The organism is Streptosporangium sp. NPDC049376, from assembly GCF_044466505.1.
In the GTDB taxonomy this organism is placed as follows: domain Bacteria; phylum Actinomycetota; class Actinomycetes; order Streptosporangiales; family Streptosporangiaceae; genus Streptosporangium.
The window spans coordinates 57127-114797 of sequence record NZ_JBITMT010000018.1 but is presented as its reverse complement, the minus strand read 5'-3'; the positions used below and the strand labels follow the sequence as shown (position 1 = coordinate 114797).

Sequence of the window (57671 nt, the reverse complement as noted above, 5' to 3'; positions counted from 1 at the left end):
GTCACCCTGGAACAGCGCTCACTGGCCCAGACGACCGCCTTCCAGCACTCCTACGACTCCTTCCTGAGGAACTGCATCAAGGGACCCGGCGAATGCGAGGCGGGGCCGGACGTCGCGGGCGCGAACAAGAACGTCAAGGCCTTCCTCGACGACCTGCGGATCAACCCGCTGCCCGTCGGCGACCGCAAGCTCACCCAGGGCCTGGCCGTGACCGGCATCGCCGCGGCGCTGTACTCCGACCTGACCTGGCCGCTGCTCGAACAGGGATTCGGCCGTGGTTTCAAGGGCGACGGCCGGATCCTGCTGTATCTGGCGGACGCCTACAACGCCCGCATGCCCGACGGCTCCTACTCGACGATCATGAGCAGCTTCCCCGCCATCACCTGCGTGGACACCTCCGAGCGGCCGACCCGGGAGCAGCTCGACAGGACCGAGAAGGCCTCCCTGGAGATCTCCCCGCTGTTCGGCGGCTCGGGAATGGGCGCCCTGTGCGCGGCGTGGCCCGTGCCCGGCAGCGACGAGGCAAGGCGGGTGGACGCCACGGGCTCGGCCCCGATCGTGGTCATCGGCGGCACCGGGGACCCCGCGACGCCGTACGAGTGGGCACCGAAGCTGGTCTCCCAGCTCAAGACCGGTGTGCTGGTCACCTACAAGGGCGAGGGGCACGGCGCCTACCTGTCCGGCGACTCGTGCGTCAAGCGGGTCACCGACGGCTACCTGCTCGACGGGAAGGTCCCCGAGAACGGCACCACCTGCCCCTCTTCGTGATCCCAGAAGGGACATCGACCGGGAAAACCCCTACGGAGTTACCGGAAGGATTCTGTAGGTGACAAATGGTTTGACATTCCCTCAACTGTGCTATCTCGGCACTAGGATGGATCCGTGAAGGTGCGGGTGAACTGATGCGCGAGCCATGGCATCCCGCTGCGGATGACATCAAGCTGGCCGAGGTCATGCACGCGCTGGCCGATCCGGTGCGGCTTGAGATCCTGGCGAGACTCGCCAGGAGCGAGGGTGAGAACTGCGGGGAGATCGGCAGTGGCATCGACGTGCACAAGTCCACGATGTCCCACCACTATCGGGTCCTGCGGGAGGCCGGGGTCACCCTGACCACCATGGACGGCCGCTCACGCCTGGTCAGGTTGCGGCGTGACGACCTGAACACGCGCTTCCCCGGCCTGCTCGACTCGGTGCTGAACGCGCTGCGCTGAGCGGTCGGCCGGGCGCCCGGGGTCCCAGGCCGGAGGCGTTTCAGGCCGGGGTCGGGGTGCCCGCGGCCCGCGCGATCCGCGCCGCCGAGCGGGACACCGCGTCGAGCGCCCCGCGCGTGTCGGCGCGCAGCAGCCGCCCGTCCCGCTTCATGACGCGGCCCGCCACGATCACGGTGTCCACGTTGGCCGGCCCCGCGGCGGTCACCACGGCGCCGACCGGGTCGTGGACCGGCGCGAGGCCGAGGTCCCCGGCGCGGAGCATGACGACGTCGGCCTGCCTCCCCGGCCGCAGCGAGCCGATCAGGCCGTCCATGCCGAGTACGGCGGCCCCCTCGACGGTGGCCATCCGCAGCACCTCGGCGGCGGTGAGCGATCCTCCCCTGGCCCGCTCGGCGGCGAACGCGGCGCGCATCACGGCGAACATGTCGCCCGGCGTTGCGGTGACCGTGTCGACGCCCAGCCCGGTCGTGACGCCGAAGCCACGGAACCTGCCTGTCTCCGGCAGGCCGTGCCCCATCTGGGACTCGACGGCCGGGGCGACGGAGGCGACGCCGCCGCTGTCCGCGACGAGCCCCATCGCCTCGTCGGTGAAGCCGTTGCCGTGCACGAACATCACGTCGGGCCCGAGGAGCCCCTCGCGGTGCAGCCACTCGACGGTCCCGGTCCCGGTGGCGTGCACACTGATCTGGAGGCCGAGCTCGCGGGCCAGCAGCCAGTCGGCCCTGGCCGCCTCCGCGGGGCCGTAGACGGGCCCGAGCGCCGCCAGGGCCGGGGTCACCAGGGCGGGCAGGCTCAGCCCGGCGATCCGCCGTACCTCCGCCCGCCGGCGCGGGTCGCTCCCGGCTCCGGGAGGGGCGTAGCCGAAGACGCAGCGGATTCCCGACCCGGCCAGGGCGTCGAGCGCGGCGTCGGTGTGACCGGGGGTGATCTGGATGTGCGACCAGTCGTAGACGGTGGTGGTCCCGGAGTCCAGCGCCTCAAGCGCGCCCCACAGGTTGGCCGCGTGGACGTCCTCGGCCAGGAACACGGGGCCGAGCCTGCCCAGCACGAGGTCGAGGTAGTCCCCCAGCGTGGTGTCGGCCGCGATCGAACGCAGGACGCTCTGCCACATGTGCCGGTGCGTGTCGACGAGGCCGGGCAGCACGATCATGCCCGTCGCGTCGAGGACCTGGGCGTCCTCCGCTGCCAGGTTCGCCCCGACGGCGGCTATCACCCCGTCCTCGATGAGGACGTCCGCGTCGGGCAGGACGTGCACCTCGGGGTCGGTGTCGACGACGGTTCCGCCGGCGATGAGCGTGCGCATGGAACATCTCCCCACCAAGAAAGCAATCGGAAAAGCTTTCTCAAAAGCTATCAGGGGAGAGAGCTATCCTCAATCCATGGCACCGGGAGACAGCGCCGGACGGGACCACGTCGACGAGATGATGGAGGGGTGGCGAGCGGAGCTGCCCGAGGCCGCGACCGTCCAACTGGAGATCGTCAAGCGTGTCGGGCGGCTGAAGTCCATGGTCGAGGAGGTCACCCAGACCGTGCTCGGCGAGTACGGCCTGACCTACGCCGAGTTCGACGTGCTGGCGACGTTGCGCCGGGCGGGCGCCCCCCATCGCCTCAAGCCCAGCATGCTCGCCTCCCGTTCCTCGCTGACCACCGGCGGGACGAGCAACATCCTGCAGCGGCTGACCGCCGCCGGGCTCGTCGAGCGCGAGCCGGACCCGGCGGACGGCCGCAGTTCCTGGGTGTGCCTGACGCCGCTGGGCGTCCGGCGGGCCGAGGAGCTCGCCCTGGCCACGACCGAGGCGCACGACAACCTCCTGGCGGGCGTCTCCGAGGAGAGCGCGCGGACCCTGGCCGACCTGCTGCGCGAGGTGCTTCTCACGCTCGGCGACCGGGCGGGTGGCTCACGCCGGGGTTGACCCCCATCCCAGACCCTCGGCCCAGTCGGCCGGGTGCCCGGGCGCCGCCTCACCGGTCTCCTCGGCCCTGCCGACCCGGTCGAGCCTGAAGGCGCGGACGTCCTGCCTGAGCCTGCACACACCCACGAGATACCAGTGCCCGCCACGCCCGCCGACCAGGACCGTCGGTTCGACCTCGCGGACGCTCACCCGTCCGCGCCGGTCCTCGTACTCGATCCTGAGCACCCGCCCGTGCAGCAGCGCCCGCTCGACCACCGCCGAAACCCGGGGATACGGCTCCGCCTCGGCGGCCGTGCCCGGCCGTACGACCGGCTCCCGCGCCCCCTGCGCGGGCAGCGCGGCCTCCAGCTTGCGCAGGGCCTCCCGGGCCGGCCCCTCCCCCTCCCGGGAGAGCGCGGCCACGACCGCCACCGCCTCCTCCCGGGTCAGGCCGAGCGGACCCAGGGTCATACCCTCACCGAGAAGGTAGCCACCGTCCCCGTCCGTCCGCGCGCGCACCGGCACACCGGATCTTCGCAGGTCGGAGACGTCACGTTCGACCGTACGGGCGCTCACCCCGAGCCTGGCGGCGAGCTCGCCCACCGGCAGGGCCTCGGGCGAGGCGGTGCGGAGTTCCCCGAGCAGAGCGTGCAGCCGGTCGGTACGGTTCACACTTGTCACGTTACGCGTCGATACCGACACTCCCCACTTTTCCCGCCCCAGTTGGGCAGTTGAACACACAAAACAGCACCGATACCCTGTGTCGACGTATCTCATTGGAGCCCGATGGCCGCAAGTCCGAAACACCCCCTGGCCGCCGGCCGGAACTCCGGCGGAAAGCACGACGTCACCCCCTCGGGGTCCAAGGCGACGAAGGTCATCACCCTCACCGGGATCGGTGTCGTCTCGCTGCTCCTGATCGGCTACTGCTCGGCGCAGGACGACTACGAGGAGGTCGGGGCCGAGTGTGTCGACCTCAACAGCTACCAGCCGGACGGCTCGTACACGGTCGTCGACGAGGACTACTGCGACGATGACGACGAGAGCAGCTACCACGGCTCCCACGGCGCCTACCGGTGGTACTACGGCGGTGTGAGGACGGGGACCCGGATCGGCCACGGCACCACGGTGCGTCCCTCCGACGTGCGGATCACGACCCGCAAGGGAACGGTCATCCAGCGAGGCGGCTTCGGGAGCCGCTGGGGCAGCGGCGGAAGCTGACCCGGGCGGATGAGACGCGAGACCTCGCCTCCCCGCGACGGCTGGGAGGCCATCATCGAGAGCCAGGGGCTGGCCTACCACCGCACGGCCCACCCCGGCGGCCTGGATCGCCCCTACTGGGACGAGGGCGCGCACTACGTCTTCTCCATGGACGAGGTGCTCAGCCTTGAGGCCCAGGTGGAGGAACTGCACCGGATGTGCCTGCACGCCGTCGAGCACGTCGTCGAGCGGGGCCGCTACGCCGACTTCGCCGTGCCGGAGTGGGCGGGGCAGGAGATCGCCGACTCCTGGCGGCGCGGCGACCCCCACCTGTTCGGCCGCTTCGACCTGCGCTACGACGGAACCGGCCCGGCCAAGCTGCTCGAGTACAACGCCGACACCCCGACCAGCCTGCTGGAGAGCTCGGTCGTGCAGTGGTTCTGGCTGCGTGACCGCCATCCGGGCGACGACCAGTGGAACTCCATCCACGAACGGCTCATCGACCGGTGGCGGCAGATAGCCGAGGGGCTGCCGACCGGGCCCTCACACTTCGCCTGGACCAGGATGGACGAGACCGGTGAGGAGGCGATGACGATCGCCTACCTCCAGGAGACCGCCGAGCAGGCGGGGCTGAGCACGATCGCCGTGGCCATGGAGGACATCGGCTGGGACGGCCTCAACCTGCGCTTCGTCGACATGGAACGCCGGGTGATCCGCTCCCTGTGCAAGCTGTACCCCTGGGAGTGGGCCGTCGCCGACCCCTTCGGCGCCAGGGCGGTGCGCCAGCAGGTCTCCTCGACCTGGATCGAGCCGCTGTGGAAGATGCTGCTGTCGAACAAGGCGCTGCTCGCGGTGCTCTGGGAGCTGTACCCCGGCCATCCCAACCTGCTGCCCGCCTACCTCGACGGCCCCCGCGACCTGACCTCCTACATCGTCAAGCCACTGCTCGGCAGGGAGGGCGCGGGCATGCGGATCGTCACCCCCGGCACGAGCGTCGAGACCCCGGGCGACTACGGCGCCGAGGGGCACGTCCACCAGGAGTTCCAGGCGCTGCCGCTCTTCGACGGCTGGCGTCCGGTGCTCGGCGCCTGGGTCGTCCACGACGAGGCGGCCGGGGTCGGCATCCGCGAGACATCCGGGCTCGTCACCGACGACACCTCATCCTTCGTCCCGCACCGCATCGAACTCTGAGGCCCCCTCGGCTCCGCCTGAAAGCCCAGAAGAGCCCGAAAAGAGAGAACCATGATCCCCACCCCTCAGCCGCTCGCCATCGCGGGCACGGAGACCGTCTCGCTCGCCGAGACCCTCGGCCGCGGCGCCCTCGCCATCGCCTCCTACGCCGTGCTCGGCGTGATCCTGCTGATCATCGGCTTCTATGTGATCGACCTCGCCATCCCCGGCAAGCTCAGCAGGTTGATCAGGGTCGACCGCAATCCCAACGCCACGATGCTCACCGCCTCCGGCCTGACCGCCGTCGGACTGATCGTCGCGGCCTCCATCTGGTCCTCCGGCGGAGCCCTGCACGAGGGACTGCTGGCCACCCTGGTCTTCGGGCTGGCCGGCATCGCCGTGCAGACGGTGGCGATGCTCGCCTTCGACAGGGTGGTCGGGATCTCCGTCCGCGAACTCGTCACGGAGTCCGACCTGCAGCCGGGCACACGTCTTCTCGCGGTTACCCACGTGGTCATCGGGCTGATCACGGCCGTCGCCGTCATCTGACCGCCCCCGGGATCGGCGCCCGTGCCTCCGGCCGCGGCTGGCGCATCCCTCGCGACCTGGCACTCTTATCACGTGAGGGAGCGGAGCGAGAGAGCCAGCAGACACAGCGACGCCGTGGCAGGGGCCGGGCAGGGGGATCTCGCCTCGGACCGGATACGGCAGGACACCACCCGCAGGCTGGAGCGGGCCATGGGAACGCTGGGAACGGCCGCCATGTCGAGGATGGACGAGCGGCTGATGTGGTTCCGCGCCCTGTCCGCCGAGGACAGGTCGTGGGTCGGGCTGGTCGCCCAGGCGGGCATCGCCGCGTTCGTCGAGTGGTTCCAGCACGCCGGAGAGGGCCGCCTGACCCCCAGCATCGAGTTCTTCGGCACCGCGCCGAGAGAGCTGAAGCGCTCCATCTCGCTGCAGCAGACGGTCGACATCGTCCGCATGGTCGTCGAGGTCGTCGAGGCGCAGACCGGGGAGCTGGCCGCGCCGGGCGGGGAGGCGCAGCTCCAGCAGGCGATGCTCCGCTACACCCGTGACGTCGCCTTCGCCGCCGCGCAGGTCTACGCGCGCGAGGCGGAGGCGCGCGGCGCCTGGGACGCGCGCCTTGAGGCGTTGATCGTGGACGCCCTGGTCAGGGGTGAGGTCGACGACGGCCTGCACTCGTGGGCCGCGGCGCTCGGCTGGACCTCCTCCCCCGTCGTCGTGCTGGCCGGGCAGACGCCGGACGACGACCCGCAGGCGGTGATCGACGGGCTGCGCGACCGGGGCCGCAGATCCGGCCTCGACATGCTGGCCGGTGTCCAGGGCGGCCGCCTGATCGTGATCGTCGGCGGCGCGGACAGCGTCGGCGCGGCGGCCAGGCACGTGGTGCCGCGTTTCGGCCCCGGCCCCGTCGTGATCGGCCCCGAGGTGAACGACCTGCAGGCGGCCGCCAGTTCGGCCAGGGCCGCGATAGCCGGGCTGCGGGCGGCGGCCGGCTGGCCGGACGCCCCCCGGCCCGTCCACGCGGAGGACCTGCTGGCCGAGCGGGCCATCGACGGTGACGCCGACGCGAGGGGCCAGCTGATCGAGAACGTCTACGTCCCGCTCGCGGGCACGCCCCTCCTCGACACCCTGGCGACCTATCTGGAGCAGGGCACTTCCCTCGAAGCCACGGCCCGGTTACTGTTCGTGCACCCGAACACGGTTCGCTACCGCCTGCGGAAGATCACCGAGCTGACGGGCTACCAGCCGACCGAGGGCCGCTCGGCCTTCACGCTGCAGGTCGGGCTCATTCTCGGCCGCTTGTCCGAGACGGACGTCACATAGTGGTTTGCCGGTAATCTCCAAGAAACCTCCGTTGTAGGCTTCCTACAAGAGAGTGAACACAAAGTTCGTCAGAATCCCTATCCGTGTAGCGAAGTTCTACAGGGCACGCTGGGGTTCGTGCTCGTACTCGTCGCGCCGGGCCAAGGCGCCCAGACTCCAGGCTTCCTGACCCCGTGGCTTGAGCTACCGGGTCTGGCGGACCGCCTGTCCGCGTGGTCCGACCTGATCGGTCTCGACCTGATCTCCTACGGGACCACCGCGGGAGCGGACGAGATCCGTGACACCGCGGTGGCTCAGCCACTGCTCGTAGCCGCCGGGCTGGCCGTCGCCGAGGTCCTCGGGGCCTCCCCCGACGTCGTCGCCGGGCACAGCGTGGGCGAGCTGACCGCCGCCGCGCTGGCCGGGGTACTGACCCCCGAGCAGTCCCTGACCCTCGTGCGCGAGCGCGGCCTGGCCATGGCCGAGGCCGCTGCGGTCACCGAGACCGGCATGATCGCCGTCCTCGGCGGCGAGGAGGAGGACGTGCTCGCCTCCATCGACAAGCACGGTCTCACCCCCGCCAACGTCAACGGTGCCGGGCAGATCGTCGCGGGCGGCACCCTGGCCCAGATCGAGGAGTTCAAGGCCGACCCGCCCGCCCGTGCCAGGCTGATCGCCCTGTCGGTCGCGGGCGCCTTCCACACCGAGCACATGGCCCCCGCCGTCGACCGTCTGCGTACGGCCGCCGCCGCCATCACCCCGAACGACCCCGCCGTCACGCTGCTGTCCAACGCCGACGGCGCCGCGGTCGCCGGCGGCGCCGAGTTCGTCGAGCGCCTGGTCAACCAGATCGCCAACCCGGTCCGCTGGAACGCCTGCATGACGACCATGGCCGACATGGGCGTCACCACGATGATCGAGCTGACCCCCGGCGGCACCCTGACCGGCCTGGCCAAGCGCGCCCTGCGCGGCGTGAAGGCCGTCCCCCTGAAGACCCCCGACGACCTGGACGCGGCACGAGAGGCCCTCAAGTGAAAGTACGGCAGGGCGCTCCGGGCGCGAAGATCCTGGCGCTGGGCCACTACCAGCCGTCCAACGTGGTCACCAACGACGATCTCGCGGCGACCATGGAGACCAACGACGAGTGGATCCAGAGCCGGGTCGGCATCAAGGAGCGCCGGATCGCCCCCGCCTCCGAGTCCGAGATCGACCTCGCCGTGCAGGCGGGCGGCAAGGCCCTGGCCACCAGCGGGCTCTCGGCCTCCGACATCGACCTGGTGATCGTCGCCACCTGCACGCTCGAAGCCCAGATCCCCAACGCCGCCGCCAGGGTCGCCACCCGCCTCGGCATCGAGTCTCCGGGCGCGTTCGACGTGAACACCGCCTGCTCCGGCTTCTGCTACGCCCTGGCCGTCGCCGACGACGCCATCCGCTCGGGATCGGCGACCAACGTCCTGGTCATCGGCACCGAGAAGCTCTCCCAGTGGATCGACTGGACCGACAGGAGCACCGCGGTGATCTTCGCCGACGGTGCGGGAGCCGCGGTCGTCGGCCCTTCGCAGACCCCGGGCATCGGTCCCGTCGTGTGGGGCAGCGCGGGCGACAAGTCCGAGGCGATCATGATCAAGGACCGCGCCTCCCACCTGACCCAGGAGGGCCAGACGGTCTTCCGCTGGGCCACCACGGCCCTGCACCCGGTGGCCAAGCAGGTCTGCGAGGCCGCCGGAGTCGACCCCGCCGACCTCGCGGCCTTCGTGCCCCACCAGGCCAACCTGCGCATCATCGAAGCCATCGCCCGCAAGATCGGCGCGGAGAACGCCGTCATCGCCAGGGACATCGTCCTGGCGGGCAACACCTCCGCCGCCTCGGTCCCGCTGGCCCTGTCCCGGATGGTCGAGCGCGGCGAGGTCCAGTCGGGCGGCCTCGCCCTGCTACTCGGTTTCGGCGCCGGCCTCACCTATGCCGGCCAGGTCGTCGAGATCCCCTAGAGCTTGTACGGCTCCGGCCGTGCAAAACCCAAGAAGACCCAACATCACCACCCAATCCCAAGGAGAACACTCGACATGGCCCTGACCGAGCAGGAGATCCTCGCTGGTATCGGCAAGATCATCAACGAGATCACCGGGATTCCGGCCTCCGAGGTCAGCCCGGAGAAGAGCTTCGTTGACGACCTCGACATCGACTCGCTGTCCATGGTCGAGATCGCCGTCGCCGCCCAGGACGAGTTCGGCGTCGAGATCCCCGACGAGCAGCTCAAGAACCTCAAGACCGTCAAGGACGTCATCGGTTTCATCCAGAACTGAGAAAGGTCTCTGGACACCTACCGGCTTCGGCCCGCGAATCACAAGGAGCGCAAGACAGTGAACACAGACCAGGTACGCGTCGTCGTCACCGGGCTCGGCGCGACCACGCCCCTCGGTGGGAACGTCGCCTCGTCCTGGTCGGCGCTTCTCGCCGGTCAGTCGGGGGTTCGCAACCTCACCGAGGACTGGGTCGACTCAGTCCCGGTGAAGTTCGCAGCCGCGGCCGCCGTGGACCCGACCGAGGTTCTGCCCCGGCCGGAGGCACGGCGGCTGGACCGCGCGGAGCAGTTCGCGCTGGTCGCGGCCCGTGAGGCCTGGGCGCACGCCGCGATCGACAAGGTCGACCCCGAGCGTCTCGGCGTGGTCGTCGGCAGCGGCATCGGCGGCATCACCACGGTCCTGGCCGCCTACGACACCTTCAAGGAGAGGGGCTGGCAGCGACTGTCGCCCTTCACCGTGCCGATGCTGATGCCCAACGGCGCCGCAGGCTGGATCGGCATCGAGATCGGCGCCCGCGCCGGCGTGCACGCGACCGTGAGCGCCTGCGCCACCGGTGCCGAGTCGATCGGATACGGCATCGAGATGATCCGCTCCGGACGTGCCGACGTGGTGGTCGCGGGCGGCACCGAGGCGGCCATCCACCCGCTGAACATCGGTTCCTTCGCCGCCATGCGCGCGATGTCCACCCGCAACGACGCGCCCCACCTCGCCTCGCGGCCCTGGGACAAGAGCCGTGACGGATTCGTGCTCGGTGAGGGCGCCGGCATCGTGGTGCTGGAGTCCGAGGAGCACGCCCTCGCGCGTGGCGCCAAGATCTACGCGGTGGCGGCGGGCGTCGGTTACTCAGCCGACGCGCACCACATCGCCCAGCCCGAGCCCCTCGGCGCGGGCGTCATGCTGGCCATGCGCCGCGTCCTGGAGAACTCCGGCCTGACCGGTGCCGACATCAAGCACATCAACGCGCACGCGACCTCCACCCCCGCGGGTGACGTGGTCGAGACGGTTGCGATCAGCGAGGTCATCGGCAACCACCCGCTGGTCACCAGCACCAAGTCGATGACCGGGCACCTGCTCGGCGGCGCCGGTGGCATCGAGTCGGTCTTCACCATCCTGGCGCTGCACGAGCGGATCGCCCCCGCCACGATCAACATCGACGAGCTCGACGAGGGCGTCGAGGTGGACATCGTGCGTGACAAGCCGCGCGCGCTGCCCGACGGCCAGATCGCCGCGATCAACAACTCCTTCGGGTTCGGCGGACACGACGTCGCCGTGGCCTTCACCAGCATCTGACAGGAGCCCGTGATGACTGTGCTCGACAACAGGGTGGTGAACGACGCCTCCGACAAGGAGGCCGACGATCCCCGCGACCCCCAGGTGCGTCTGGCCGCCCTCCTCGACGAGGGATCGATCAGGCTGATCTCTCCTGTGGACCGCAGCGGGGCGCTGGCGGCGATGGGTCGCGTTGAGGGCGTCCCCGTCGTGGTCTTCGTCAGCGACGCCCGGATGCAGGGCGGCGCGATGGGCAGCCAGGGGTGCGAGCACATCGTGCACGCCTACGACGTCGCGGTCCGCGAGCGGGTCCCGATCATCGGCGTGTGGCACTCCGGCGGCGCACGGCTCGCCGAGGGCGCCGAGTCGCTGCACGCGGTCGGCCGTGTCTTCGCCGCCATGACCCGGGCCTCCGGAGTCGTCCCGCAGCTCTCCGTGGTCGTCGGCCCCGCGGCGGGCGGCGCCGCCTACGGCCCCGCGCTGACCGACATCGTGATCCTGGCCGACGAGGGCCGCATCTTCGTCACCGGCCCCGACGTGGTGCGCAGCGTCACCGGCGAGCAGATCGACATGGCCGCCCTCGGCGGCCCCGAGCCGCACAGCAAGCGCAGCGGCGTGGTCCACATCGTCACCAAGACCGAGACCGACGCCTACCTGCAGGCCCGCCGCCTGGCGGTGCTGCTGGGCCACCAGGGCAGGGTCCGCACCGACCTCGACGAGGTCGACTTCTCCGACCTGCTGCCGGACAACCCCCGCCGCGCCTACGACATCAAGCCGCTGGTCAAGGGGCTCCTGGACGAGCCCGGAGTCGAGTTGCACGCCAAGTGGGCGCCGAACGTCGTCACCACGCTCGGCCGTCTCGGCGGCCGGACCGTCGGCGTCGTCGCCAACAACCCGATGCGTCTCGGCGGCTGTCTCGACGCCACCTCGGCGGAGAAGGCCGCACGGTTCGTCCGTATGTGCGATGCCTTCGGGGTGCCGCTGGTCGTCCTGGTCGACGTCCCCGGTTACCTGCCCGGCGTCGGTCAGGAGCACGACGGTGTGGTCCGCCGCGGCGCCAAGCTCCTGCACGCCTTCGCCGAGGCCTCGGTCCCGCGCGTCACCCTGATAACCCGCAAGGCGTACGGCGGCGCCTACATCGCGATGAACTCCCGCTCCCTGGGCGCGACCAAGGTCTTCGGCTGGCCGACCGCCCAGATCGCGGTCATGGGCGCGGTCGCCGCGGTGCGCATCCTGAAGCGGCGCGAACTGGCCGCCGCCCCTGAGGACGAGCGCGCCGCGCTTGAGACCAGGCTCGCCGAGGAGCACGAACTCCTCGCGGGCGGGCTCCAGAGGGCCATCAAGATCGGCGTCATCGACGAGGTCATCAAGCCCGAGGAGACCCGGGGAGCCATCGCCAAGGTGCTCGCCCAGGCGACCCCGGCCCGGGGCGCCCACGGCAACATCCCGCTGTGACCTGATCCCGCCGTCACACCACGCTTCTGCGACGCCCCCGCGCGGCTCACGCCGCCGGGGGCGTCGTGCTTTCTCCCGGTTCCGGGAAGGCCCGCGGCGGCCCCGGACGGTGCCGCGCCCGCGCAGGGCCTCACCCCGGGAGGGAGCGCGGGCGGGTGCTCCACCGCCCGTTCGGGGAAGCGCTCTCCGGGGGGCGAAGCCGTAGGAGGAGGGGACGCCGGGGCGGTCACCGTCCGTGACGGGCCGCCGGGTCACACCGCGGCGTGCAGCCAGCGGACCGGGGCGCCCTCGCCCGCGTAGCGGAAGGACTCAAGCTCGGCGTCCCACTGTTTGCCGAGCATGCGATCCAGCTCCTCCTCAAGGACCACCCTGCCCTGGCGGGCCATCAGCATGGCCGAGCGCAGCCGGTCCTCGGGAATCAGGATGTCGCCCGCGGCCCCGATCACCGCCGTGAAGGCGCCGAGTGAGGGGGTGTAGGCATTACGTGACCCGTCGGCGCCTGGTGTGGCGTCCTCCGTGATCTCGAATCGGATCCGTTGCCAGCCCATCAAGGACGAGGTGATGGCCGCCGCGGTTCCCGGCCGCCCCTCCCACTCGGCCTGGGCGCGCACGTGACCGGGCGCGGCGGGCTGTGGAGTCCAGGTCAGGTCTACGGGCACGCCAAGGACACCTGCGACCGCCCATTCGATATGAGGGCACAGCGCAGGCTGAGCTGAGTGGACGTAGAGCACGCCACGAGCAGACACCGGACCTCCCGTTTCGTACGAGGTGCGCCTTCCCCAACGGCCTCGCCAGGATGATCACAAGTGACTGAAGGAAGACTACCGTCGGTTGTGACGCCGCACCAGAGGGGGGTCATACCGAGATGTTGCGACGCGCAGACGCGTCTGCGGCATCCTCTGAAAGGAAAACACCCATCGACCTGGTGATCAACCCTGGAGTACCGGATGGACGCCGACATCACCCGTGTGGAGCCCGTCGCGGGAGTGATCTCCCTGATCAGGCCCGGCCAGTTGCTCACCGACGCCCTCGGCGCGGAGGCCGCCGAGCGGTGGACGATCGCGGTCGCCGAGACCGACGGAGTCTTCCGCGTACGGCTCTCGCCCGGCGTGGACGTCTGCGAACTGGTGGCCACGCTACGTGACCAAGGTCACAGTGCGTCACCCAACCACGTGCTGGTCGGCCAGCCCCTCTTCTTCGGCGGCCCCGCCTCACGGCCCTTCCCCGTCGACCCCGTCCCCGCGCCGGGAGGAAGCCCCGGAAGCGGGGTGACCGTCGCGGTCGCCGACACCGGCCTCGCCCCGCATCCCTGGTGGCGGGAACGGACCTGGTTCGGGGAGGGACGGCAGGAGACCGAGGTTCCCGACACCGACCGCGACGGCCTGTTGGACCCTCAGGCGGGGCACGGCACCTTCGTCACCGGCCTGGTGCTGCGCGCGGCCCCCGGGGCACGGATCCGCCCGCTACGGGTGCTGGACGGCCGGGGCCTGGGAGACGAGGCGGCGCTGCTGCGCGTCCTGGGCAGGCTTGCGAACGATCCGCCGCAGGTGCTCAACCTCTCCCTCGGCTGCCACACCTTCGACGACAGGCCCTCCCCTCTGGTCGAGACCGCGCTGGCCGGATTGTCCTCGACCGCCGTCGTCGCCTGCGCGGGCAACACGGCCTCGACCCGCCCGTTCTGGCCCGCCGCCCTGCCCGGAGTGGTCGCGGTGGGCGCGCTCGACGCGGCCGAGCAGGCCAGGGCGCCGTTCTCCGCGCACGGCCCGTGGGTGGACGCCTGGACACGCGGCGAGTGGCTGCGCAGCGCCTTCCTGCGCCATGGAGCGTTCCGCGGCTACGCCGGATGGAGCGGGACCTCCTTCGCCGCGGCCGTGGTCAGCGGAGCGATCGCCGCAGCGACCGGGGAGCGTACCCCGAAGGAGGCGGCGGCCCACGTTCTCGATCCCACCCGCAACCGGCGAATTCCGGATCTGGGGGTCGTCGTGCCCACGCCAAGGTAAAGTCTCACCCAAAGTCTTCACGCGAACACGAAGTGTGTTCGCCGTGGTCTCGGAGGCGCCGGTGAGTGACCAGCAGACGATCGACGCCGCGCTGGCAGGCGACCAGGCCGCGTGGGACGCGCTGGTGACCCGCTTCTCCGGCAGGCTCTGGTCGGTGGCCCGCGCCCACGGCCTCAGCGCGGCGGACGCCGCGGACGTGGTGCAGGGCACGTGGCTGCGGCTCGTCGAGAGCCTGCACACCATACGCGACCCCGAGCGGATCGGTTCCTGGCTGCTCACCACGGCCAGACGTGAGGCCTCTCTCCTGAGCAGGCGCACCCGGGGCGAGCGGCTCGTCGCCGACCCCGCCGCCGAGCGGGCCGAGCCCGGCCCCTCGCGGGCCGACCACGCCGTCCACCCCGATCCGGCGTTGACCGTGCTCTCCGCCGAAGAGGGCCGCCGGCTGTGGCGCACCGTCGAGACGATGCACGAGCCCTGCCGTTCGCTGCTCCTGCTGATGGCCACCGCGCCGGACGCGGGGGTCCACCAGCTCGCCGTACGGCTGGGCATGCCCAGCGGCAGCTACGGCCCCACCAGAGGGCGCTGCCTGAACCGGCTACGCACCATGCTCACCGCCCAGGAGGCGCAACCGTGACCACCCGCCGTCCCCCCGCGATCGACGACGAGTCCCTGGTCGCGGCGCTCCGCCTGGCCGCGGGTAAGGACCCCGTCCCGGCACACGTCCTCTCGGCGTCCAGGGCGGCCTTCGGCCTTCGGGTGCCCGGCGCCTCGACCGCGATCCCGGTGTCCACGCCCGCCCCGGCCGGCGTGCGGTCCGCCGAGGGGGCACGGCTGCTGCGCTTCAGCGCCGCCGGTCTCGTCGTCGAGCTGGAGATCGTCCCCGTCGACGGCCTGGTCGACCTGGCGGGACAGGTCTCCCCCCTCCCCGAGACCGGCACGACGGTCGAGGTGCGCACCCCTCACCTCACCGCGTCGCGTGAGCTGTCCGCGACGGGCCAGTTCGCCGTCACCGGGCTGCCGCCCGGCTGGTTCAGCGTGGTGTGCAGGCGTCCCGGCCACAGCCCGGTCGTCACCAGCTGGACCCGGATCCGTCCCTAGGTGGTGCCGGACGAGGCGGTCGCCGCCGCGGAGCTGGCGCTGGAGACGTCCGGCAGTGACCCCGCGCGAGCCGGAGAGCTGGCACGTGAGGTGCTGCGCTCGATGACGGTCCCCGACGAGGCCGCCACGATCGCCCATCGGGCTCTGGCGCTGGCCGCCAGGGAGCTGGGAGATCTCCCACTGGCCGAGAGCCATCTGAGCAGGGCCGTCGGCATCGCACTGGCGGCGGGGCTGCGGCACAGGGCGGCCCAGGCCCGTCTCTCCTTGGTCCACGTCAACGCCGAGCTCGGCCGTCCCACGCAGGCCCTCACCGTCGCCGCCGCGGCCGAGCCGTACCTCAGGCCGGTCGAGGTGGCCAAGCTCGGGGTCCATCGGGCGGTGGCCCTGGCCAGGCTCGGCCGCTACGCGGAGGCCGCCGACCAGTGTGACCGGGCCGTCGGCCTGCTGGGGGAGGACCCCAGGTTCCTCGCCGGGGCCCTGCTGAACCGGGGGCTGGCGAGGGCCTTCCTGGGAGAGTTCGAGGCGGCGGAGTCCGACCTGGCCCGCTGCGCCGAGCTGGCCGGCCGGGCCGGTCTCGACCATGTGGTCGCCCTCGCCGAGGGGAACCTGCCCTTCCTCGCCGCCCGGCGCGGCGATCTGCCCGCCGCCTTCGCCGCCTACCGGCGTGCCGAGGACAGCCTGTTCGGCTATCCGGAGCGGCTGGCCACGACGCGTTGCGACCTGGCCGAGGCACTGGTCGCCGCCCATCTGCCGGGCGAGGCGCGGGTGCTGCTCGACCTGGCGGTGCCCGAACTCATCGCGGCGGGCGCGCAGGGCGCCCTGGCCGAGGCCCTTCTGCTGCTGGCCAGGGCCGAGTTGCGCACGGGTGAGCCGCACCGCGCCCTGCAGACCGCCGAGCGCGCGGGCGCCGCCCTGACCGCGCAGGAACGCGCCGCCCTGGTGCCGCTCACGACGGAGATCGCCCTGAGGGCCCGGCTGGCTCTCGGCTCACCGACCCGGGAGTTGCTCACCGAGTTGCTCGCCTGTGCCGATGACCTCGACGAGACCGGGCACGCGGAGGTCGCCGGGGAGCTGAGGCTCACCGCCGCAGAGGTCGCGCTGCTGGTCGGCGACCGCGCGGCCGCCGACGGCCAGCTCGACCGGCTCACCCGTGGTCCCGGAGTGGTCTCCCGGCACGCCTCGGCGCTGAAACGGGAGCTCGCCGGAGACAGGCGTGGGGCGTTCGCCGAGGTCAGGGCCGGTCTGTCCGAGGTCGCCGCCCGTACGGCCACCGCGGAGGACCCTCGGGTCCGCGCCCACGCGGCCAAGGCCGGTGAACCGCTGGCCGGATTCGGGCTCACGCTGGCCCTGCGCACCGGGCGGGGCCGTACGCTCCTGGCCTGGGCCGAGCGGTGGCGGGCCGTCGCGGGTGGTTCTGGACGGTCACGGGTCCCCGGCGTCGCGGAGCTCCGGGCGGCGCTCGGCGACGCGGTCCTGGTCGAGTTCGCCAGGAACGGCGACGAACTGGTCGCCGTCGCGGTCTCGCCAGAACGGGTCTCGCTACGCCGTCTCGGCTCCTTCTCCGCCGTCGCGGAGGCCGTTGTGCGGCTCAGGTACGGCCTGCGCAGGGCGCATCTGCGCGATGGGCGGGCGGCAGACGTCGCCGGGGAGGCGGCCCTGCTCGAACGTCTGCTGCTCGATCCCCTGTCGGGAGTCCTGGGTGGCAGGGCGCTGGTGGTCGTACCGACCGGGGCGCTGCACACCCTGCCGTGGCCGGTCCTGCCGTCGAACTCCGGGCGCCGGGTCTCGGTGGCCTCCTCGGCCGCTTCCTGGCTGGCCGGCGGGCGGGTGCGGGCCACGGGGGCGGGGAGGGTCGTGGTGGCCGCCGGACCGGGGCTGCTGCACGCCGAGGCGGAGGCGGAGATGGTCGCCGCCCGTCATCCCGGTGCCGAGCGGATCCCGGCGCTGCGTCCCGAGGTGGTCACGGCACTGCCCGGGACCGGGGTCGCGCACCTGGCCGCGCACGGCACGTTCTGCTCCCGCAGCCCGCTGTTGTCCGGCATCGATCTTGAGGATGGCAGACTGATGGCCTACGACCTGCTTCGGCTGCGCGTTCCGCCCAGGCTGGTCGTGCTTTCGGCGTGTGACGCCGGGATGGCCCATGCCCCCGCGGACGGAGCTCCGCTGGGGCTGGCGGGTGCCTTCCTGTCGCTGGGGACGCAGTGCGTGGTGGCCAGCCTGGTGCCGGTACGCGACGAGGAGACCCTCGACCTGATGACGGTCTTCCACGAACTGCTGGCCGCGGGCCACTGCCCCGCCCAGGCGCTCGCCACGGCGAACGCGAAGACGGGGGTGGCCGGTTTCGTCTGCCTGGGGTACGGCGATCAGCCGGTGGCGACGGGCCGCGCGGGGTCGGCGACCCAGTTGGACCAGGAGCCGACGTAGAGGGCGGCCGGGATGCCCGCGACGTCGAGCGCCAGCACCTCGTGGGCGGCCGTCACGCCTGACCCGCAGTAGGCGCCGACCCGAACGCCGGGGACCGCGCCGAGCGTGTTGAACCGCTCGCGCAGGAAGTCGGGCAGGTGGAAACGCCCGGAGGGGTCGACGTTCTCTCCGGTGGGGGCGCTGACCGCGCCGGGAATGTGCCCCGCGACGGGATCGATCGGTTCGACCTCTCCCCGGTAGCGCTCCGCGGCGCGGGCGTCCAGCAGAACCCCGTCCTTGGCGAGTTCGGCGGCCTGGTCCGCGTCGAGCACGGGCATCCCGCCGGGGCGGGCGGTGAAGTCGCCCTGGGCCGTCTCCTGGTCGCCCTCGGCGAGAGGCAGCCCCTCGGCGGTCCACGCGCGCAGGCCGCCGTCCAGGACCCGGACGTCCGGATGGCCGAAGTGGCGCAGCGTCCACCAGGCCCGGGCGGCGGCGGTCGAGTCGGCCTCGTCGTAGACCACGACCGTACGGGAGCCGGAGACGCCCAGGCGGCGCATGGCCTCCTGGAAGTGCTCGGCGGAGGGCAGCGGGTGACGGCCCCCCTCCCCCGCGGGGGCGGCGAGGTCGGCGTTCAGGTCGCAGAAGACGGCGCCGGGGATGTGCCCCTCGCGGTAGGAGTCGACCCCCGGCGGGCCGCCCAGCTTCCAGCGGACGTCCAGGATCGTCGCCCCGGTCAGGGCGGACAGCTCGGACGGGGTGATCAGCGGGCTCATCGGGTGCTTACCTCCAGCAAGGGAACATGCTGCTCCGCGGTGGTCAGGGAGCCGTGGGCGCCGACGAACGACGACTCGAACGGCTCCCTGACCGAGGCGGTGATCGCGCAGTCGGTGTACGGCACAGCCAGGACGTCGCCGATCCTGAGCAGCCAGTCCGGCCGCACCTGGGGCCCGAACCAGCCCGACTCGACGGCTTCCTGCCGGGAGACGACCCACGCCCTGCCCGCCAGGAGCTCACGCCAGGTGCCGAGCACGGCCTGTGTGGCGCCTGGGGCGGTGTAGATGTGCCTGACCCGGGTGTCGCCGCCGAGCAGGGCCACGCCCTCGCGCAGCGCGGCGCCGCGTTCCTCCGGGCCGTCCACGTCGATCAACTCGGTGACGTTGACCATGCCGTGGTCGGCGGTGACGTACATCGCAGCCCCCTGCGGGAGGGTGCCCGCGAGCCGTTCGGCGAGTTGGTCGACGACGGCGAGCCGGTCGAGCCACTGCGGGGAGCCCCAGCCGAACCGGTGGCCCGCGGCGTCGAGGTCGCCGTAGTAGACCGTCACGTGGGAGCGGGGGCGGGTCAGGGCCACGCGCGCGCCCTCGACCCGGTCGTCGAGTGCGTCGGCGCCGAAGAAGTCCGTGCCCCGGTAGACGGCCCGGTTGAACGCGGTCGGCCCGAACGCGGACGGGGCGACGTAACTCACGGAGACGCCGGCCTCCGCGGCGCGTTCGAAGACGGTCGGGGTCGGCTGCCACTCGTCGGGCGGGACCGTCGGGCCCGCCGAGGTCCAGCGCAGGCAGTTGAGCAGATGGCCCGTGCCGGGCATGGCGAGCTGGTAGCCGAGCATGCCGTGCTCGCCCGGCGGCAGGCCGGTGCCCAGCGTGCCGAGGCTGGTCGCGGTGGTCGCGGGAAAGCCCGCGGTGAGCACCCTGGCCCGTCGCGCGGACAGGAACGGGGCCGCCTCCGGGTGGGCGTCGAGCAGTTCGGCGCCCAGGCCGTCGACGAGGAACACCAGGACGTGCCGGGCGGCTTCGAGCCCCAGCGGGTTGCCGTGGCCCTCCACCCCGAGCACGGCCAGCAGTGAGCGGGACAGGTCGGCCAGGGAGGCCGTGCCGTACGCGGGGAGCAGCGGGGCGGTCATGAGGCGGCGTGGGCGGTGGCCTCGGAGAGCGCCTTGGCGAAGGCCAGCACGTGTGAGACGGCCTCGGGGCCGTCGGCCGCCTCGCTCACCCTCAGGGACAGGTCGTCGGCCGTGATGGCGCCGGTGTATCCGTGGTCGGCCTCGCAGTTCTCGTCGCCGCAGGTCGCGGGCTCAAGGTCCACGTGGGAGATGGCCCCCCAACCGATGGTGAGGGTGACCTCGTTCGGCGGCACACCCGGCACGTAGGAGGCCGGGTCGGGGACGACCCTGGTCACGGCGACCGACTGGATCCTGCTCAGGCGCACGGCCTCGGTGGTCGTCGAGGCGTGCGAGACCGAGACCCCCTCGACCGGCGAGTGCTCGTCGGTGTGGCAGACCAGCAGGCGGGTGGGGGTGAGCACCAGGACGGTGACGTGTCTGCGCACCTCCATGGCGGGGTCGAAGGTGGCCTCGTGGTGCACCACGTAGGCGCTCACCTGCTCCTTGCCCAGGGCGGAGTCGACCGCGTCGGCGACCAGGTCGGGATAATAGCCGCTGCGATCGATTGCCTCGCGCAGACCGGCGGCCGAGAGTCGGGTTTCCCTCATGGGTCCATCCTGCCCTGTCCCGGGCGGCGCTTTCACCTGGAGCCCGTGAGGTTCGGCCATCGGCGGAAAGACGCTCCCCGCGAAATGCGGTTTCCCTGAAGTAGCTAAGCGGTTAATTCGGTTTTTTGGCGTTAATTGCATTGGTAAGGCGGTGGTGGGGTTTTCATCACCACCCACGCCCTGCCCAGCCGAGCCGGCGCGGCCCCGCGTCCACTCGCGGTCCGTGCTGACTGCTCAGTACGGCGCGCGCCCCGAGAACGATCACCTCCGACTCCCCGACCAGCACCGGATCGAGGTCGAGCCTCGACACCTCGGGAAGGTCGTCGGCCAGCCGCCCGACCCGGACCAGCAGCTCCTCAAGCGCCTCGACCGCGACCGGCGGGTAGCCGTACTCGCCGAACAGCAGCGGGGCCGCGTGTGGCGACCTGACCAGCGCCGCGGCGTCCTGCGAGGTCAGCGGCGCCAGGCGGTAGGCCTCGTCGCGCAGCAGGCGCGCGGTGACCTCGCCGAGCCCGAAGGAGACGACGGCGCCGAAGGCGGAGTCCTCGATGACGCTGACCACGGTCGGCACCGCGGGCTGCGGGACCATCCGTTGCACCGCGAGCACCGCGCCCCGGCCGAGCTGCTCCTTCAGCCCCGCGAAGGCCTCGCGCACCCCGTCCGGACCGGTCAGGCCGAGCCGTACGGTCCCGGCGCGTTTGGCCGCCTCCGGGTCTGCCGCCTTCAGCACCACCGGCCAGCCGAGCCGTTCGGCCGCCTCGACGGCCTCCTCGGGGGAGTCGACCACCTCCGCGGGCCACACGGTCAGGCCGTAGCAGGCCAGCAGTTCGGAGGGGTCGATCTCGACGTCCTCCTCCGGCCCCTCGCCGTTCCCGGCCCGCTCCAGCCTGGACAGCACCAGCCGTCGCGCGGCGGCCGTGTCGACGCCCTCGATCTCCTCGGGCACGCCCGGGGACCGTTTGCGCCAGCGGGCGTGCCGTACGGCGTGGGCCAGGGCGCGGACCGCCTCCTCGGGAGCGGCGTAGGACGGGATCGAGCCCCGTTCGGGCACCGCGCCGGTCCGCAGCCCCGGCGGCACGCCGATCCTGCCCTCGAAGGTGGCCAGCACCGGCTTGCCGCAGTCGCGGGAGGCCCTGAGCAGTTCGGCCGCGACCTCGTCCGCCGGGCCGGGGATCGGCGGCATGTAGATGACGACGACCGCGTCCACGTCCTGGAGCACCGAGGTCAGCGCGGCGCCGAACTCGGCCGCCCCGGCCCTGGCCCCGAGGTTGACCGGCGGCGCCGGGTCGAGCCCGGCCTGCACGCAGGCGTCCGCGGCGAGCAGCGCGAGCGCGTCGGAGTTGCCGACCAGGCCGACCCTCGACCCCTTGGGCAGCGGCTGGTAGGCCAGCAGCTGCGCGACGTCGAACTGCTGGATCAGGTCGTCGACCCGGATCACCCCGGCCTGCTCGAACAGCGAGCTGAGCGCGGTGTCCGGCAGGCCGAGCACCGGCGCCGCGTGCCCCCTGGGCACGTTCTGGGTGGTGCCGCCGCTCTTGACGACCACGATCGGCTTGCGCCTGGAGATGCGCCGCGCCAGGCGGGCGAATTTGCGGGGGTTTCCCAGGGACTCCAGGTAGAGCAGGATCACATCGGTCCTGGGGTCCTCCTCCCAGTACTGCAGCAGGTCGTTGCCGGAGACGTCGGCCCGGTTGCCCGCCGAGACGAACGAGGAGATCCCCATGCCCCGCTGGGCGACCCGCTGCAACAGCGCGGTGCCCAGGGCGCCGGACTGGCTGAAGAAGCCGACCCTGCCGTGGCCGGGGACGGTCGCGGCCAGCGTGGCGTTCAGCCTGATCGCGGGGTCGGTGTTGGCGATGCCCAGACAGTTGGGGCCGACGACGCGCAGGCCGTACGCGCGGGCGATGCGGACCAGTTCGTCCTGCCGATCCCGCCCCTCCTGGCCGGTCTCGCCGAACCCCGAGGAGACCACGACCAGCCCGCGCACCCCCTTCTCCGCGCACTCCTTGACCACCTCGATCACCCCGTCCGCCGGTACGGCCAGCACCGCGAGGTCCACCTCCCCGTCGATGGCCGTCACGCTCGGGTAGGCGCGCACCCCGGCCACCGCCCGCGCCTGGCGGTGCACCGGGTAGACGGGGCCGGTGAAGTCGGCGGCCAGCAGGTTGCGCAGCACGGTCTGGCCGACGCCGCCCGGTTCCCTGCCCGCGCCGACGACCGCGATCGACCCCGGCGAGAGCAGTCGTTCGATGGAGCGGGACTCGGCCCGGTGCTCACGTGAGGCGGTCACCTCCTGGGAGGTCTCGGTCGGGGTCAGGTCGAGGATCATCCGTACGACGCCGTCGGCGAAACGGCTCTGCGCGGTGTATCCGGCCTGCTGGAGCACGGCGGTCATCTTGCGGTTGGCGGGCAGCACGTCGGCGACGAAGCGGGTGATGCCCCGTTCCCTGGCCGTCTCCGCCAGGTGTTCGAGCAGCACCGAGGCCACTCCGCGTCCCTGGTGCGCGTCCTCGACGAGGAAGGCGACCTCCGCCTCCCCGGGATCGATCCGGTCGTAGCGGATCACCGCCACCATGTCGGCGCCGATCGTCGCGATGAGCGCGACACGGTCGACGTAGTCGACGTTGGTGAACCGGGTGACCTCACGCTCGGAAAGACGGGGTCTGGGGCCGAAGAACCGGAAGTAGATCGACTCCTCGGAGAGCCGGGAGTAGAACGAGCGAAGCCGTTCCGCGTCGGCGGGCCTGATCGGTCGTACGTGGGCGGTGCCGCCGTCGGAAAGGACGACGTCCGCCTCCCAGTGAGCGGGATACTGAGCAGCCTCCACAGTCCTGAGAGTAAACGTCAGACGCGTATGCCAGATCAGCAGGGCGGTTCGCGTCCTGTTCACGCAACGCTTGTGCATCGACTATGGCGCGCTATCCGGTCCGGACCCCATACCCTGGCCGGAAGCTGTTAAGTTTTTCGCGGCTAGAGGCACGTCAGCATCGAAGGCAGCAAGGCGGTGACATCATGACGCGGGTGGTCGTGGTGGGCGATCTGATGACCGATGCGGTCGCACGAGCTCGCTACCCATTGGCACGAGCCAGCGACACACCGGCGATCGTCACCATGCACGGCGGCGGCTCCGGGGCCAACATAGCCTCCTGGCTCGCGGTCGAGGGTGCCGAGGTGGCCTTCATCGGGCGTAGGGGTGCCGACATCACCGGCCGTAACCGCGACATGGAGCTGATGGGCTACGGGGTCGACGCCCGCCTTGTCATGGACCCCGAACGGCCTACCGGCACCTGCGTCGTGCTCGTCACCCACAAGGGCGAGCGCACCATGCTGTCCGACCCGGGTGCCAACGCCGCCCTCTCGCCCGAGGACCTGCCCCGTGACCTGTTCACCCAGGGCGCTCATCTGCACCTGTCCGGTTACACCCTGATCAACGAGGGTTCCCGCGAGGCCGGTCTCGCCGCCCTGGAGATGGCCCGCCGCTCCGGGATGTCGGTCTCGGTCGACTGCTCCTCCTCCGCCCCGCTGGAGCGGACCGGCGCCGAGCCGTTCCTCGAATGGACGCAGAACGTCAAGCTGCTCTTCGCCAACGCCGACCAGGCCAAGGTCCTGACGGGCCGTGACGACCCCGCCGCCGCAGCCAAGGTGCTGACCGCCTGGTTCCCGCAGGTCGTCGTCAAGCTCAGCGACGAGGGCGCGCTGTGGTACACCAACGGCCGCGCGGAGCCTGTCCAGGTGCCCGCCGAGGCCGTCGAGCGCATGGTCGACGGGACCGGCGCCGGTGACGCCTTCACCGCCGGGTTCCTGCCCGCCTGGCTGGAGAACAAGCCGCCCGCCGAGTCCCTCGCCGCCGGCTGCCGCCTGGCCGCCAAGGCCATCTCCCACCTGGGCGCCCGGCCCCGCCTCTGACGCCTTCTTCTCGGGGTACGGCCCGGCACGGGCCGTACCCCTGTTCGTCTACGCCGTGACCGCGAGGGTGAGCGGAAGCACCGCGGGGGCCCCGGCGTGGCGGAGCATGGCCGCGGCCAGGGTCAGGGTCCAGCCGGTGTCGAGACGGTCGTCGACCAGCAGCACCGGCCCGCCCGTACGCGCGACGGCCTCGGTCAGCGCGGAGGGCATGGCCAGCGTGGCACGGACCGCCTGGACCCGCTGGGCGCTGTTGAACTGGCGGCCGGGGGTCCCCCGGCGGTATCCCAGCTCTCCCAGGTAGGGCAGACGCCCCACCTGGGCCAGCCGCTCGGCCAGGCTCCCGACGAGCTGGGGGCGGCTCGCCGAGGGGATCGCGACGACCGCGGCCGGGCGGTGCCGCCACTCCCAGTGGGACAGCACCGTGACCACGGCGGCGAAGACGTCGTCGGGGATCGGGCCGTCGGGGGCGCCGTCGGCCAGCAGCCCGCGCAGCCTGTTGCCCCAGCCGATGTCGGTCAGCCTGCCCAGCGCCCTGCCCGGTTCGGCTCCCAGCTCGGGTTTGATGCGCCCCTTGAGGTCGCTCAGCCCGCTCGGCCACTGCTTGCGCGCCTCGATCTCGACTCCGGGGCGGTTCAGGCTCTCCGCCGCCCGCTCGACCGCCCGCGCGTCGACCTCGGGCGAACGGTGCGCGCCGGTGCAGTTGTCGCAGCGTCCGCACGGCGTGGCGGTCTCGTCGTCGAGCCGCCGCCTCAGGAACCACTCACGGCACTCGGTGGTCTCCAGGTAGTCGAGCATGGCCCGCTGCTCGGCCTCGCGTTCGGCCGCCACGCGGGCGTAGCGGCCCGCGTCGTAGGCCCACTCCTCGCCGGTCGCCTCCCAGCCTCCCTTGACCCTGCGCACCGCGCCGTCCACGTCGAGGACCTTGAGCATCGTCTCCAGCCTGCTGCGGCTGAGATCGACCCGGTTCTCCAGGGCCGCGGTCGACAGCGTCCCGCCCTCCGACAGGGCGTCGAGCACGGCCCGGACCACGGGCTCGGGAGGAAAGGCCAGCGAGGCGAAGTAGGCCCAGATCTCCCGGTCCTCGGCGCCGGGAAGCAGGATCACCTCGGCGCGCTCGACCCCGCGACCGGCCCTGCCGACCTGCTGGTAGTAGGCGACCGGGGACTGCGGCGCGCCGACGTGGACGACGAAGCCGAGGTCGGGCTTGTCGTAGCCCATACCGAGGGCCGAGGTCGCGACCAGCGCCTTGACCTTGTTGTCGAGCAGGGCCTGCTCGGCGGCGAGCCGTTCCGCCTGCTCGGTCTGCCCCGAGTAGGACAGCACCTCGTGCCCCTGCTCGCGCAGGTAGGCCGCGACCTCCTGGGCGGCGGCGACGGTGAGGGTGTAGACGATGCCGGAGCCGGGTAGCTCGTGCAGCGTCTGGGCGAGCCAGGCCAGGCGCTGCTCCGGACCGCGCAGCCGTACGACGCTCAGGTGGAGGCTCTCACGTTCGAGGGCGCCGCGCAGGACGAGGGTCTCGCCGCCGGAGTGCGCGTCGTCGGCGCTGAGCTGCTCGGCGACGTCGTGGGTCACCCTGGCGTTGGCCGTCGCCGTCGTCGCCAGGACCGGCACGCCCTCGGGCAGCTCCTGGAACAGCGTACGCAGCCTGCGGTAGTCGGGCCTGAAGTCGTGGCCCCAGTCGGAGATGCAGTGCGCCTCGTCCACGACGACCAGGCCCGCGCTCTCGGCCAGCTCGGGCAGGACCCGGTCACGGAACTCGGGGTTGTTGAGCCGTTCCGGACTGACCAGGAGCACGTCGACCAGGCCCTCGGCGACCTGCCCGTAGATCTGCTCCCACTCCTCGGGGTTGGCGGAGTTGACGGTGACCGCGTTGATCCCGGCCCGCTCCGCGGCGGCGATCTGGTTGCGCATCAGGGCCAGCAGGGGGGAGACGATGACCGTGGGGCCCTCGCCGAGCTCACGCAGGAGCGCGGTCGCGATGAAGTAGACCGCTGACTTGCCCCAGCCCGTCCGCTGCACCACGAGCACCCGGCGCCGGTCCACGACCAGCGCCTTGATGGCCTCCCACTGGTCCTCACGCAGCCGGGCGTGCTCACCGGCAAGGGCCCGCAGCCGCTCCTCTGCCTCTTCGCGCAGCATCTGCTCTTCGCTCACCGGCCTATTGGTACCAGGTCGGGGTGACCGTTTCACTCCGCCCGCCCTTACCGGCGAAGCGAGCATTGGGAGCGTCCTTCTCCTTTCCCCACGGAGTGGCCTCCGTCTCCGTTCAACGGGCCGACCCGGTTCCACGTCGTGGTTTGATGCATCTCAGCTATGGACGTCACAACGTGGTACCTCGAACAGACCTCGCGCTCGGACCTGCTCCCCGCCGGACGGCCCGCGATCGAGGCCGGCATCGTGCGCGCCGAGGTCGTCTCCCCTGAGTTCAGCAGGTTCCTCTACACGGCCGTCGGAGGCGACTGGCAGTGGACGGACAGGCTGCGCTGGACCTGGCGGGAGTGGGAGGACCTGCTCGGGGGCGGTGCGGAGACCTGGGTCGCCTACCACAGAGGCACACCCGCGGGCTACGTCGAACTCACGCCCGGCCGGGACGCGTCAGTCGAGATCACCTGTTTCGGCCTCATGTCCTGGGCGACGGGCAGGGGGCTGGGCGGTCGTCTTCTTGAGGTCGGCACGGCCCGCGCCTGGGACCTCGCCGACCGTCACGAGGACCGCGAGCCGACCCGGCGGGTGTGGCTGCACACCTGTTCCCTCGACGGCCGGCACGCCCTGGCCAACTACCGGGCACGGGGCTTCCGTGTCTACGACGTCGTACACGGCGCTCCCGGGGACGAGGACGAGGGGGTCACCCCCGGCCCCTGGCCCGGAGCGGGTCCCCGCTCCCCCACGACCGAGGGCCCGCGAGACGGCGACCGCCGGGAGTGTCGGCCACGGTGAGTATGGTGGCGAGACTCCACACGATGTACGGTCACGTCGATCGGGACGAAGCCCCGATGCCCGCCGATGACCGGTCCCGCCACCACCGAGGAGGCGCCTTCATGATCTCGCCCCCCACGCGGGCGGCAGGGGCGTGTCACCGCACTCCGCAAGGTGCCGCCCGTCACGGGCGCGCAGGACGGCCCCGCCCCGGCACGCAGGCCTGAACCGGCCACCCGTCACACCACGAGGACTAAAAGGAGGATGCGCTCTCCCTCGGCAGAAAACCGAGGCGCCCGCGCAGGAAAAACAGATGGCCCGACGGACGACCACACCCCCGACCGACGGTGACTTCGAGGAGCGGATCGTCGACATCGACGTCTCCGCCGAGATGCGCACCAGCTTCCTTGAGTACGCCTACTCGGTCATCTACCAGCGTGCGCTGCCGGACGCCAGGGACGGCCTCAAGCCGGTCCAGCGCCGCATCCTCTACTCCATGAGCGAGATGGGCCTGCGCCCTGACCGAGGGCACGTGAAGTCGTCGCGGGTCGTCGGTGACGTGATGGGCAAGCTGCACCCACACGGCGACAGCGCCATCTACGACGCGCTGGTCCGCATGGCGCAGCCGTTCTCGATGCGGTTGCCCCTGGTCGACGGGCACGGCAACTTCGGCTCCCCCGACGACCTGCCCGCCGCGATGCGTTACACCGAGGCGAGACTAGCCGCCGCGGCCATGTCGATGGTGCAGTCGATCGACGAGGACACCGTCGACTTCAAGCCCAACTACGACGGGCAGGAGACCGAGCCGACGGTCATGCCGTCGGCGTTCCCGAACCTGCTGGTCAACGGCGCCACCGGCATCGCGGTCGGCATGGCAACCAACATGGCGCCGCACAACCTGGTCGAGGTCGTCGCCGCCGCCCGCCACCTGATCAAGAAGCCGGACGCGACGCTCGACGACCTGATGCGTTTCGTCCCCGGCCCCGACCTGCCGACCGGCGGCACGATCATCGGCCTGGACGGCATCCGCGACGCCTACGCCAAGGGCCGCGGCACCTTCAGGATGCGCGCCAAGTGCGCCGTCGAGCAGGTCAGCCCCAGGCGCAAGGGCATCGTCGTCACCGAGCTGCCCTTCAACGTCGGCCCCGAGCGGGTGGTCACCAAGATCAAGGAGCTGGTCACCGCCAAGAAGCTCCAGGGCATCTCCGATCTGAAGGACCTCAGCGACCGGCACAAGGGCCTGCGCCTGGTCATCGAGATCAAGAACGGCTTCATCCCCGAGGCCGTGCTTGAGGAGCTGTACCGGCTGACGCCGATGGAGGAGACCTTCGGCATCAACAACGTGGCGCTGGTCGACGGCGAGCCGCGCACGCTAGGCCTGCGCGAGCTGCTCCAGGTCTACGTCGACCACCGCATCGACGTCACCAGGCGCCGCTCCCTGTACCGCAGGCGCAAGCGGGAGGAGCGCCTGCACCTCGTCGAGGGCCTGATCATCGCCCTGCTCGACATCGACCGGGTCATCCAGGTCATCCGTTCCTCCGACGACTCCGGCCAGGCCCGCCAGCGGCTGATCGAGTCCTTCGCGCTGTCGGAGACCCAGGCCGTCTACATCCTGGACACCCCGCTGCGCCGCCTGACGCGCTTCGACAAGCTGGAGCTCGACCGGGAGAAGGCGACCCTGGAGGCGGAGATCGCCGAGCTGAGCGAGATCCTCGCCTCTGAGACCAAACTCCGCAAGGTCGTCTCCGACGAGTTGGCGCAGGTCGCCAAGACCTTCGGTACGCCGCGCCGTACGGTCCTGCTGGAGTCCTCCGGCGTCGCCAGGAACGTCTCGGTGCCGCTGGAGGTCGCCGACGACCCGTGCCTGGTGCTGTTCTCCTCCACCGGCCTGCTGGCCCGTACGGCCGACGCCTCCCCGCTGCCCGCCGACGGCGAACGCGCGGCGCACGACGTGCTGGTGTCCGTGGTGCGCAGTACGGTCAGGGGCGAGGTCGGCGTGGTCACCAACCAGGGCCGGATGATCCGGATCCAGGTGGTGGACCTGCCGACGCTGCCGCCGACGAACAGCCCGCCGTCGCTGTCCGGCGGCCATCCCGTGTCCGAGTACGTCACCCTTGAGCAGGGTGAGACCGTCGTCGGCATCGGTTCGCTCGACCCCGAAGGTCCCGGCCTGGCCCTGGGCACGGCTCAGGGCGTGGTCAAACGGGTCGTTCCCGACTATCCCGCCAACCGTGACGACTTCGAGGTCATCGGGCTGAAGGAGGGCGACACCGTGGTGGGAGCGGCCGAGCTGACCTCGGAGGACCACGACCTGGTCTTCATCACCTCCGACGCCCAGCTGCTGCGCTATCCCGCGACGAGCGTCCGCCCGCAGGGCCGTCCCGCGGGCGGTATGGCGGGCATCCGCCTCGACGGGGACGCCCGGGTGATCTGGTTCGGCGTGGTCGACCCCGCCCGTGAGTCCAGGGTCGTGACGATCGCGGGCTCCTCGACCGCGCTGCCGGGGACCCAGGTCGGTGGCGCGAAGATCTCCGACTACGCCGAGTATCCCCCCAAGGGCAGGGCGACCGGCGGCGTGCGGGCCCAGCGTTTCCTGAAGGGTGAGGACGTCCTGCTGCTCGCCTGGGCGGGCCCAGCCCCCGTGCGCGCCGTCTCGACCGTCGGCAAGCCCGTCCCGCTCCCCGAGGAACTGGGCCGCCGCGACGGATCGGGCCTGCGTCTCACACACACCGTGGCGGCCGTCGGCGGCTCTCTCGGCGCCTCGGACGATCCGTCCGAGGACGAAACCGCCGGGGACTGAGCCCCCGATCCCGGTCCACCGTTCCCGGAGGAGGGCCCCGCGCCCGTCCTCCGGGAACCCTTCCCCGCCCTCACGGCCCGCAGGGCGGGGGTTCTCCCAGAAGATGACCTTCCCCCCCGGTGAACGCCTCTGCGAGCCTGGAGGGCCCGTCAGGGCCGTTCTCACCCCTCGTTTTCCCTGCCCCGCCTGCACGGGCCGTCACCCGGTGCGGGAGGGCTCTCCCACGCAGAGGCAGAACGGATGCCCCACCGGGTCGAGGAAGACACGGAAACTGTCGTCCTCGCTCGGCTGGTAGGCGTGCTTGGTCGCACCCGCCGCAAGCACGGCGGCCTCCCCCTCGTCCATGTCGTCCACGGTGAAGTCGAGGTGGAACTGCTGAGGGATCTCCGCACCGGGCCAGCGGGGCGGCCGGTAGTCCTCCGCGAGCTGGAAGCACAGCCGGCTCCGCCCGTCGGTCAGAACCACCCAGTCGTCCTCGACCGAGGACACCTCCCAGCCCAGGACGGCGCCGTAGAAATCGGCCAGGATCTTCGGGTCCGGACAGTCGAGGACGACCGACCTCATGCGCGCGATTGCCATGATCCCTCTCAGGAGACACCAACGACGAAGTTACGCCAGTGTCCTTCCCCCGGGCTTCGGCGCCACACCGGCACCCGACGGACCACAGCCCGGCCGAAGCCGTACGGCCAGGCCCCCACCCGGTCGTACGGCGAAGCGCGCCCCCGCGCAGACGGAGTCGGCGGACTCCGGACCTCAGACGGACGAGGTGTGCAGAGCGAACCTGACCGCCATCAGCAGCTGCCAGGGTTCGCCCGACTCCCAGGAGCGGATAAGCCGCGCGACCTGCTCGCCGGGCTGAAATTCACCGAAGCCGTGGGGACCGAAACACCCCGCCGCCACGAGCACCTCGACCAGCGGGTCGTCGTCGCCGAGGGACTCTGTGTAGACCGCCGCATCGAGCAGAGCCAGCGCCGAACGCGCGTTACGGCCCTCGTCATGGGTCTCCACCCGGTCCAGCCTCCGCCTGGCCTGCGCACGCAGGTATTCGGCCATCGATGCGATCCTGCTCATGATCCCCCCAAAATCCCGAACTTTGCGTCACGACATCATCACCCATCGTGAGCGGAGATGGCGGAGTCTTCCCTGAGCGAACGAAGAAGACCGCCCCGGAAGGCATCAGGAAAGCCGCATGAGGGATTATCAATCCATAGTTTCCGCCGACCGAAAGGTTTTTGCGTGGGTGCCTTCGACGATCTTCTGGCCGCGAACGAGGAGTTCTCCGCCACGTTCACCGACTCCGAGCTCACCGGTACGGCAGCCCGCGGCCTCGCTGTCGTCACCTGCATGGACTCGCGAATCGACCCGCTCGGGCTGTTCGGCCTGAAAGCCGGAGACGCGAAAATCCTGCGTAACGCGGGCGCCCGGGTGACCGACGACGTGCTGCGAACGCTGGTGCTCGCGGTCTATCTGCTGGGCGTCAACCGGGTTCTCGTCATGCCGCACACCGACTGCGGCATGTCGAAGGCCACCGACGACGACGTGCACAAGCTCGCCGCGCAGCACGGCGTCGACACCCGCAGTCTGGAGTTCCACACCGTGCCCGACCAGAGCGCCGCTCTGCGACACGACCTGACGCGTATCAGGACCAGCCCGTTCCTCCCCGAGGGACTGGCCATCGGTGGCGCCGTCTACGACGTGCGCACCGGGAAGATCATGCCTGTCGAGGTGTGAGAAGAGGGCCGGCTCCGTCCGGAGCCGGCCCTCTCTCATCTCGGACGCCCATGCGTCCAGGTGCCTCAGGCGTCGATGTGGTCGCGGTCGACCTCGGCCGCGCTGCCCACGATGAACTCCCTGCGCGGGGCCACGTCGCTGCCCATCAGGAGGTCGAAGATGCGCTCGGCCTCCTGGACGTCCTCGATCCTGACCCTGCGCAACGTCCTGCGGCGGGGCTCCATGGTGGTCTCGGCCAGCTGGTCGGCGTCCATCTCACCCAGACCCTTGTAACGCTGGACCGGGTCCTTCCAGCGCTTGCCCCGGCGCTCCAGGTCACGCAGGACCCGGTGCAGTTCGGCGTCGGAGTAACAGTAGACGTACTTGTCCTGGCCGCGTCCCGGGTTCGTGACCTCGATGCGGTGCAGCGGCGGAACCGCGGCGAAGACCCGGCCCGCCTCGACCATCGGCCTCATGTAACGGTGGAAGAGGGTCAGCAGCAGGCATCGGATGTGCGCGCCGTCGACGTCGGCGTCGGCCATCAGGATGATCTTGCCGTAGCGGGCCGCCTCGATGTCGAACGAACGCCCCGACCCCGCGCCGACGACCTGGATGATCGCGGCGCACTCGGCGTTCTTGAGCATGTCGGCGACGGACGCCTTCTGCACGTTGAGGATCTTGCCGCGGATCGGCAGCAGCGCCTGGAACTCCGAGTCGCGGGCCGCGCGGGCGGTGCCGAGCGCCGAGTCGCCCTCGACGATGAACAGCTCGCTGCGGTCGACGTCGTCACTGCGGCAGTCGACCAGTTTGGCCGGGAGCGCGGAGTTCTCCAGGGCGGTCTTGCGCCGCTGGTTGTCACGGTGCTCACGGGCGGCGATCCTGGCCTTGGCCGCCGCGGCGATCTTCTCCAGTACCGCGCGCAGCTGCTGCTTGGCGCCACGGGGCGGATTGGTGAAGATCTCCCTGAGGTCCCGGGAGACGACGTGGGCGACGATCCTGGAGGCGGCCGAGGTGCCGAGGACCTCCTTGGTCTGTCCCTCGAACTGGGGCTCGGGAACGCGCACCGTGACGACCCCGGTGAGGCCTTCGAGGATGTCCTCCCTGGTGACCGGGGCATCGCCGTTCTTCAGCAGCCGGGTCTCACGGAGCAACTCGTTCAGCGTGCGGACCAGTGCCCTTTCGAGGCCGTTGACGTGGGTGCCGCCCTTGGGGGTGGCGATCACGTTGACGAAGGACCTGACGGTGCTGTCGTAGCCCTTGCCCCAGCGCAGCGCGACGTCCACGGTGAGCTCACGCTGCACCTGGGTCGGCGTCATGTGCCCGAGCTCGTCCAGGACGGGCACGGTCTCGTGGAAGTGACCGGAGCCCTGCAGGCGCAGCACCTCGCACACGGCCTCGTCGCGGGCGAGGAACTCGGTGAACTCCGAGATGCCGCCGTCGAAGCAGAACTCCTCCTCGGCGGACTCCTCGCCGCGGCTGTCGCGCACGGCCAGGGTCAGGCCGGGGACCAGGAAGGCCGTCTGACGCAGCCGGACGTGGATCTCGTCGAGGGAGACCTCCGCCTCGGGCAGGAAGATCTGGTGGTCGACCCAGAAGCGGACGCGGGTGCCGGTGACCTTGCGGGGGAGCGGGCCGCCGTCGCGCAGGCCGGACTTCTTCTTGAACCTGCCGCCGGGCCCGTCGCCGTCGAAGACGCCCGGGACTCCCCTGCGGAAGCTGATCTCGTGGACCCGGCCGTCACGGTCGACCGCGACGTCGAGGCGGGAGGACAGCGCGTTGACCACGGAGGCACCGACGCCGTGCAGGCCGCCGGAGGCACCGTAGGAGCCGCCGCCGAACTTCCCTCCGGCGTGCAGCTTGGTGTAGACCAGCTCGACTCCGGCCAGGCCGCTCTTGGGCTCGATGTCCACCGGAATGCCACGGCCGTTGTCGCGCACCTCGATCGAGCCGTCTGCGTGCAGCTCGACCTCGATGCGGGTGCAGTATCCGGCCAGGGCCTCGTCGACCCCGTTGTCCACGATCTCCCAGAGGCAGTGCATGAGACCACGGCTGTCGGTCGACCCGATGTACATGCCCGGGCGTTTGCGGACGGCTTCAAGACCTTCAAGCACCGACAGATGGCGCGCCGTATAGCCCTTCTCCGCGCTAACTGCGGTCACACCCACTCCCACTCTGCTCGAACACGTGTGCGCAGCTTACCGTTCTTCCCGCCGCGGCGGGTACAAGCTTCTCACGCAAGCACCATGGCGTTACACCGAGTGAAAAGTCCGTTACCTTCCGGCGCTTTCCGCTCTCGGCGTAGCCGGGGGCCGGTTGGGAAGCCTCGCATCCGGTTAGATGTTGTCTCAAGTGACTGACGCCAGATCCTCCACACAAGGGGATGACCTGAAAGGCGATACGTGACTGGAACACTCGCCCCCACCAAGCAGCTGACGGCCACGGACCGCTGTGACCGGTGCGGCGCCCAGGCTTACATCCGCGCGACCCTGCCCGCAGGTGGGGAGCTGCTGTTCTGCGCCCACCACGGGCGGCAGCACGTAGCCGTGCTCAGAGACAAGGGCGCCGACATCCAGGACGAGTCGGCACGCCTCAGCGACACCCCCTCGACCGCCGGCAACGACGAACGATAGAGACCGGCAGGTCCGGTGGCGACACCGGACCGACGCCGCGGGTGCGGCCGTTCCCGTGAACGACCCGTCCCGTGGCCCGGCTTGACCCATCTCAGATATCTCTGCCGTGTGCTCCGCTCCAGCGTCATCGGAGCGGAGCACACGGTCTTTCTCCACCGGTTCTCCAGCGAAGACATCGAGCCTCGTCGGCGTGCCCCGCCGCGTTACGCTCGGCGACTGTGTTGATTCTGCTGCCGCCATCCGAGGGAAAGGCCGCGCTGGGCGACGGCCCCGCCCTCGATCTGTCCCTGCTGAGCTTTCCTTCCCTGACGGCCTCCAGGCGGAAGGTCCTGGGCACGCTCGTCACCCTGTCCGGAAAACGCCAGGCGCAGGACGTGCTCGGCCTGTCCCCGGGGCAGGTGGGTGAACTCGACAAGAACCGGCAGCTGAGGACCGCCGCCACACTGACGGCGGCGGAACTGTACACCGGCGTGCTCTACGACAATCTCGGCCTGGCCTCACTGTCTCCAGGCGCCGCCGAACGGGCCGCCGGAAGCGTGCTGATCTTCTCCGGCCTGTGGGGCCTGCTGCGGATCACCGACCGGGTGCCGCCCTACCGCCTGTCGATGAGCGTACGGCTACCGCCGCTCGGCGCCCTCGGACCCTACTGGCGCAAGACGATCACCCCGGTCCTCGACGCCGAACCCGGCCTGGTCGTCGACCTGCGTTCCAGCACCTACGCGGCGGCCTGGCAGCCGGGGCAACGGGCGGTCGGAGTGCGGGTCCTCAAGGACGGCAAGGTCGTCAGCCACATGGCCAAGGCGACCCGGGGCGTGATAGCCCGGGCGCTCCTGGAGAGTGGCGTCGATCCGCAGACACCGCAGGAGCTGGCCAAGGTCCTGGACGAACTCGGCCACACCGTGACGCTCGGCCCCGTCCCGGGCGGCAGGAAGCCCTGGGCCCTCGACGTCACCACCTGACCTCGCGGGCCCGGGTACGGAAAAGGCCGCGCCATGCGGCGCGGCCTCTCACCGTGAGCAATCAGTCCAGGTAGTCGCGCAGGACCTGGGACCTGGACGGGTGACGCAGCTTGGACATGGTCTTGGACTCGATCTGGCGGATGCGCTCCCGGGTGACCCCGTAGACCTTGCCGATCTCGTCCAGCGTCTTCGGCTGGCCGTCGGTCAGCCCGAACCGCATCGAGACCACGCCCGCCTCGCGTTCGGACAGCGTGTCCAGCACGGAGTGGAGCTGCTCCTGCAGAAGGGTGAAGCTGACGGCGTCCGCCGGAACGATGGCCTCGGAGTCCTCGATGAGGTCACCGAACTCGCTGTCGCCCTCCTCACCCAGCGGGGTGTGCAGGGAGATCGGCTCGCGGCCGTACTTCTGGACCTCGACGACCTTCTCCGGGGTCATGTCCAGCTCGCGGGCCAGCTCCTCGGGAGTGGGCTCGCGCCCCAGGTCCTGCAGCATCTGCCGCTGCACCCGGGCCAGCTTGTTGATCACCTCGACCATGTGGACCGGGATGCGGATCGTCCGCGCCTGGTCGGCCATCGCCCGGGTGATCGCCTGCCGAATCCACCACGTGGCGTAGGTGGAGAACTTGTAACCCTTGGTGTAGTCGAACTTCTCCACCGCGCGGATCAGGCCCAGGTTGCCCTCCTGGATCAGGTCCAGGAAGAGCATGCCCCGGCCGGTGTAGCGCTTGGCCAGCGAGACCACCAGACGCAGGTTGGCCTCAAGCAGGTGGTTCTTGGCGCGGCGGCCGTCTTCGGCGATCCACTCCAGCTCGGCGCGTACGTCGACCGGCAACCGGTCACCGTCGGTGCCGAGCTGCTCCTCGGCGAACAGGCCGGCCTCGATGCGCTTGGCCAGCTCGACCTCCTGCTCGGCGTTGAGCAGGGGGACCTTGCCGATCTGCTTGAGGTAGTCCTTGACCGGGTCGGCGGTGGCGCCCGCCGCCGCGACCTGCGGCACGGGGGCGTCATCGTCGTCGTCGGACAGGATGAGGACCTCGTCCTCGTTCTGCCTGACGGCCTCGACCTTGGGCTCCTCCTCCGTCTCGGCCTCGGTTTCGGCCTCGGCTTCGATCTCCACGTCGACCTCGACCTCGACATCGAGGTCGAAGTCCTCGATCTCGACGTCCTCAAGGTCGATGACCTCGTCGTCGTCACCGGAGACCTGCTTGGGCTTCGGCTCGGCCTTGGGCGCGGGGGCGGCCGCCTCGGGGGCGGGCTTCCTCGGCGGGGCGGGAACCGGCTTCTTCGCCGACGGCGCGATCTTCCTGGCCGGGGGCGCGGGCTTCTTTGCCGCCGGAGCGGGCTCGGAGCCGCTGACGACCGCCGTGACGGTCTCGGGCTGCTCCTTGGCCGCCGCGGCGGTCTTCGTCTTCTTGACCGGGGCGGGAGCGGCGGGGGTACGACGCTTGGTCGAAGTCCGGGACTTCTTGGGAGCCGCGGAGTCCTCAGCAGTCAGCCGTACGGTGATGCCCTCTTTGCTGAGGCTGCGCAGAATCCCTGCGACCTGCGCCATCGGAATGTCCGCTTCCTCGACGGCCTTGCGGACATCCTCGGACTCGAGGAACCCCTGCGAGCGCCCCCGCTCCATCAGCTGCTGAATGACGGGCTCGTTCAGCTCGGATGGCTTCGAGCGAGTCGAACTTGCAGGCGACACGAACACCTCTCGAAGGAAAGCGTGACGAGAATGGACCAAGGTGCCCACTAGGGGCGGAACCTCTAGTTGTTGATGAACGAGGCCGCGCGAACCGCGACGCACCTGTCCAGCATTGTGACACGACACCGTGATCCATACGGCCGCCTCCTGGCGGTTGCCCTCCACCCTAGGCCGACCAAGAGAGTAGTGCGTACGGAAGCGAGGCACCGATACCCGAAAGCAACCGTTATGACTGTTTCATTCAGTCACTCTTCGTGGCCAGGGGGACATGAATCGCGAGCACCGTGACGTCATCATCCTGTTCATACCCAGACAGCATCCGGTCAACAAGGAAATCAAGCAACATATGCGGACTTCCAACAACTTCCGGCGGCGCTTCGGTCACAACAGAGCAAAGATCGGCGAGCCCGGCGTCCAGACCTCGCTTACGATTCTCCACGAGACCGTCTGAATACAGGACCGCGGTGTGTCCCGGCGGCACGCAGAACCGGAACTGCCTACGGCTCGTCGGCCAGCCGAGAGGCGTTCCCGGCTCGCCCTCACACAGCAGGGGCACGCCCTGCGGGGAGACCAGCAGGGGCGGTGGATGCCCCGCCAGGGCCAGAGTGCCCTCACCGGTCCCGGGTTCCACGACCATGTAGGCCAGGGTGGTGACCTGCTCTTCCTCCTCGGTCGCCTCGAAGACCCTGTCCAGACCCGTGAGAACCGCCGCGGGCGGTGGGTTGGTCAGCGCCAGCGCCCGCATGGCGTTGCGGATGCGGCCCATGCCCGCGGCCGCCTTGACGCCCTTGCCCATGACGTCGCCGACCACCGCGGCGACCCTGCCGTCCTGCAGGACGAACGCGTCGTACCAGTCGCCGCCGACCTGCACGTGACGGCTTCCCGAGCGGAAGCGCTGGGCCAACACCAGGCCCCGGACCACCGGCAGGCGGTCGGGCAGCAGGCTGCGCTGCAGCGTCTCGGCGGTACGGTGCTCACGCTCGAAGAGCGTCGCCCGCTCGACGGCCAGGGCGCACTGCCCCGCGAGCGCCTCAAGGAAGACCCCGTCCTCCTGGGATATCTTCTGAGGCCTGGTGAACGAGAAACGCAGCGCGCCGAGGGCACGCCCCGCGGCCAGCAGCGGCAGACCGACCCAGGCCCGCTCGTCACTGTGGGCCAGGAAGTCGCCGATGGCCTCCTCGTCGGCCCCGGCGTCGACGAGCTGGGCGCGCAGGCTCTCGGGCGACTCGGCGAAGACCGGGCGACGGCTGTTGACCGCCATGGTCATCACGCTGGAGTGCGCCAGCGGGATCTCCTCGCCCGGCGCGCCGGGGATGTCGGGGATGCCGCCGTTGTTGACCAGCTTCAGCGCGGCCCGCTCGACGTCGAGCAGCGCCACGGCCGAGCGATCGGCCGCCAGCGCCGTACGGCCCACGTCGATGATGACCTGGACGACCTGCTCGACGGTCAGCGCCTCGGCGAGTATGGCCGTGGCGCCCTGCAGCCTGGCCGTACGCAGCGCGGCGGCGCCGAGCTGGTCGGTGAGCCTGCCGCGCATCTCCTCGGCCTCGCGCTGCGGAGTGACGTCGGTGTTCGCGCCGACCCACTCGACCACCCGTCCGTGCCGGATGATCGGGACGGCGCGCACCTCGAAGTGACGGTAGCCGCTGGCCCTGGTGCGGGCCCGGTAGCTCCACTCGAACATGGTCCGGCCGCGGAGGGCCTCGTGCCACGCCTCCTCGGTGTACTGGCGGTCGTCGGGGTGGACGGCGTCGAGCCAGCCGTGGGCGAGGTACTCCTCAAGCCCCTGACCGGTGATGGCCCGCCACTGCGGGGCGTCCTCAAGCACGGCCCCCGTCGGGGCGGTGATCCACACGAGCTGGGACTGCGCCTCGACGAGCGAGCGGTAGCGCTCCTCGCTGCGCCGCAGGTCCTCCTCGACCTGACGGCTCTCGGTGATGTTCACCCCGACCAGGCAGACCGCCCTGAGCGTCCCCTCGTCGTCATGGACGGGCGAGAACGTCAGAGACCAGTGGTGGGTCTCCCCGTCCGCCGTCCTGACCCGGATGCGCTGGTCCCCCTCGACCTCCGCGCCCTCCGCGATGGCCCGGACCGACCCCTCGATCAACGCGGTCAGGTCGGCGGAGAGCATCTCGCCGGGCGTCCGGCCGACCAGGCGCTCGGCGGGCAGGCCGACCACATCGGTGAAGACCTCGTCGACCCGGTGGAAACGCCCCTCGGGGTCAAAGAACGCGAAGGCGAACGGCGACTGCGACAGCAGGCCCTGCAGCAGGCCGGAGTCCGAGATGTCCACACCCGACTTCCGGGGACGGGGCACGGAGGTTTCGGCGCTCATGGTCGGCACCTCCGTCGCGTGCCAGGGTCTCCCACGAGGCACATCTCCAAACTTGCGAATTGGCGTAGCGCAGCTCCGGGGGACCCGGATCCTGCAGTACATCATCGGCGATGGGCGGGGGCGGACGGAAGCCCCGCCCATGATGCGGTCGGCGCGTCCGGTGGGCCCTGCCCATGGACGGCCACGGACGAGACGGCCCGGGAGCGTTCCGCGCGCGGCGCGGTCACCCGCTCCGAAGGGCCGGCGTCGGCCGGGGCCCGATGTCGCTCCCACCGCCCTCCCGAAACACCGGGGCGGTCGCCTCCGGCGCGTTCAAACGTTTGCGGCCAGGACCCTAGCAGGATCAAGCCGGACCGTCCCGACAACTGCCCACCTCGTCTCCGCGAGCGTCCCAGGGAAGATCAGGCTACTGACTCATTCCCGATTTGGCTCCCCCTTCGGGGACAGTGGTTTACTCCCCAGTCGACAAATCCAGTCAAGACACGCCTCACCTCGCACCTCTTCCTCGCAAACATCGGCCAACACGGTCTCAGGAGGGTTGACACCCAGGCGATACGTTGTGGAATGGGAACGCACGTCCCCGTCGTCCACCTGGGGATCACCTTCCGGAGAAGCCGGAGGAAGGCGACGCCATGCCCGCTCTCGCCACAGGCCTTGACGGCCCGCGCGCGTCCCGCGACCGGGTGAGCGCGGGTCTCGCCGCCGAGTTCCCCACCGTCCCGCCGGGCACCGTGGACCGCCGCGTGGCCGACGCCCGAGCCCGGGCCGAGCACCTCGGCATCGAGGCCACACCCGAGGTGGTCGAGCGCGTCGCCCGCGAGCATCTGCTCGCCCTCGTCAACTCAGCGCCGCCACCGCGGAGTCCCCGGTAACATCGGGATCATCGGGCCGTCTTCCACGCGCCGTTCGGCCCGGGGACGCGAGAAGGTTGGGACGTGAGCGAGCAGGGCGAGCGAGCCGGTCGGCACTGCACCGGTCCCATGCCGCCGACGGAGGGGGCGGCTTGAACCGGCGGCACCGGCGGCACCCGAGAGAGAACCAGTCCCCGGACGAGGTGTTCGCCGAGATGCTGCTCGCCTCCAGGGAGCTGCTGGCGGTGCGCAGTCCGCTGGACGCCGAGCTCATGGTCTCCGACATGGTCGGGGCCTGGTGGGGGCGTCGCCTGCGGGGCGGGGACGCCGAGCAGGTCCTCGGCGAAGGGCTGGTCGACTACGCCGCCAAGGCGGGCTCCCCCGCCGCGCTGACCCTGCTGATCGCTCTGGCCTACCTCGGCACCGCCCGTCAGGCCGCGAAGGCGGAGGGCGCCGCCCTGGCGCTCATCGAACGCGGCGTGGCCAAACCACGCTGGGCCGAGCGTCTCGGCGTCGTCAAACCGACCGGCTGCTACGTCTCCCGCGACGCCTACGGCGACCAGGACACGGTGGTGTGCACCTTCGGCTACCGGGGCGCGGACAACGACGAGGACCGCCACGCGCTGGTCATGGTCGTCGACTACAACATGCGGGGCATCGCCCGCGACGCCTGGGTCTCCTCCCACGTGGACAAACTGCTCGACCAGGCCAGGACCGAGGCCGGGGCCAACCCCATGCTGAGGTTCGAGGAGATCGAGCCGCAGCAGGCCAGGGCGCTGCTCGAATCGGCCATGAAGGCCACCGCCGAGTACGGCGACCGCAGGGCGAACCTCCCGGTCAGCGACAGCTACAGCGCCTACCACGCCTTCGCCCGCGCCCGGATCAAGGCGCTGCCGCCGGGCCGTAAGCGGCCCGCCCCGCTGCACAGCGAGGCCCCCTACAGCCGCGACCGCAGGGCGATGCTGGCGGCGGAGTTCCTCTCCTCCGACGCCGCCGAGCACCTTTCCGACCCGTCGGCGGCCTCGCGATGCGCCGACCACATCATCGACTACGGCTGTGACCAGGACTTCGGCAGGCCGCTGCGGGTCAGTCCCACCAAGTGCCAGACGTTCCTGCTCGACTGGCTGCCGCGCAAGGTCCTGCTCACCCCGGCCGAGCAGGAGGCCGTGCCGTACGTGCTGGGGGCGTGGGCTCGGTTCGCGGCGCGGCGCAGCGGGCTGGCCGACCGGGGGCTGCGCGCCACGCTCGACGGCATCTGGGAGGCCACGGCCAGGTTCGCCGAGGCCTACCGTGACCCGACCACCTTCGGGCTCGACCGCGACCTGCTCGAACGGCTGCTGCCCGACGGCGACCTGTCCGCGCTGGCCCGCAGGGTCTTCGCCTTCCCGTTCCTGCAGGGCACGCACGGTGAGATCAAGCTCGACCTGCTCAACCCCTCCGACGAGGCGGACCGCAGGATCCTGCTGGGCATCGACCACGCGGGCGAACTCGACCGGCCCGACTACGACGAACACCTGGCCTGGCACGAGGAGATCGCAGGCAGGCTCTGGGAGGGCGATCCCCCGCAGCTGTGGGAGGCCGCCCAGCGGCTGCTCGACCTGGGTCACGACCGGCACGACGTGCTGCACGTGCTGATCGAGATCGCCGAGCGGATCGGCGACGACCCGGAGGAACTCTCCATCGCCCTCGACGACATCGCTGACATTCCCGACGAGCCTCCGGTGTAGGTGAGCCATGGTGATCGACCTCAACGCCGACCTCGGAGAGGGTTTCGGTGTCTGGCGGCTCGGTGACGACACGGCCCTGCTCGACGTGGTGACCAGCGCGAACATCGCCTGCGGGTTCCACGCGGGCGACCCGCTGACCATCCGCCGCACCTGTGCCGCCGCGGTGGACCGGGGAGTGCTCATCGGCGCCCAGGTCTCCTACCGTGACCTGGCCGGGTTCGGGCGCCGCGAGATGGACGTGGATCCCGAGGAGCTGTGCGCCGAGGTGCTCTACCAGCTTTCCGCGGTCGACGGCATCGCCAGGGCCATGGGCGGGCGGGTCTCCTACGTCAAGCCGCACGGCGCGCTCTACAACCGGATCTGCCGTGACCGCGAGCAGGCAGAGGCCGTCGTCGCGGCCGTCGCCGACCATGACGAACGGCTGCCCCTGCTCAGCCTGCCCGGTTCCGTGGTCCACGAGATCGCCGCCCGGGAGGGGGTGGTCACGGTCACCGAGGCCTTCGCCGACCGCGCCTACACCCCTGAGGGAACCCTGGTTTCCCGGCGTGCTCCCGGCGCGGTGCTGCACGATCCCGGCGAGGTCGCGGCCAGGGCCGTGCGGATGGCCACCAGGGGGACGGTCACCGCCGTCGACGGTTCGGAGGTCACGGTCGGCGCCAGGTCGATCTGCGTGCACGGCGACACCCCCGGCGCGGTGGCGCTGGCACGGGCCGTACGTGACGCCCTGGCCGCGGCGGGGGTCACCCTGCGGGCGTTCGGGTGAGCGGGCGGCCCGGGGTGATCCGCAGGGCCGGAGAGCACGCGCTGCTGGTCGAGACCGGGTCGCTTGAGGCCTCACACCGCCTCGACGCCCTGCTGCGGGCCCGGCGCCTGCCCGGCGTCGCCGAGATCGTTCCCGGCCCGGAGACCGTCCTGGTGAGCGCGCCCGGCGCCGATCCGTCCCGGCTGCTGCCCGAGCTGTCCCGCCTGCTCGGTACGGCCTCCGCCGGGCAGGCCGCCAGGGACCTCCCGGACGCGCGCGCCGTGACGGTCCCCGTGATCTACGACGGAGCCGATCTGGAGGAGGTCGCCGCCCTGGCCGGGCTCTCCCCCTCCGAGGTCGTCGAACGGCACACCGGGCGGGAGCTCGTCGTCGGCTGGCTGGGGTTCGCTCCCGGGTTCGCCTACCTCACCGGGCTCGACCCCGTGTTGCACGTGCCCAGGCTCACCACACCGCGGACCTCGGTGCCCGCCGGGTCCGTCGCGGTGGCGGGGCCGTACTCGGCGGTCTATCCCTCGGCCTCTCCGGGCGGCTGGCGGCTGCTCGGCCGTTCCGCCGTGGTGGTGTGGGACGTGAACGCCGACCCGCCCGCCCTGCTCACGCCGGGGACCCGGGTCAGGTTCGAGGCCGTCACCGCGTCATGATCGAGGTCATCGCGGCGGGGCCGTACGCCACCGTGCAGGATCTCGGCCGTCCGGGCCACGCTCATCTCGGTGTGCCGTGCTCAGGGGCGACGGACGCGCCGAGCCTGCGTCTGGCCAACCGTCTGGTGGGCAATCCGGAGGGAGCGGCCGGGATCGAGCTAACCTTCGGCGGCGCCCGGCTTCGCTTCACCGCCGGGGCGTGGGTCTCGGTCGCCGGGGCCGACTGCCCGCTGGAGGTCGTCGTGGACGGCACGACGGTCAGGCCGGCGATGCTGGCGCCGTTCTGGGTTCCGCCGCTCGGTGAGCTGCGGGTGGCGTTTCCCCGGGCCGGGCTGCGGACCTACGTCGCGGTCCGGGGCGGGCTCGACACGCCCATGGTGCTGGGCAGCCGCTCGACGGACTCCCTGTCCGGTCTCGGCCCCGCCCCGCTCGGCGTCGGCGACAGGCTGCCGGTCGGGCCGGCCGGGCACCTGCCCGCCCTCACCGTGGACGCCGCACCCCCCGTCTCGTCCTCCGCCGCGTCCCGGGAGGTCCTGCGGGTCGTCGCCGGGCCCAGGGACGACTGGTTCGCCCCCGGCGCCCTGCGGGTGCTGTGCGCGCAGCCGTACGTGGTGAGCCAGGACAGCAACCGGGTCGGCGTACGGCTGGGCGGCGGCGCGCCGCTGCCGCGGGCCCGCCCCGGGGAGCTGCCCAGTGAAGGGGTGGTCACCGGGGCCGTCCAGGTGCCGCCGGACGGCCTGCCGATCGTCTTCCTGGCCGACCACCCCCCGACCGGGGGGTATCCGGTGATCGCCGTGCTCACCTCGGCCTGTCTGCCCGTCGCGGCCCAGCTCCGCCCCGGAGACCGGGTGCGCTTCCTCCTGGAGCGCCTGCCTCCCCTGTGAGGAGTCATCTCAGCAGGGCGGCGACCCGCTCGATCTCCTGGGCCAGGGCGGCGGCGGGGGCCTCCTCGAACAGGTCGAGATCGATGACGCCGTCCTTGGCCTGCCAGACCCCGGTGACCCTGCCCTGGTGAACCACAACCGGGGAGATCCACCCGGCGGCCCGGCTGACCTTGGCCTTCGCCTCCGCCGGCAGAAGGGGTTCGAGATCGCGGGGAGCACCGAGGATGTACTGGTCGAAGCCCGGCAGCAGGTGGACGCCGGTCGCGGGCGCGGTCGCCATCAGGTCGTCGAGGTGCTCGGCGAGCACGACCATGGGGCGACCGTCCACCTCGATCTCCGCCAGTTCCGGCGCGAGATCGCGGAACCAGCCCCGCAGCACGGTCTTCGGGGCGACGCCCCGGTAGAGCCAGACGTTGAAGGTTTCCGGGGTTCCCGGGCCGTGGGCGCCGAGGAAGGACCTGACCAGGCGGACACCGCCCTCGTCGCGGGAGAGCGGCGCCGAAGGCCCGCCGGGCACCCAGTCGCGGGGGCTGACGAAGGTCACGCGGCCCTCGCGCGGCGGACCGTAGCACAGCTCGCCGAGGAAGCTCAGCGGTTTGAGCAGCGCCCCCCAGCCCGAGGTGAGTGCCTGTCTCAGGTGGGCGTCGCCGGTGACCTCGATGACGGCCTCGACCAGCTCGTCGCGGGTCAGCACATGTCCTTCGAGCGCCTTGGGGACCGCCTCCAGGATGGCCGTGACCTCATCGGCGGTGACCCCGTGACCGCGCTGCCACGACGCCTTCTCCCAGTTGCGGAAGGAGCCGAGGACCGCGGTGTAGGCGGGCAGTTCGTCGGAGGGGACCAGGTGCAGGGTGCCGCGCGCCGTCCAGGTCTTGACCAGCGTGCGGTCCAGCCACAGGGCCTCGCCGACCTCACCGGGACGCGGGTCCGCGCGCCGTACGGCGACGGCGAGCTCGGCGGAGGAGGCCACCTGGGCCTGCACCCCCGCCAGGCGGCGGACGACGGACACCGCGTCCGGCCCCGAGGCCGGGTCGACGAACTGCCGTCTCAGCCGCCATGCGAGCACCTGGGGCCAGGTCGTGGAGAGAACCATGGAAAGACTTCTATCGTCTCCCCCCGACAGAATCCCGCCCGGGACCCCTATCTGACGAAACCGATGTCCTGGTACTTCAGATCGTAGAAGCCGCGAGCCCCGTAGTTGGCGATGTTCTTGTTGACCGCCACGTTCTGCGGGCGCTGGTAGAGCGTCACCACGTTGACCGCGTCCCAGATCAGTTTGTCCGCGGCGTTGGTGTCCGCGATGGCCTGGGCGTCCCCCAGGTCTCCGGTCGCCTTGTTCATCGCGGCGTCGATCTCCGCAGAGCCGATGCGGCCGAGGTTGGCGTTCCACTGGGGCTGGCCCTTCGCGTCGCGGACGGCGTTGACGTACTGGCCGTAGGCGCTGAAGACCGGGAACGGCGTGCCCATGTAGGCGAACGCGGTGATGTCGTAGTTGCCGGGGATGATGTACTTGGTGAAGTAGTCGTCGCTGGGCACCGCCTGAAGGGTGACCTTGACGCCGATCTGGGCCAGCATGCTCTGGGTGATCTCGGCCTCGGACTTGGTCACCTGCAGGCCGGAGGGCATGACGAAGCGCAGGTTCAGCTCGCGGCCGTCCTTCACGCGGGTCTGGCCCGACAGCCGCCAGCCCGCGGCGTCCAGCAGCCGCCTGGCCCGTTCGGGGTCGTAGACGCCGACCTCGCCCGCGTTGTCGCGGTAGCCCTCCTGGGTGTTCATGAAGAAGTGGTTGTTCAGCAGCACGATGGGCCAGTCGAGCCCCTGCAGGTCGGACTGGGCGATGGCCTGGCGGTTGATGCCCATCGCCACGGCCCTGCGGACGTTGACGTCGGACAGCACCGCGCTCTCGCCGTTCAGCGTGAAGTGCCGGAAGTCGGGCCCCGCCGCCTGACGGACGATGGCTCCCTGGCTGCTCTTGGCCCGCGCGTAGTCGGGCGCGGACGGCCCCATGTCGAAGGTGTCCAGCTCACCGTTGCTGAAGGCGCCGATCAGGGCGTCGTTCTCCAGAGCCCGGTAGATGATCCTGTCGAGCTTGGCCCGCTGTCCCCACCAGCGCTCGTCCCTGGCGATCGTGATGGTCTTGGCCGTCTGGTCGAACGAGACGAACCTGAACGGCCCCGCGGTGACCGGGACGCGGTTCAGCCAGGCCGTGTTGAAGGTCTCCGCGGTCGCGTTCGTGCTCTTCGGGTAGAGCGGGCCGAACAGGGACTGCCAGTCGCCGAACGGCTTGGCGAAGGTGACGACCACCTCGTGGTCGTTCCTGCCCTTGGCCACGTCCTCGACGTCGCGGTAGCCGGTGGTGCTCGAAACCCGGTAGTCGAGGTTCGAGCCGTTCATCGCCCGCCACTGGGCCCGGTAGTCCTCCCAGGTGATGGGGGTTCCGTCCGACCACCTGGCGCGCGGGTTGAGGGTCAGCGTGACGACCTGCCTCGGCTTGGTCTCGGTGACCTTCCCGGCCAGCAGGTAGTCGGTGTTCGCCGAGATCTCGCCCTTCTCGTTGGAGCGGAACGCCGAGGGCATGAGCGCGTCGACGACCTTCTTGACCATGGCCAGGTTGCCGTCGACGTGGTTGAGGTTCCAGTTGGCCGGATACTCGTTGATGCCCACCCGGAGCAGGCCCCCGTCCCTGACCCTGTCGCGGGGAAGCGGGTTGATGTCGTAGGCCTTGATCGTGGTCCCGCGTTCGTCGCCGTCGCTGCTCGGACCGCCTCCCCTGGCTCCCCCCTGGCCCCCGCAGCCGGTGAGGGCCAGCGAGCCCGCCATGGTCAGCGCGGTGGCGCACACGCCCACACGCCGGATTGCTGTCACAGTTCCTCCAGGGTTATACGACTTCGACCTTCTCGGCGAAGTGACAGGAGACGCCGTGGTCCTCGCCGAACGGCCGGACCTGGGGCTCCTCGTTCACGCATCGGCTCTGGCCGGTCTCGTCGAGGGTCCTGAACAAGGGGCAGCGGGTACGGAAGCGGCACCCGGAGGGAGGTGCCGCCGGGCTCGGCAGGTCGCCCTCCAGCAGGACTCGCCTCCTGGAACGTTCCCTGCGCGGGTCGGGCAGCGGGACCGCCGAGAGCAGCGCCTGGGTGTAGGGGTGCATCGGGGCGTCGTAGACCGCGCCGACCCGGCCTATCTCGGCGATCCTGCCGAGATACATGACCGCGATCCGGTCGGCGATGTGCCGGACCACGGCCAGGTCGTGCGCGACGAACAGATAGGACAGCCCCAGGCGCCGCTTCAGGCTCTCCAGCAGGTTGACCACGCCCGCCTGGATGGAGACGTCGAGGGCGGAGACCGGCTCGTCCAACACCACCAGCCTGGGCTCCAGGGCGAGCGCCCTGGCGATGCCGATCCGCTGGCGCTGGCCGCCGGAGAAGTCCTGCGGGTAGCGCCCGGCGTGACCGGGGTCCAGCCCTACCAGGCCGAGAAGTTCCTGGATCCTCGGGCCGGGGTCTTTGACGCCGTGCGCCCGCAACGGCTCGGCGATGATGTCGTAGACGGTCATCCTGGGGTCAAGCGAGGCCAGCGGGTCCTGGAAGACGACCTGCATGTCGCGTCTGACGGCCATCCGCTCGCGGGCGCCGAGGGCCGAGGTGTCGTGTCCCAGCACCACGATCGCGCCGCGCTGCGGCCTGGCCAGCTCCAGGATCTCCATCAGGGTGGTCGTCTTGCCGCAACCCGACTCACCGACCAGGCCCAGCGTCTCGCCCTGCCTGATGTCGAAGCTGATGCCGTCGACGGCGTGCACCGTGCCGACCCTGCGCCGGAAGATCGCCCCTCTCAGCAGGGGGTAGTGCCTGGTCAGCCCGTCGACCGCCAGCACCACCTCGCGTTCGCCGCGGGGCCGTACCGCGACGGCCGTTTCCTCGGGCCGGGCCTTGGGCTCCGCGACCCGGTAGACCTCGGCGGGCGACCAGCCCTCGGCCTCGATCTCTCCCGCGCGGACGCAGGCCGCCAGGTGGTCCGGCGCGCCGGCCTCGCCGAGCGCGGGCTCCGCCTCGGCGCACACGGGCACCGCGATCGGGCAGCGTGGCTCGAACGGGCAGCCCGGCGGCAGCGCGGCGGGCGAGGGCGGACTGCCCGCGATGGGCACCAGGGGCTGGTCCCCGCCCTCGTCGAGCCGGGGAACCGACCCCAGCAGCCCCATGGTGTACGGCATGCGCGAGCTGTAGTAGACGTCGTCGACGGAGCCGACCTCGACGGGCCTCCCGGCGTACATGACCATGACCCTGTCGGCGAACCCGGCGACGACTCCGAGGTCGTGAGTGATCATGACGATCGCCGCCCCGGTCTCCCGCTGCGCCCGTTTGAGCACTTCGAGCACCTGGGCCTGGATGGTGACGTCGAGGGCGGTCGTCGGCTCGTCGCAGATGATCACGTCCGGGTCGTTCGCGATCGCCATCGCGATCACCGCGCGCTGGCGCATGCCCCCGGAGAACTCGTGCGGGAAGGCCCTGGCGCGCTGCGCGGCGTTGGGGATGCCGACCAGGTCGAGCAGTTCGACGGCCCGCCTGGCCGCCTGCTGCCTGGAGACCCGCTGGTGGATCCGTACGGCCTCGGCCACCTGGTCGCCCACACGGTAGACGGGCGTCAGGGCCGACAGCGGGTCCTGGAAGACCATGGAGATGGCCTTGCCGCGGAAGGCGGTGAGCGTCTTCTCCGTGGCGCCGAGTATCTCCCTGCCGAGCAGCCGTACCGAGCCGGTGACACGGGCCTGTGGCGGCAGCAGGCCCATCACGGCCAGCGAGGCGACAGACTTCCCCGACCCCGACTCGCCGACGATGCCGAGCACCTCCCCCGGGTTGACCGAGTAGCCGACCCCCCGTACGGCGTGCACCGCGCCCGCCCCCGTGCCGAAGGTGACGTCGAGGTCGGTCACCTCAAGGACCGGGCCGGTGGGCGCCGCGGGCACAGGAAGGGCGCGACGCCGGTGACGCCCCCCTCTCTCCTGCCTGGCCATGAGGCCGTGAAACTGCGAGAGGGGGAACCTTCCCACGGGGAAGACCCCCACCCGGCGCTCTTCGCGTTCGCTCACCGTGCTCCTTTTCCGGTCGCGGGTTTTCTGGTCGCGGGGTCGAAGGCGTCGCGCAGGGAGTCGCCGACCAGGTTCACCGCGAGCACGGTGACGATCAACAGCCCGGCGCAGAACCAGAACGTCCACGGGGCGTAGACGGCCGTCTGCGCGCCGTCGGCGATGAGGCCTCCCAGCGAGACGTCGGGGGGCTGGATGCCGAAGCCGAAGTAGGACAGGGAGGTCTCGGTGAGGATCGCGGTGCTGACGTTCAGCGTCGCGTCCACCACCAGCAGCGAGGACATGTTCGGGATGATGTGCCGGAAGATGATCCTCGCCGGCGGGACGCCCATGTACCTGGCGGCCTGGATGAACTCCCGCTCCTTGAGCGAGACGGTCATGCTCCGGACGATCTTCGAGGTGACCATCCAGAGGAACATCGCCAGCAGCAGCACGAACAGCGGCCACTGGCCTCCCGCGAACAGCGGCGACATGATCGCCAGGATCAGGAAGGCCGGAAGCACGAGCAGCAGGTCGGTCAGCCAGGTCAGCGCACGGTCGGCCCAGCCGGGGAAGTATCCGGCGAAGGCGCCGACCACGGCGGCCAGGGTCGTGCCGACCACGGCGGCCAGCAGCCCGACGATGAGCGACTTCTGCATGCCGCGCAGCGTGACCGCGTACACGTCGGCGCCGGTCTGCAGCGTGCCCCACCAGTGCTCGCCCGAGGGCGGCTGCAGGAAGGCCATGAAGTCCTTGTCGGTGTAACCCCACCGGCCGGCGTACGGCCCGGCGAAGGCCAGCAGGAACAGCAGCACCAGAAGGGTGAACCCGACACGGCCCTGGAAGGAGCCGAAGAAACGTCCCGCGACCACCCGCAGCCTGGAGGGCGCCGTGATGCCCGCGACGCTCGCCTCCTGCTCGGCGAACCGCTCGTCCGTGATGGTCATCGCTTCCCCTCACCCCACCCGCACGCGCGGGTCGAGAACCGCGTGCAGAACGTCGGACGCCAGGGAGGCCACCAGCACCGCGAAGGCCGCGAAACAGCTGATCGCCGCGACGGTGTTGACGTCGTTGGTCGAGATGGAGTCGACCAGCCACTCGCCCATGCCGTGCCAGCCGAAGATCTTCTCGGTGAAGGTCGTGCCGACCAGCAGCGCGCCGAAGGTGAAGGCGAAGTAGGTGACCGCCGGGATCAGCGCGGTGCGCAACGCGTGCCGCACCAGCGCGGTACGGCGCCGCAGCCCCTTGGCCATGGCGGTGCGGACGAAGTCGGCGCCGAGCACGTCGAGCATCATGTTGCGCTGGTAACGGCTGTAGACGGCGATCAGCCCCAGGGACAGGGAGAGCGTGGGCAGGATCAGGTGCCGCAGGCGGTCGGTGAGGTGGGTCAGGAGATCGCCCTCAAGGCCGGGCGTCGTCTCACCGCTGACCAGGAAGACCTGGGCGCCGGTCAGGTCGTTGAACGAGACCGCGCCGATGATCAGGATGTTGGCGAGCACGACCGTCGGAACGGCCAGGACGGCGAAGGAGGCCCCGGTCGCGAGGCGGTCGAACACGCCGTACTGCCTGACCGCCGCGTACGCGCCGACGAGCACACCCGTGAGGCTGCCGAGGACCACCCCCACGGTGATCAGGCGCAGTGTGACGCCGACGCGCCGCCCGAGGTCGTCGTTGACCGGCCCGCCGGTGACCGTCTTGCCGAAGTCGCCGTGCGCGAGGCCGCCGACCCAGGTCAGGTAGCGCTCGACCAGCGGCGTCTGGTCGTTGAGGTTCAGCTCGGTGAGCCGCGCGTCGATGACCGCCTCCGGGATCGGCGGGTTGCGGCCCTCGTAGTTGGAGCGGGGGTCGAGCGCGAAGGCTGCGAGCATGTAGGCCAGGCTCGTGGCGACGACGATGAGCACCAGATAGTTGAGCAGCCTGCGGAGAAGAAACCCCGCCATAGCGCCCCCCTTAAGCGTCGTCCCTGTTGTCGATGGCCATCCTGCTACATCTTGCGGCCACTCAACTACAGGGAGTGCTCAATCGGGGGTTCGATCTCGGTCAAGGGCGGTGTTTACCACGCCATCTCTCTGGTTGTGGAACCATCCCTCTGGTTGTGGAACCGAAAAGCACATGTCGGCCATCGCACGCCGTACGGGGCCGAGTGGGGAGAGGTCAGCGCCCGGCGAGCTCGTCCACCGCGGCGCGCAGGTCGGCGCTGGTGATGGTGGTCAGGTCCGCCGCGCTGGCCGTGCCGCCCATCTGGGCCGCCAGGCGCACGTCCCTGCGCATCGCGGCGCGCTCGAACAGCGAGCGCGCGAACCTGCCGTTGCCGAGGCTGTCGATGAGGCCGTCCGCGCAGACCCAGGTGAAGACCTCGTCCAGGTCGCGTGCCGCGGCCTCGTCGAAGCGGTCGCCCGCCTCGCGGGCGAGCAACGCGGCGATCTCGGCGAGTTCCCGGGGCGAGTAGGAGGGGAAGTGCACCCGCTGGCCGAACCTGCTGGCCAGGCCCGGGTTGGTCGCCAGGAAGGCGTCCATCTCCCGTTCGTATCCGGCCAGGATGATCACCAGCCGGTCGCGGTCGTCCTCGGCCCGTTTGAGCAGCGTCTGCACCGCCTCCGTGCCGAAGGCGTCACCCCCCGCGTAGCCAGGGTTGACCAGGCTGTAGGCCTCGTCGACGAACAGCATCCCGCCGAGCGCCCTGTCGACCAGCTCGTTGGTCTTGATCGCGGTCGCGCCGAGGTGCTGACCGACCAGGTCGGCCCGCTGTGCCTCGACCACGTCGGGCTGGGCGAGCAGGCCGAGGGCGGCGAAGATGCGGCCCAGGATGCGCGCCACGGTGGTCTTGCCCGTGCCCGGCGGCCCGGCGAAGACGAAGTGCCTGGTCTGCGGGGGTGTCGGCAGCCCCCGCTCCTGGCGCATCCTGGCCACCTTGAGCTGGGCGGTGATGGCGTGCACCTGCTGTTTGACCGGTTCGAGCCCGGCCATTCTGTCCAGGTCGGCCAGCGCCTCCTCCAGGGAGGGGATGGCCTGGTAACCCCGGTAGCGGGCGGTGAGCTCGTCGAAGGCCTTGGCGACGTCCCGCGCGGTCGTGGTCACCAGGTCCTGCGCCGTCGGTGAGCCGCCCGCGCCGACCACCCGCACGTCACGGGCCTGGGCCGCGGCCTCGACGAGGCTCCTGGCGAACCTGGCGTTCCCCAGCTCGTCGACGAGGGCGCGCCGGTGCACGTCCTCGAAGCGGTCGAGCAGCGCGGGCCCGGCGTCGTCGGCGAGCCGGTCGCCGCGCCGCCGCTGCAGCAGCTCGGTGATCTCCAGCAGCTCTCCCGGGGAGTAGCTGGGGAAGCGGACCCGGCTGGAGAAGCGGCTGGACAGGCCGGGGTTCGACGACAGGAAGGAGGCCATCTCCTTCTCGTATCCGGCCAGGATGATGATCAGCCGGTCGCGGTCGTCCTCGGCCCGTTTGAGCAGCGTCTGCACCGCCTCCGCGCCGAACCGGTCCGGCTGGCCGTCCCCCGAGTTGATCAGGCCGTAGGCCTCGTCGACGAACAGCACCCCGCCGAGCGCCCTGTCGATCACCTCGTTGGTCTTGATCGCGGTAGCACCGAGGAACTCCCCGACGAGGTCGGCGCGCTGGACCTCGACCACGTAGGGGGTTTCGAGCAGGCCGAAGGCGTAGAAGATCTTCGCGACGGTCCTGGCGACGCTGGTCTTGCCGGTGCCGGGAGGACCGACGAAGACGAAGTGGCGCATCGGCGGCTCGGTGGAGTATCCCGCCTCCTTGCGCAGCCTGGCCGCCTCTATCGAGGCTGCGATGGAACGCACCTGCTCCTTCACCGGGGCCAGGCCGATCATGCCGTCCAGCTCGCCGAGCGCCTCCTCGACGGAGATCGGCGGCGGGGCCGCGGGTGTGCCCTGCGCGTGGGCGGGCTGCCCGCTCTCACGCGCCCTGATCCGCACCCGCTGGTCCCCTGCCCGCAGATCGGCCCTGGCCTGACGGGCCTGGACGAACCGGTAGGCCAGCACGGCCGCGGCGACGCCGTAGGCGATCCACGGGGCGACGCCGGGGGCGAAGACGGAGATGGCGGCGGCCACGACGGCGGCGGGCACGAGCGCGGCGAGCGTGGTCAGCCACGGCGGCACCCAGCGGATGAGGTGGGCCGCTCCCGCGACGGGCAGCGCCAGGAGCGTCAACGGCATCGAGGCGGGCACCCCGACGCCGTACAGGCTCTGGAAGGGGGGCATGAGCAACACCCACCCGACCACCACGACCAGGGTCGCGGCGGCCCGGGGGAAGCGCAGGGTCAATCCGGCGAAACCGAGCAGGACCAGGATCGCCAGGAAGGTGTCGCGCGACCACCCCATGCCCAAGGTCAGCCCGACGGCCAGGACCAGTGCGAGGAGGTAGATCAGTCGGCGTGTGCCGGGAGCGAGCTGGAAGTAGCGCAGCCGTACCCTTTCGAACGCATCCCGCACCGCCGCCCGCCCCGCGGGCCGGATCCTGTCGGGTTCCCGCATCACGCCTCCCCGGATTCGCCCCCGGTTATACCGCACCGGGCAGACGTTTGCGCGTGCGTGAGCGCCACGCCACGCCGCCACACTGACACGATCAGATAAACGGACGAGACCGGATGAACCCCATGATCCGGGTGCGGGGTTTCTGCCCCGCCTTCGAATGCCGAAACGATCCCTCCCGCCGCCTTCCCGCGTGCCCTCCCCGGGCCTTCCTGCGGGCGGCCCCCGGCACGGTGAACCCTCAGCGTGTCCGTGTGGTCCCGTGTCGCTCCCGGGCACGGCGGCGCCGGTGGCGGTCCCGGTGGCGGGCACCGCCGAGACCTGGGACTTCGGAGACGAGGACCCGCTTCGGGGTGATCCTGAGCGCGCCCGTCTCCACGTCGCCGACCGCGACGCCCCGCACCTCGGCCCAGAACCGGCTCTGCGCCGGGTCGGTGACGAACACCGTGACCCTCGGGTCCCGTCCGGCCGCCTCCCAGGCGTCGGCGGGGGCGGTCAGGAGCAGTTCGCCGTCCGCCTGGCCGGTGACCTCGGCGGCCAGGGTTCTGGGACCCTCCCGGTCCGTGAAGGCCAGGACGACTCCCCTGACCCGGGCCAGCGCCCGCCGCACGTCGCCACCGAGGAGGATCGGCGCCCGCGCGTCCGCCGGCGGGCGCACGTCATGCCCCTCCCGCATGGCCAGGCCCGAACGCCACGGTCCCGGCAGGTCGTGCCCGCGCGCCCGTGCCGCCCTGAGGGCCAGCGCCCCGGCGAGTACGGCCGGCGGCACACCGCAGGCCCACCAGACCCACCAGGTCCACCGCTCCAGGCCTGCCCCGGTCAGCAGGCCGGACGACGTCACGACCGCGACGCCCGTGAGCAGGACCGAGGTCAGGGTCAGCAGGTACCGGGTGGCCGTGAGCAGGCGGTCGGCGGCGAGCACCCGGTCGACGAGGTGCCCCGCCGTACCCCTCGGGCGGGCCAGGGCGAGCGCGACGGGGACGGCGGGGGCGGCCAGGGCCGGCCGGATCTCGCCGAGTGCCCCCGCGGCCAGCAGGAGCCCCATGAGCGCCGACCAGGCGCGGGCCGTGAGCATCCACAGCGTCGTCTCGGCGTTGCGCCGCGCCGTACGGTCTCCCGGGATGGCGGCGAACTCGGCCAGCGCCCTGACCGGGCGCCCGCGCCACGCCCGCGCGGGCACCCGCAGGGCGGGCAGGGCGATGCCGTTGAACAGGACGAACCCCGCGAGCAGGGGCCACACCACGCCCTGCGGGACGGGCGGGAGGGTGGCGACCGCCACCGTGTAGGCCACGACGGCGAGCACGGTGGCCGAGACCGAGACGCCGAGCCAGGGGTCGCGTGCGAGCAGACGCGGCACGTAGCGCCAGAGCCTGATCTCACGACCCCGCCTGAGGGTGATCGCCACCCCCGCCAGCACGGTCACGCCACCGGCCACGGCCGCCGCGGCGGGCCCGGTCCGCAGGACGAGCAGGGCGGCCACGGCGAGCGCGACGGCCAGCAGTGCGCGGATCTGCCGGGACCAGGCCTCCACGGCGTCCCTCGTGCGGGCGGTCTCCCGGGGGTCGACCGGCCAGGCGGGGTCGTGGTGGCCGTGCGGAGGCCGCCAGCGCAGCAGGGCGAGCCCGAGGTTGACCCGTGCGCGCGGGTGGTCGTCCGCCAGGCGCAGCGCGGCCCGGTAGGCGGCCTCGGCCCGGTGGTGTTCGCCGCGCAGCAGCGCGAGGTCGCCGGCGAGGACGTGGGGGTCCGGCTCCTCGGGGGCGTAGCGGACGGCCCTGTCCGCCTGAACGGCCGCCTCCCACCGGCGTCCCGGCACCCGGCGCAGGGCGGCGCCCAGTCGCAGCCGTGCCGTCCACGAACCTGGAGCGGTCCGTACGGCCTCCTCGGCGGCGGCCACGGCCTCGGCGTCTCGGCCGAGGCGTTCGAAGGAGAGGCTCAGCAGCCGGTATGCCCAGTCCGCGACACCGGTGACCTGACCGTGCCCCATGGCGTCGAGCGCCTCCTGTGGCCGGTCGCGCTCCAGCAGGGCCGCGGCCGTGGCGCACCGTTCGCGGGGGTCACCGGTGTCACCGTACGGTTCGCTGTCCGGTTCACTGTCCGGTTCCGGCGGTTCATGGACCTCGTGCTGGCTCCCCACGACCGTCATCGTGCGCGCGAGATCACTGTTTGCCTAGATAAGAGCTATATCCCTGTATCTCTCTAGAGAGGCGGGATATATGGGGACAATATCCACAATTAGCGGTAAGCCAATCTCCGATTCCTGGCTTTCCCACTACCCGGCTTCGCCTAAGCTGCCTGGCATGTCCGTCGAGGCCGACGTTCCCTTCAACGGCCCCTCCAGCGGCTCATGATCGCCATGGGGGTCGTGGACAGTGCGGTCCGCACCGGGATCGACCCGCGAAGGCGAGGGACCGGCCGTTGGTCGGTCCTGATCCTGCTGTGCTTCAGCCTGCTGCTCATCGCGGTGGACGCGACGGTCCTGCACATCGCCGTCCCCGCGCTGACCGCCGCCCTCGAACCCACCTCGGTCCAACTGCTGTGGATCATCGACGTCTACTCCCTGGTGGTCGCGCCGCTGTTGCTGACCTTCGGCACGCTCGGCGACCATTACGGCAGGAAACGCCTGGTGCTGATGGGGTACGTCGTGTTCGGCGTCGCCTCGGCCGCCGCCGCGTTCGCGCCGAGCGCCGCCGCGCTGATCGGCGCGCGGGCCCTGCTGGGCGTCGGCGGCGCGATGATCATGCCCGCCACGCTCTCCATCATCAGGCAGGTCTTCACCGACCGGCGTGAGCGCGCCGTCGCCCTGGGGGTGTGGAGCGGGGTCGCCGCCGCCGGGGCCGCGGTCGGCCCGCTCATCGGCGGGTTGCTCGTGGAGCACCTGTGGTGGGGCGCCGTCTTCCTGATCAACGTCCCGATCCTGCTGGTGCTGTTGCCCGCGGCCGTCAGGCTTCTGCCCGACTCCTGCGCGCGGGCGCTGCACCCGTGGGACGCCTTCAGCGCGCTGCTGTCGGTCGTGGGCATCCTCGCCCTGGCCTTCGGCCTCAAGGAGACGGGGACCGGCGGCACCGGTGGACCGGTGGTCTTCCTGGCCGGGATCGGACTGCTGGCCTGGTTCGTGCGCAGGCAGCGGCGCTCGCCCTCCCCGATGCTCGACCTCGGCCTGTTCCGGCAGCGGGCGTTCTCCATCGGGGTCGCCGCAGTGTTGCTCACGGTCTTCGCCCTGGTCGGGCTCGAACTGATGCTCGCCCAGTATCTCCAGCTCGTGCTCGGCGACAGCCCCTTCCAGGCGGCGGTCCGCCTGCTGCCGCTGATGGCCGCCGCGGTCGCCGGCGGCCTCGCCGGGGCGCGGCTGCTGCACCGCTTCGGGCTGCGCGCGACGATGGGCGGCGGCCTGGCGCTGACCGCGCTCAGCCTGCTGCCCACGCTGGCCTGGGGTACGGAGCCGCACTCCCTGACGCTCGCGCTCTGTTTCGTCGGCGTCGGTTTCGGCATCCAGGTCACCCTGCTCGCCGCCTCCGACACGATCATGTCCTCGGCGTCCGAGGCACGGGCCGGTGGTGCCGCCGCGATCGAGGAGACCGCCTACGAGCTGGGGGCCGGCCTGGGGGTCGCGGTCCTCGGCACGGTCACCACGGCCGTCTACGCGCCCTCGCTGGCACCGGTCGCCGGGGTTCCCTCCGGCCTGATGACCCTCGCGCGTCAGTCGCTCGCCGCCGCCGCGCACGCGGCGCAGGAGATCGGCGGCGAAACCGGGGCCGCGCTGCTGACCGCCGCCAGAGTCGCGTTCGTCGGCGGTCTGCACTCCACGATCGTGGTGAGCGCGCTGCTGCTGGGCGCGACCGCGGCGCTCGTCACCCTGCTACTCCCCCGTGGCACCGTCCCCCCTGAGCACGGTCACCACTGACGGGTTCCAAGACCGCGGGCCGGTGATCACCCGTCCGTCCGGCGGACCGGTGACCGCCCCCCTTCCGGCCGGGCCCCTCCGGGAGGG

At 71.3% G+C, this 57671-nt stretch carries 48 protein-coding genes (1 of these 48 running past the window's edge); 28 read left to right on the top strand and 20 right to left on the bottom strand.

Going from position 1 to position 57671, the window contains the following annotated elements:
- Both ACIBVQ_RS32530 and ACIBVQ_RS32525 read left to right on the top strand, forming a co-directional pair.
- Positions 1–768: the 3' end of an alpha/beta hydrolase gene (locus ACIBVQ_RS32530; protein ID WP_399182176.1), read on the top strand. Its footprint begins 819 nt before the window's first position; 768 of the gene's 1587 nt are visible here — the last part of the coding sequence; its start codon lies off the left edge, out of view; the stop codon is at positions 766–768.
- Positions 769–902: 134 nt separating this feature from the next.
- The gene (locus ACIBVQ_RS32525) at positions 903–1211 is read left to right on the top strand and encodes a metalloregulator ArsR/SmtB family transcription factor (protein ID WP_352016388.1); all 309 of its coding nucleotides are present in this window, start codon (positions 903–905) and stop codon (positions 1209–1211) included.
- 40 nt (positions 1212–1251) lie between these two features.
- Here the strand turns inward: ACIBVQ_RS32525 and ACIBVQ_RS32520 are convergent, their stop codons facing one another.
- The gene (locus ACIBVQ_RS32520; protein ID WP_399182174.1) at positions 1252–2514 is read right to left on the bottom strand and encodes an amidohydrolase family protein; all 1263 of its coding nucleotides are present in this window, start codon (positions 2512–2514) and stop codon (positions 1252–1254) included.
- A gap of 76 nt (positions 2515–2590) precedes the next feature.
- Here ACIBVQ_RS32520 and ACIBVQ_RS32515 point away from each other — a divergent pair, with 76 nt between their 5' ends.
- Complete coding sequence (locus tag ACIBVQ_RS32515) at positions 2591–3124, top strand: MarR family winged helix-turn-helix transcriptional regulator (protein ID WP_399182172.1); 534 nt, start codon at positions 2591–2593, stop codon at positions 3122–3124.
- On the opposite strand, the gene ACIBVQ_RS32510 is transcribed toward ACIBVQ_RS32515, so the two are convergent.
- Entirely contained in the window at positions 3110–3775 is a 666-nt protein-coding gene (locus tag ACIBVQ_RS32510; protein ID WP_399182170.1) for a helix-turn-helix transcriptional regulator, read from the bottom strand. The two genes, ACIBVQ_RS32515 and ACIBVQ_RS32510, sit on opposite strands and share 15 nt — an antisense overlap.
- A 114-nt stretch (positions 3776–3889) precedes the next feature.
- Between ACIBVQ_RS32510 and ACIBVQ_RS32505 the strand changes: the two genes are divergently transcribed.
- The 9 genes from ACIBVQ_RS32505 (at position 3890) to ACIBVQ_RS32465 (ending at position 12327) form a co-directional block, all read left to right on the top strand.
- Positions 3890–4324 carry a hypothetical protein gene (locus tag ACIBVQ_RS32505; protein WP_352016384.1) on the top strand — a complete coding sequence of 145 codons (435 nt, stop codon included), beginning with the start codon at positions 3890–3892 and terminating at the stop codon, positions 4322–4324.
- A 9-nt stretch (positions 4325–4333) separates the two neighbouring features.
- Entirely contained in the window at positions 4334–5494 is a 1161-nt protein-coding gene (locus ACIBVQ_RS32500) for a glutathionylspermidine synthase family protein (protein ID WP_362781835.1), read from the top strand.
- A gap of 51 nt (positions 5495–5545) precedes the next feature.
- Complete coding sequence (locus ACIBVQ_RS32495) at positions 5546–6022, top strand: DUF350 domain-containing protein (protein ID WP_352016382.1); 477 nt, start codon at positions 5546–5548, stop codon at positions 6020–6022.
- A gap of 189 nt (positions 6023–6211) precedes the next feature.
- On the top strand, positions 6212–7321 hold the full coding sequence (locus ACIBVQ_RS32490) for a helix-turn-helix domain-containing protein (RefSeq protein WP_352016428.1): 1110 nt from the start codon (positions 6212–6214) through the stop codon (positions 7319–7321).
- Between the two features lie 117 nt (positions 7322–7438).
- Positions 7439–8335 (top strand): ACP S-malonyltransferase, encoded by an 897-nt coding sequence (locus ACIBVQ_RS32485; protein WP_399182166.1) that lies wholly within the window; start codon positions 7439–7441, stop codon positions 8333–8335.
- A complete protein-coding gene (locus ACIBVQ_RS32480; protein WP_352016380.1) occupies positions 8332–9288 on the top strand; it encodes a beta-ketoacyl-ACP synthase III in 957 nt (318 codons plus the stop codon). The genes ACIBVQ_RS32485 and ACIBVQ_RS32480 overlap by 4 nt, the downstream gene beginning before the upstream one ends.
- Before the next feature lie 75 nt (positions 9289–9363).
- Positions 9364–9603 carry an acyl carrier protein gene (locus tag ACIBVQ_RS32475; RefSeq protein WP_352016379.1) on the top strand — a complete coding sequence of 80 codons (240 nt, stop codon included), beginning with the start codon at positions 9364–9366 and terminating at the stop codon, positions 9601–9603.
- A 57-nt stretch (positions 9604–9660) separates the two neighbouring features.
- Positions 9661–10893, top strand: a complete 1233-nt coding sequence (gene fabF / locus ACIBVQ_RS32470) for a beta-ketoacyl-ACP synthase II (protein WP_352016378.1) — start codon at positions 9661–9663, stop codon at positions 10891–10893.
- A 12-nt stretch (positions 10894–10905) separates the two neighbouring features.
- Positions 10906–12327 carry a carboxyl transferase domain-containing protein gene (locus tag ACIBVQ_RS32465; protein WP_399182162.1) on the top strand — a complete coding sequence of 474 codons (1422 nt, stop codon included), beginning with the start codon at positions 10906–10908 and terminating at the stop codon, positions 12325–12327.
- A 251-nt stretch (positions 12328–12578) separates the two neighbouring features.
- Here ACIBVQ_RS32465 and ACIBVQ_RS32460 read toward each other — a convergent pair whose 3' ends face one another.
- Entirely contained in the window at positions 12579–13073 is a 495-nt protein-coding gene (locus tag ACIBVQ_RS32460; RefSeq protein ID WP_352016376.1) for a DUF3145 domain-containing protein, read from the bottom strand.
- 201 nt (positions 13074–13274) lie between these two features.
- Between ACIBVQ_RS32460 and ACIBVQ_RS32455 the strand changes: the two genes are divergently transcribed.
- The 4 genes from ACIBVQ_RS32455 to ACIBVQ_RS32440 all read left to right on the top strand — a co-directional run bounded on the left by ACIBVQ_RS32455 (position 13275) and on the right by ACIBVQ_RS32440 (position 17849).
- Positions 13275–14327 (top strand): S8/S53 family peptidase, encoded by a 1053-nt coding sequence (locus ACIBVQ_RS32455; RefSeq protein WP_352016375.1) that lies wholly within the window; start codon positions 13275–13277, stop codon positions 14325–14327.
- Between the two features lie 61 nt (positions 14328–14388).
- The gene (locus tag ACIBVQ_RS32450) at positions 14389–14961 is read left to right on the top strand and encodes an RNA polymerase sigma factor (protein WP_399182158.1); all 573 of its coding nucleotides are present in this window, start codon (positions 14389–14391) and stop codon (positions 14959–14961) included.
- The gene (locus tag ACIBVQ_RS32445; protein WP_399182156.1) at positions 14958–15425 is read left to right on the top strand and encodes a hypothetical protein; all 468 of its coding nucleotides are present in this window, start codon (positions 14958–14960) and stop codon (positions 15423–15425) included. Before ACIBVQ_RS32450 ends, ACIBVQ_RS32445 begins: the two co-directional genes overlap by 4 nt.
- A complete protein-coding gene (locus ACIBVQ_RS32440; RefSeq protein ID WP_399182155.1) occupies positions 15426–17849 on the top strand; it encodes a CHAT domain-containing protein in 2424 nt (807 codons plus the stop codon).
- Here ACIBVQ_RS32440 and ACIBVQ_RS32435 read toward each other — a convergent pair.
- From ACIBVQ_RS32435 to ACIBVQ_RS32420, 4 genes are all read right to left on the bottom strand, one after another.
- Positions 17789–18601 carry a sulfurtransferase gene (locus tag ACIBVQ_RS32435; RefSeq protein ID WP_362781815.1) on the bottom strand — a complete coding sequence of 271 codons (813 nt, stop codon included), beginning with the start codon at positions 18599–18601 and terminating at the stop codon, positions 17789–17791. The genes ACIBVQ_RS32440 and ACIBVQ_RS32435 overlap by 61 nt on opposite strands.
- A complete protein-coding gene (locus ACIBVQ_RS32430; RefSeq protein ID WP_399182153.1) occupies positions 18598–19731 on the bottom strand; it encodes an alkaline phosphatase family protein in 1134 nt (377 codons plus the stop codon). The genes ACIBVQ_RS32435 and ACIBVQ_RS32430 overlap by 4 nt, the downstream gene beginning before the upstream one ends.
- The gene (locus tag ACIBVQ_RS32425) at positions 19728–20318 is read right to left on the bottom strand and encodes a DUF5998 family protein (protein ID WP_352016369.1); all 591 of its coding nucleotides are present in this window, start codon (positions 20316–20318) and stop codon (positions 19728–19730) included. The genes ACIBVQ_RS32430 and ACIBVQ_RS32425 overlap by 4 nt, the downstream gene beginning before the upstream one ends.
- A 166-nt stretch (positions 20319–20484) precedes the next feature.
- On the bottom strand, positions 20485–23145 hold the full coding sequence (locus ACIBVQ_RS32420) for a bifunctional GNAT family N-acetyltransferase/acetate--CoA ligase family protein (protein WP_352016368.1): 2661 nt from the start codon (positions 23143–23145) through the stop codon (positions 20485–20487).
- Between the two features lie 185 nt (positions 23146–23330).
- Here ACIBVQ_RS32420 and ACIBVQ_RS32415 point away from each other — a divergent pair, with 185 nt between their 5' ends.
- Positions 23331–24224 (top strand): carbohydrate kinase family protein, encoded by an 894-nt coding sequence (locus tag ACIBVQ_RS32415; protein ID WP_399182149.1) that lies wholly within the window; start codon positions 23331–23333, stop codon positions 24222–24224.
- Between the two features lie 48 nt (positions 24225–24272).
- On the opposite strand, the gene ACIBVQ_RS32410 is transcribed toward ACIBVQ_RS32415, so the two are convergent.
- Positions 24273–26363, bottom strand: a complete 2091-nt coding sequence (locus tag ACIBVQ_RS32410; RefSeq protein ID WP_352016427.1) for a RecQ family ATP-dependent DNA helicase — start codon at positions 26361–26363, stop codon at positions 24273–24275.
- Between the two features lie 174 nt (positions 26364–26537).
- Between ACIBVQ_RS32410 and ACIBVQ_RS32405 the strand changes: the two genes are divergently transcribed.
- Positions 26538–27161, top strand: coding sequence for a GNAT family N-acetyltransferase (locus tag ACIBVQ_RS32405; protein ID WP_399182146.1), 624 nt, complete (start codon positions 26538–26540; stop codon positions 27159–27161).
- A gap of 292 nt (positions 27162–27453) precedes the next feature.
- A complete protein-coding gene (locus ACIBVQ_RS32400) occupies positions 27454–29940 on the top strand; it encodes a DNA topoisomerase IV subunit A (RefSeq protein ID WP_352015873.1) in 2487 nt (828 codons plus the stop codon).
- A gap of 198 nt (positions 29941–30138) precedes the next feature.
- On the opposite strand, the gene ACIBVQ_RS32395 is transcribed toward ACIBVQ_RS32400, so the two are convergent.
- Both ACIBVQ_RS32395 and ACIBVQ_RS32390 read right to left on the bottom strand, forming a co-directional pair.
- The gene (locus ACIBVQ_RS32395) at positions 30139–30519 is read right to left on the bottom strand and encodes a VOC family protein (RefSeq protein ID WP_362917792.1); all 381 of its coding nucleotides are present in this window, start codon (positions 30517–30519) and stop codon (positions 30139–30141) included.
- Positions 30520–30693: 174 nt separating this feature from the next.
- A complete protein-coding gene (locus tag ACIBVQ_RS32390) occupies positions 30694–31011 on the bottom strand; it encodes a hypothetical protein (RefSeq protein WP_352015875.1) in 318 nt (105 codons plus the stop codon).
- A 165-nt stretch (positions 31012–31176) separates the two neighbouring features.
- Here ACIBVQ_RS32390 and ACIBVQ_RS32385 point away from each other — a divergent pair, with 165 nt between their 5' ends.
- The gene (locus ACIBVQ_RS32385) at positions 31177–31671 is read left to right on the top strand and encodes a beta-class carbonic anhydrase (protein WP_399182143.1); all 495 of its coding nucleotides are present in this window, start codon (positions 31177–31179) and stop codon (positions 31669–31671) included.
- A 65-nt stretch (positions 31672–31736) separates the two neighbouring features.
- Here the strand turns inward: ACIBVQ_RS32385 and ACIBVQ_RS32380 are convergent, their stop codons facing one another.
- Entirely contained in the window at positions 31737–33809 is a 2073-nt protein-coding gene (locus ACIBVQ_RS32380; protein WP_399182141.1) for a type IIA DNA topoisomerase subunit B, read from the bottom strand.
- 240 nt (positions 33810–34049) lie between these two features.
- Between ACIBVQ_RS32380 and ACIBVQ_RS32375 the strand changes: the two genes are divergently transcribed.
- A complete protein-coding gene (locus tag ACIBVQ_RS32375; RefSeq protein ID WP_352015878.1) occupies positions 34050–34280 on the top strand; it encodes a hypothetical protein in 231 nt (76 codons plus the stop codon).
- A 218-nt stretch (positions 34281–34498) separates the two neighbouring features.
- Positions 34499–35239: a peroxide stress protein YaaA gene (locus ACIBVQ_RS32370; RefSeq protein WP_352015879.1), complete on the top strand. Its 741-nt coding sequence runs from the start codon at positions 34499–34501 to the stop codon at positions 35237–35239.
- A gap of 61 nt (positions 35240–35300) precedes the next feature.
- Here the strand turns inward: ACIBVQ_RS32370 and ACIBVQ_RS32365 are convergent, their stop codons facing one another.
- Positions 35301–36932: an RNA polymerase sigma factor gene (locus tag ACIBVQ_RS32365; RefSeq protein WP_352015880.1), complete on the bottom strand. Its 1632-nt coding sequence runs from the start codon at positions 36930–36932 to the stop codon at positions 35301–35303.
- 241 nt (positions 36933–37173) lie between these two features.
- Positions 37174–39267, bottom strand: coding sequence for a SpoIIE family protein phosphatase (locus ACIBVQ_RS32360; RefSeq protein ID WP_362917789.1), 2094 nt, complete (start codon positions 39265–39267; stop codon positions 37174–37176).
- A 632-nt stretch (positions 39268–39899) separates the two neighbouring features.
- On the opposite strand from ACIBVQ_RS32360, the gene ACIBVQ_RS32355 reads away from it, so the two are divergent.
- From ACIBVQ_RS32355 to ACIBVQ_RS32335, 5 genes are all read left to right on the top strand, one after another.
- The gene (locus tag ACIBVQ_RS32355) at positions 39900–40139 is read left to right on the top strand and encodes a hypothetical protein (protein WP_352015882.1); all 240 of its coding nucleotides are present in this window, start codon (positions 39900–39902) and stop codon (positions 40137–40139) included.
- A gap of 194 nt (positions 40140–40333) precedes the next feature.
- Complete coding sequence (locus ACIBVQ_RS32350; protein ID WP_352015940.1) at positions 40334–41845, top strand: hypothetical protein; 1512 nt, start codon at positions 40334–40336, stop codon at positions 41843–41845.
- Positions 41846–41852: 7 nt separating this feature from the next.
- Positions 41853–42608 (top strand): LamB/YcsF family protein, encoded by a 756-nt coding sequence (locus ACIBVQ_RS32345; RefSeq protein WP_399182137.1) that lies wholly within the window; start codon positions 41853–41855, stop codon positions 42606–42608.
- The gene (locus ACIBVQ_RS32340; RefSeq protein WP_386190303.1) at positions 42605–43249 is read left to right on the top strand and encodes an allophanate hydrolase subunit 1; all 645 of its coding nucleotides are present in this window, start codon (positions 42605–42607) and stop codon (positions 43247–43249) included. The genes ACIBVQ_RS32345 and ACIBVQ_RS32340 overlap by 4 nt, the downstream gene beginning before the upstream one ends.
- Positions 43246–44133: a biotin-dependent carboxyltransferase family protein gene (locus tag ACIBVQ_RS32335; protein WP_399182135.1), complete on the top strand. Its 888-nt coding sequence runs from the start codon at positions 43246–43248 to the stop codon at positions 44131–44133. The genes ACIBVQ_RS32340 and ACIBVQ_RS32335 overlap by 4 nt, the downstream gene beginning before the upstream one ends.
- 4 nt (positions 44134–44137) lie before the next feature.
- Here the strand turns inward: ACIBVQ_RS32335 and ACIBVQ_RS32330 are convergent, their stop codons facing one another.
- From ACIBVQ_RS32330 to ACIBVQ_RS32300, 7 genes are all read right to left on the bottom strand, one after another.
- Positions 44138–45226 carry a winged helix DNA-binding domain-containing protein gene (locus tag ACIBVQ_RS32330; protein ID WP_352015886.1) on the bottom strand — a complete coding sequence of 363 codons (1089 nt, stop codon included), beginning with the start codon at positions 45224–45226 and terminating at the stop codon, positions 44138–44140.
- Between the two features lie 47 nt (positions 45227–45273).
- The gene (locus ACIBVQ_RS32325; RefSeq protein WP_352015887.1) at positions 45274–46998 is read right to left on the bottom strand and encodes an ABC transporter family substrate-binding protein; all 1725 of its coding nucleotides are present in this window, start codon (positions 46996–46998) and stop codon (positions 45274–45276) included.
- A gap of 13 nt (positions 46999–47011) precedes the next feature.
- A complete protein-coding gene (locus ACIBVQ_RS32320; protein ID WP_399182196.1) occupies positions 47012–49141 on the bottom strand; it encodes a dipeptide ABC transporter ATP-binding protein in 2130 nt (709 codons plus the stop codon).
- A 71-nt stretch (positions 49142–49212) separates the two neighbouring features.
- Complete coding sequence (locus ACIBVQ_RS32315) at positions 49213–50139, bottom strand: ABC transporter permease (RefSeq protein WP_399182132.1); 927 nt, start codon at positions 50137–50139, stop codon at positions 49213–49215.
- A 9-nt stretch (positions 50140–50148) separates the two neighbouring features.
- The gene (locus ACIBVQ_RS32310; RefSeq protein WP_352015889.1) at positions 50149–51132 is read right to left on the bottom strand and encodes an ABC transporter permease; all 984 of its coding nucleotides are present in this window, start codon (positions 51130–51132) and stop codon (positions 50149–50151) included.
- Positions 51133–51346: 214 nt separating this feature from the next.
- Entirely contained in the window at positions 51347–53686 is a 2340-nt protein-coding gene (locus ACIBVQ_RS32305) for an AAA family ATPase (protein WP_399182130.1), read from the bottom strand.
- A 238-nt stretch (positions 53687–53924) separates the two neighbouring features.
- Positions 53925–55817 (bottom strand): tetratricopeptide repeat protein, encoded by a 1893-nt coding sequence (locus tag ACIBVQ_RS32300; RefSeq protein WP_399182128.1) that lies wholly within the window; start codon positions 55815–55817, stop codon positions 53925–53927.
- Positions 55818–56027: 210 nt separating this feature from the next.
- On the opposite strand from ACIBVQ_RS32300, the gene ACIBVQ_RS32295 reads away from it, so the two are divergent.
- A complete protein-coding gene (locus tag ACIBVQ_RS32295; protein ID WP_352015892.1) occupies positions 56028–57584 on the top strand; it encodes an MFS transporter in 1557 nt (518 codons plus the stop codon).
- Positions 57585–57671 lie beyond the last annotated feature (87 nt).

Coding starts and splice junctions, on each gene's coding strand:
- ACIBVQ_RS32525 (WP_352016388.1), top strand. CDS start 903: ATGCGCGAGCCATGGCATCCCGCTGCGGATGACATCAAGCTGGCCGAG.
- ACIBVQ_RS32520 (WP_399182174.1), bottom strand. CDS start 2,514: ATGCGCACGCTCATCGCCGGCGGAACCGTCGTCGACACCGACCCCGAG.
- ACIBVQ_RS32515 (WP_399182172.1), top strand. CDS start 2,591: ATGGCACCGGGAGACAGCGCCGGACGGGACCACGTCGACGAGATGATG.
- ACIBVQ_RS32505 (WP_352016384.1), top strand. CDS start 3,890: ATGGCCGCAAGTCCGAAACACCCCCTGGCCGCCGGCCGGAACTCCGGC.
- ACIBVQ_RS32500 (WP_362781835.1), top strand. CDS start 4,334: ATGAGACGCGAGACCTCGCCTCCCCGCGACGGCTGGGAGGCCATCATC.
- ACIBVQ_RS32495 (WP_352016382.1), top strand. CDS start 5,546: ATGATCCCCACCCCTCAGCCGCTCGCCATCGCGGGCACGGAGACCGTC.
- ACIBVQ_RS32490 (WP_352016428.1), top strand. CDS start 6,212: ATGGGAACGCTGGGAACGGCCGCCATGTCGAGGATGGACGAGCGGCTG.
- ACIBVQ_RS32475 (WP_352016379.1), top strand. CDS start 9,364: ATGGCCCTGACCGAGCAGGAGATCCTCGCTGGTATCGGCAAGATCATC.
- ACIBVQ_RS32465 (WP_399182162.1), top strand. CDS start 10,906: ATGACTGTGCTCGACAACAGGGTGGTGAACGACGCCTCCGACAAGGAG.
- ACIBVQ_RS32455 (WP_352016375.1), top strand. CDS start 13,275: ATGGACGCCGACATCACCCGTGTGGAGCCCGTCGCGGGAGTGATCTCC.
- ACIBVQ_RS32435 (WP_362781815.1), bottom strand. CDS start 18,601: ATGAGCCCGCTGATCACCCCGTCCGAGCTGTCCGCCCTGACCGGGGCG.
- ACIBVQ_RS32430 (WP_399182153.1), bottom strand. CDS start 19,731: ATGACCGCCCCGCTGCTCCCCGCGTACGGCACGGCCTCCCTGGCCGAC.
- ACIBVQ_RS32425 (WP_352016369.1), bottom strand. CDS start 20,318: ATGAGGGAAACCCGACTCTCGGCCGCCGGTCTGCGCGAGGCAATCGAT.
- ACIBVQ_RS32415 (WP_399182149.1), top strand. CDS start 23,331: ATGACGCGGGTGGTCGTGGTGGGCGATCTGATGACCGATGCGGTCGCA.
- ACIBVQ_RS32410 (WP_352016427.1), bottom strand. CDS start 26,363: ATGCTGCGCGAAGAGGCAGAGGAGCGGCTGCGGGCCCTTGCCGGTGAG.
- ACIBVQ_RS32405 (WP_399182146.1), top strand. CDS start 26,538: ATGGACGTCACAACGTGGTACCTCGAACAGACCTCGCGCTCGGACCTG.
- ACIBVQ_RS32400 (WP_352015873.1), top strand. CDS start 27,454: ATGGCCCGACGGACGACCACACCCCCGACCGACGGTGACTTCGAGGAG.
- ACIBVQ_RS32395 (WP_362917792.1), bottom strand. CDS start 30,519: ATGGCAATCGCGCGCATGAGGTCGGTCGTCCTCGACTGTCCGGACCCG.
- ACIBVQ_RS32390 (WP_352015875.1), bottom strand. CDS start 31,011: ATGAGCAGGATCGCATCGATGGCCGAATACCTGCGTGCGCAGGCCAGG.
- ACIBVQ_RS32360 (WP_362917789.1), bottom strand. CDS start 39,267: ATGAGCGCCGAAACCTCCGTGCCCCGTCCCCGGAAGTCGGGTGTGGAC.
- ACIBVQ_RS32355 (WP_352015882.1), top strand. CDS start 39,900: ATGCCCGCTCTCGCCACAGGCCTTGACGGCCCGCGCGCGTCCCGCGAC.
- ACIBVQ_RS32350 (WP_352015940.1), top strand. CDS start 40,334: ATGCTGCTCGCCTCCAGGGAGCTGCTGGCGGTGCGCAGTCCGCTGGAC.
- ACIBVQ_RS32345 (WP_399182137.1), top strand. CDS start 41,853: ATGGTGATCGACCTCAACGCCGACCTCGGAGAGGGTTTCGGTGTCTGG.
- ACIBVQ_RS32335 (WP_399182135.1), top strand. CDS start 43,246: ATGATCGAGGTCATCGCGGCGGGGCCGTACGCCACCGTGCAGGATCTC.
- ACIBVQ_RS32330 (WP_352015886.1), bottom strand. CDS start 45,226: ATGGTTCTCTCCACGACCTGGCCCCAGGTGCTCGCATGGCGGCTGAGA.
- ACIBVQ_RS32320 (WP_399182196.1), bottom strand. CDS start 49,141: ATGGCCAGGCAGGAGAGAGGGGGGCGTCACCGGCGTCGCGCCCTTCCT.
- ACIBVQ_RS32315 (WP_399182132.1), bottom strand. CDS start 50,139: ATGACCATCACGGACGAGCGGTTCGCCGAGCAGGAGGCGAGCGTCGCG.
- ACIBVQ_RS32310 (WP_352015889.1), bottom strand. CDS start 51,132: ATGGCGGGGTTTCTTCTCCGCAGGCTGCTCAACTATCTGGTGCTCATC.
- ACIBVQ_RS32305 (WP_399182130.1), bottom strand. CDS start 53,686: ATGCGGGAACCCGACAGGATCCGGCCCGCGGGGCGGGCGGCGGTGCGG.
- ACIBVQ_RS32295 (WP_352015892.1), top strand. CDS start 56,028: ATGATCGCCATGGGGGTCGTGGACAGTGCGGTCCGCACCGGGATCGAC.